The organism is Arthrobacter sp. B0316-1-20 (assembly GCF_059091865.1).
This window is the reverse complement of the sequence record NZ_JBNHHC010000032.1, coordinates 1-57,671: the sequence shown is the minus strand read 5'-3', so window position 1 is coordinate 57,671 and position 57,671 is coordinate 1. Positions and strand designations below refer to the sequence as shown.

Below are 57,671 nucleotides of genomic sequence, written 5' to 3'. Positions count from 1 at the left end.
CGGGCCGAACAGCGCAATCTCCCAAGAAGAGATGTCGCTAATGAGTCCTGTCGAACTCGCGGCACACCTTGAGAGTTGGCATGACAAAGGGAACGGCTGGGGGCCAGAACCATCGCATGAAGGCCAAGGACGGGAGCTATCGGCGCTGATCGCGACGAACCCAAAGGCGTTGGACGGCATCGAGGACTTAGTTGATAGGTTACGGCCAACGTACCTGCGAGCGATTCTGCAGGGATGGGAAGCAGCAGTAAAGGCGGATATCGCACTCGAATGGCATACAGCGGTTGACGTGATTCGCAAGGTGCTTACCCATTGTGACGCATCCTCGTTCCCTGTTGAAGGGCGCGACTGGGATGACGACGTCGACTTCCGCGGAGCAAAGAGAGCCGCCGTGAATCTGCTTGAGGAACTCGTCAAGAAGCGAGAGACACCAGCAATTCCTACTGAAGTGACCCAGCTCTTAGCTGGTCTAATGCTTCGTGAAGCTGACGATGAATCAGCCTGGACCGAATACCATGCGCACGATCAGGAGAGCGGGATGGATCCCCTTACTCTCTCACTCAACTGGCAATGGCCAACGCGGGTGCGTGGCCTGATCAATCTGATCTCGCACGGCCAGGATAGTCCTTGGTACGAAGCGTCCCGTTCGGCTCTAGAGCGCGAGATCGAGAGGCTGGATAGGCGCGGTGCCTCTAGCGCAGTAATCGGCGAGGGGCTCGGCCGACTACTGACTGTCGACCCGAGCTGGCTCAAATCGCGAGTTGCGGACCTGTTCGGTTCATACAACTCTATATCGCGAAACCAGCAAATCGCATTGACGACCGCGATGGCAGTTCATTACTACCATTTGGCAATCTACGATCTTCTAGCCCCTTCCATGGTCGCTGCTATCCAGACGAAAGAACCTCTCGTTGCAGGATGGCGAAGTCAAGCTGATCCGCTACAGTGCATCGGTGAGTGGGTAATCAGCGCACTCATATGGGGCCATAAGACGCTTGAAGATCCGGTTGCCGAAGCATTCTTTGCAATGGCGAAACCCAGCGTCCGGGGGGCAGCCATCGGTCGAATAGCCTGGTCATTCATGAACGCTGCCTCCGTTGCCAACGAGATCCGAGATCGGTTTGCCAGCCTCTGGGACGCACGAGTGGAACACGTCCGCTCACATCCTGAGGACAAACAGGAGCTTAACGAGTTCTACTGGTTTGTAAAGAGCGGCAAGTTCGATTCCTCATGGTGGCTTCCGCGACTGAAGGAAGCGGTAGAACTGAATCCGGAACTCGCAGGCAAGTCCCTGATGATTGGCAAGCAGATCGCCAGCTCAGCCGATGTTGACTCACGTCTAGCGTTCGAAGTGACCAAGCTGATCCTGACGCATCGGGGAGCAGAGGAGATTTCGTTTTGGGATATCACGAGAAATGCGGTGCCAATGGTCATCGCGAGGGCGATTAGTTCCGGCGATGAACAGCTAAAGGCGGATGCAACTCAATTCATGAACAAGCTCGGGGAGGGGGGTAACCCAAGCCTCGAGAAGGAAGTTCAAGAAGTGCTTGACGGTAAGATCACTCAGGAAGACGTCGCTGAATAGTTAAGAATTGTACTTCAACTAATATTATATCTTTGGCCTCCGGCCTCTGAGTATTTTTGACTCAAAGTTGGTGGCTTTCCGCCTAAAATATACGTCTTTATGGTGATTAAGAATTGGCGGGCCCCTTACTGCTTCGGCATCGATGTTGTTTGCAGCTTTCTGAAATCAGGAAATCCTCCGCGTATAGTCCTCTTTGACAACCTCGAGGTGGAGCCAGGAGTCGGTGCGGCTGACGGTGGGGAGGCCGCGAATTTCTTCGAGTTGGGCGAGGAGGTCGCGGGGGGACTGGGCGGCGAGGGTGGCGATGGCGTCGAAGCGGCCGACGGTCTGGGCGACGAACTCCACGTGCGACGAGCCACGCAGGAGTTCGAGAACCGCGTCGTTGTCGCCGGAGAGGTTCAGGCCGACGCCCATGGACAGCTGCCGGCCGCCGGCGCCGCGCGACTCAACGGCGCTGATCCGGATGATCCGGGCGTCCAGCAGCCGCTGCACCCGGGAGCGCACGGCGGTGGGGGTGAGGCCGACGGCGGCGGCGAGGTCCCGGTAACTGGTCCGGCCGTCCTGTTGCAGGATCTCGATGAGCTGGGTGTCCACCTGGTCGATGGTGACCTCGCCGGTGTACTGCGAGAGGAAGAAGCCCTTGACCAGTCGGGTGTAGACCAGTGTATCGATGTAGGCCACATCCGGATGCTCGCGGAGCCCCGTGAGCACGGCGTGCAGTTCGTCGTGTGTGGCCACCCGGATCTCGGCGATCAGGTCATGGGTGCCACCGATGGCCGAAACCAACACTGCTTCCGGCCAATCAGCCAGCAGTTTGGCGATATTGCGGACCGGGCCGGACGCCACCACCGAGACGTGCGCGATCACGTGCTGGCCGAGGAACGCCGGGTCCACCGCGGCCACCACCCGGACAGTGTGGCTGTCCAGCAACTCGCGCAGCCGGGCGGAAACCGTAGCCCGCGGCAGGCCGAGCTCGCGCGCCAGGTCCTGGTAACTTGCCCGGCCCTCCTGCTGGAGGGCACGGACCAGTTTTGTGTCGATCATTTCGATGGGGTCCGCCAAAGTTTCCTTAACCTCCCAAGTGAGCACCGCCGTCGTCAATTATCCAGTGATGCAGGGCACGTGCAAGCGCTTTCGGAAAATTCTGCGCGAAAACTAGAACAGAAGTGAACTTGGTGGTTTGTAACGCAAAACTTCTGCTCTTGTCCGACTGTGATTTGGGCCCTACAGTCGCATAGATCACAACGGCACTCATGCCCACACCTTAAGGTGGAAGACCATGTCACACACGTCAGCAGCCCGGCCGCAGTTCAGCCACGCCCGGGCCCGCCGCGCCGGATTCGCGGCCTTCGTCGGCACCGCCATTGAGTGGTACGACTTCTACATCTACGCCACGGCCGCGGCCCTGGTCTTCGGCCCGCTGTTCTTCCCGGAAGCGGACCGGATGACCGGCATCGCCGCCGCCTTCGCCACCTACGCGGTCGGGTTCTTCATGCGCCCGCTGGGTGGCATCATCTTCGGCCACATCGGCGACAAGTTCGGCCGCCGTCCGTCGCTGGTGATCACGTTGCTGATCATGGGCCTGTCCACCGTGTTTGTGGGGCTGCTGCCCACGCACGAGAACATCGGCGCCTGGGCCGCCGTCCTGCTGGTGGTGCTGCGCGCCCTGCAGGGCCTGGCCGTGGGCGGCGAGTGGGGCGGCGCCGTCCTGATGGCGGTGGAGCACGCGCCGGAGAAGCACAAGACCTTCTACGGCGGCTTCGCGCAGCTGGGCAACCCGGCCGGCGCGCTGGGCGCCACCCTGATCTTCGCCTACCTGTCCGGGATCAGCGACACGTTCCTGGTGGACGGCGGCTGGCGCATCCCGTTCCTGCTCTCCGTGGTGCTGATCGGCGTGGGCTTCTGGGTCCGCTACCGGGTGGAGGAATCCCCGGTCTTCGAGGAGAAGGTCGAGGGCAAGGTCCAGGCCCTGCCGCTGAAGCACGCGCTGGTCACCAACTGGAAGCCGATCCTGATCGGCATCGGCCTGCTGCCCATCTCCACCGGCGGCTACTACCTGGCCACCACCTTCGCCACCGCGTACGGCACCGACCCGTCGGTGGGCCTGAACGAAACCATGATCCTCAACGCACTGTCCGTGGCCGCCCTGGTCGAGCTCATCTGCACCCTGGGCGTCGCCTGGCTGGGCGACCGGTGGGGCCGCAAGCGGGTCATGTTCGTGGGCCTGGTGGGCTCGATCGTGCTCATCGTCCCGCAGTTCCTGCTGATGTCCACCGGTCCGGAATGGCTGATCTTCCTGGCGTTCGCCGCGATGCGCCTGGTCATGACCGCCACCTACGCGCCGACCGCGACCATCCTCTCCCAGCTGTTCCGGGCACAGGCCCGCTACACCAGCATCTCGCTGGCCTACGGCATGGCCAACGCCATCTGGGCCGCCCTCTCGCCGCTGACCGCGACCTACCTGTACAGCAGCACCGGCAGCATCTGGCCCGTCCTGATCATGTTCGGCGCCATGGGCGTGCTGAGCATCATCTGCCTGGCGATCGCTCCCCAGCACCGCGACGAGGACGACTACGACGACGCCGGCTTGGCTGACGACGCCGAACGCACCAACAACAGCAACACCAACCTGGAGGCCTTCCGGTGAGGAAACTCAAGACATTCGACGCCCCCGCGACCAGCTTCATCCCACAGCTGATCACGGCCGCCACCATCCACACCATGGATGAGGAGCGCCCGACGGCGGAGGCCATGCTCGTGCACGACGGCTACCTGCTCGCCGTGGGCACCGAGGCACAGTGCCGCGCCGCCGCCGTCAACCTCGGCCTGCCGGGCCCGAAGGAACACCACGCCGGCGGGGCCACCATCGTGCCGGGCTTCATCGACGCGCACGCGCACCCACTGATGTACGGGCAGCTGAAGACCTGGGTGGACTGCGGGCCGGAACGCGCCGGCAGCATCCCCGAGATCGTGGCGCTGCTGAAGGAACGGGCGGCCGAGACCCCCAACGGCCTGCCCGTGCGCGGCTTCGGCTACGAGCACACCAACCTGGCGGAGGGCCGCCACCCCACCCGGCAGGAGCTCGACGAGGTCGCCACCGACCGCGAGGTCTACCTGATGAACGCCTCCGGCCACGGCGGCGTGGTGAACTCCTACACGTTCGAACTGCACGGCGTCACCAAGGACACCCCCAACCCGGCCGGCGGCGAATTCTTCCGCGACGCCTCCGGTGAGCTGACCGGCGAACTCTCCGACGCGGCCTGCAACATCCTCACCGGGCTCGAGGGCGTGAAGATCGGCCACCACGGCCCGAACTTCCACCTGGCCGACGCCCCCGAGGAGCACCTGCGCCAGCTGCAGATCGCCCAGGAGAACTTCCTGGCCGGCGGCGTCACCACCATCGGCGACGCGCAGGTGTCCCGGCGCGAGTTCGACATGTACCTGCGCATGGCCGAGGAAAACCAGCTCAAGGTCCGGGTCAGCATGTACCTGCTCTCGCACCTGCTGGACGAGGCCGCCGAGATGGGCCTGCACGGCCAGTTCGGCAACGCGCGGCTCAGCTTCGCCGGCTTCAAGTTCTATGCCGACGGCACCCTGGGCGGCTGGACCGCGTACTTCCCGGACGGCTACGTGGGGGACCCGTGCCGCACCGGCCAGCTCTACCACGACCCGGCCGACTACGCCGCGCTGATCTCCAAGGCCCACCGGCTGGGCCTGCAGACCGCCACCCACGCGCAGTCCCCGACGGCGCTGGAGATGGTCATCTCCGCCATCGAGGCCGCGCAGGCCGAGCGTCCCGACACCGATGCCCGGCACCGGATCGAACACTGCGGGCTGCCCACGCTGAAGCAGATCGACCGGATGGCCGCCGCCGGCATCCACCCGGTCAACCAGCCGCAGCACTACTACAACTGGGGCGAGGGCGTGAAGGAAGCCGTCGGCACCCCGGGCGAGCGCTTCAATCCGCTGGGCGAATTCGCGGCAGCCGGCGTGCGCGTGACCATCAGCTCCGACGCCCCCGTGGCCGAGCCCAAGCCGCTGGAAGCCATCCAGGCCGCCACCAACCGCATCACCCGCTCCGGCGTCAAGCTCGGGTCGGACTCGCTGCTCATCACGGCCCGCCAGGCGCTGGCGGCACACACGATCAACGCCGCCTACACCCTGGGCCGCGAGGACGACCTCGGCTCGCTGACCGCGGGCAAGCGGGCCGACTTCGTGGTCCTCGCGGGCGACCCGTTGGCCGTCGACGCCGCCGAGATCTCCGACATCCCGGTGCTGGAAACCTGGGTGGACGGCATCCAGCGATTCACGGCCGACCGTCCCGCACGCCTCAACCCGGAGGTCCAGCATGTCTGAGCACACCCCGGCGGCCACCCCCACGGTCACGCTGCCCGATGGAGTCGTCGCCGATAACACCGGCCTGGCCATCATGACGGTCCTGCGGAACTACGGCATCGACACCATCTTCGGCATCCCCGGCACGCACAACCTGGAGTTCTACCGCCACCTGGCGCCGCTGGGCATCCGCCCGGTGACCACGCGGCACGAACAGGGCGCCGGCTACGCCGCCGACGGCTGGGCGCAGCAGACCGGCCTGCCCGGCGTCGTCATTACGACGTCGGGGCCCGGCCTGCTCAATGCGCTCTCCGCCGCGGGCACCGCCTATTGCGAGTCCCGTCCGCTGATCATCCTGTCCCCGGGCGTGCCCGAGGGCGAAGAGTTCGCCGACATCGGCTCGCTGCACGAGACGAAGGACGCCACGGCCGCCGTCGGCGCGATCGTCGAGTGGTCGCGCCGCGTCACCTCCGCCACCGAGGCGGTCCGGGGCATCCACGACGCCTTCGAACTCTTCCGCTACGGGCGCCCGCGGCCGGTGCACATCGAGGTACCGCTCAACGTGCTCGAGGGACCCTCGGACGCGCCGGAGGACCTGCTACAGGCCGCGCCGCGGCGTGAGCCGGCTGGCGCGTCCGACCAGGCCATCCGGCAGGCCGCCCAGCTGCTGGCCGAGTCGCGCCGGCCGGTGCTGCTGGCCGGCGGCGGTTCGCTGCGGGCCGGCCGGCAGCTGCTGCAGCTGGCCGAAGCGCTGGACGCCCCCGTGGTGACCACGCTCAACGGCAAGGGTGCCATCCCCGAATCGCATCCGCTCTCGCTGGGCTCGGACATCCGGCTGCCCGCCGCGCAGCAGCTCTGCGAGGAGGCCGACGTCCTGCTGGTCATTGGTTCCAAGGTCGGCGAGGCCGAACTGTGGTTCAACCAGCTGCAGCCGAGCGGCACGGTGATCCGCGTGGACATCCTGTCCGGCCAGATGGCCAAGAACATCGCGGCCGACGTTCCGCTGGTCGGTGACAGCGCCGCCGTCGTGCCCCAGCTGCTCACCGCACTTGAGCACGACGCCGGTGCCCCTTCGGTGGTCGACCAAGTGAGCGCGCCCTCGGTGGTCGACCAAGCGAGCGGGCCTTCGGTGGTCGACCAAGCGAGCGGGCCTTCGGTGGTCGACCAAGCGAGCGCCAGCGAGCGCGTGGAGACCCGAGCGCGCCGAGAAAGCGGCGCCGACCGCGTGGCCCGGCTGCGCCCGGTGCTGCGCGACGCCGCCCGGGCGCTGTCCCCGGAGTTCGCCGCGCTGGCCGAACAGGTGGCGGCCGCCGTGCCGCCGTCGACCATCATCGGCGGCGACTCCTCCCAGGCCACCTACCTGGGGACGGCCAGCTTTGTGCCGCAGGAGCAGCCGCACTCGCTGCTCTACACCCCGGCCTACGCCACGCTCGGCTACGGGCTGCCCGCTTCGATCGGCGCCCGCATCGGAGCGCCGGACCGTCCGGTGGTCTGCGTGGTGGGCGATGGCGCGCTGATGTTCGCGGTGCAGGAACTGGTCACCGCCGTCGAACAGCGGCTGGACCTGGTGGTGGTGTGCGCCGACAACGGCGGCTACGGCGAGATCCGCCAGAACGAACTGGACCGCGGCATCGAGCCCGTGGGCGTGGAGCTGGTCCAGCCCGACTGGGCCGCCCTGGCCACCGCATTCGGAGGCACCGGCCGGCGGATCCACGACGCCGCCGAACTGGCACCGGCCATCCGCCAGGCGCTGGCCGACGGCGGAGTCCAACTGATCCACGTGCCCGCGCAGCTCTTCGCCCAGGAGAACCAGGCATGACGGCGAACCCGCGGGTCCTGATTACCGACGCCGAGGACCTCGACTACTCCATCGCCCTGGACCTGCTGGCCGAGGCCGGCATCGAGGCACGCTACCTTAACACCCGGGACCGTGGCGCCATCCTCGACGCGGCGCAGGGTTGCGAGGGAATCATCCTCGGCTACGCCACCCTGGATGCCGAGATGATCGCCGCGATGCCGGACCTGAAGGCCGTGGCTACCATGTCCGCGGGCTTCGACATGGTGGACCTGGAGGCCGCGGCCGCCCGGAACATCACGGTGTGCAACGTGCCCTCGGTGGCCACCCGCGACGTTGCCACCCATGCCTTCGCCGGCATGCTCTCGCTCATCCGTGAGCTCCCGCGCTCGCAGGCAGCCACCCGGCGCGGGGACTGGACGGGGGAGGGGACCCCGGTGCCGCCGCGGATCAGCGAGCTGACCCTGGGACTGGTCGGGTTCGGGCGCATCGCCCAGTACCTGGCGGGCCTCGCGGCCCCGGTCTTCGGGTCCGTCATCGCCTACGACCCGTTCGTTCCGGATTCGGCCTGGGCTGCGGAAGTGCGCCGGGGCGAGCTTTTGGAGGTCTTGGCGGCGTCGAATGTGGTCAGCTTGCACACCCCGCTCACCGAGGAAACCCGGAACCTGCTCGACGCCGAGAACCTCGCCGTTCTGCCCGCGGGCAGCTACGTGGTGAACGTGTCCCGGGGCGCCCTCGTCGACGAACAGGCACTCTGCGCCGCCCTGGACTCCGGCCACATCGCCGGGGCCATGCTGGATGTGCTGGCGGAGGAACCGGCCCCGGCGGACCACCCGCTGGTCGTCCACCCGTCGGCCATCGTCACGCCCCACGCGGCGTACCGCAGCAACGTCTCGCTGCGCGAATACGTCGCCCTGCCGGCCCGGAACATCATCGCTCGCCTACAGGGCAGGGAACCCGAGACGCAGATCGCGGCGGCGCCTCCGTCCCTCCACCCCGGCGGCCCGGTAGCGCCCAGTTACACTGAACACGCAACAGCGCCCGGTCTGCATCAGCAGGCCGGGCCTGCCGGACATAGCTGAGTCGGGTCCATGTTGGCACCTACTGACCGTGAGTCGACGTATCTGACTGCCTCGGTGATACAGGTGCTGTCTGGTTAGCCGCAGATCCGGTCCGACCCACGAGCCTGTCTTCATCAACGCGAAAGGGTACACGTGATCGACGTGCACTGCGCCAGGCTCCGCGCCCAGCAGTACGTGGCAGTAGAAGCATCGGCCGTGCTGAAAACCCGCCAGCGCAGCCTTAGCGCCGGTGACCGGAGCGCGGCGCACGGCGGTTAGAAGCTGCTCCCTGTCTGAGCTCAGCACCACGCCGGATCCGGCAAGACCATATCCGATGCCGGCATCAAAACACGTGCCGCCAGCTCTTCCGTGAGCAGTGCGTGCCGGTGGTTGACTTCCCCTATGCCGCGAAGGTTGTGGAATTTTTGCATCACCATGCCGGGTATTGACTTCGCGGCGGCAGTGACAAGCCTGTCCGTAGCGCGACCTGAGTGAAGGGCCGCATCGCGTTCTTCGGTGAGGACCGTCAGAAAGTCCCTGCCACCGCCCACACTCCCTGCGGGTCCTTGTGGGAACAGTGCAGCATGTTGGCCAAGCGCAGTGCATACGGCACGGCAAGTTCCTCTACCGTGACCTCTTCCTGGCCGCCCTTGGCCGCCTCCAGCAGTGCTGACCTTAGGGCGAACTTGTAGGTATCTGGGCCGATAAATACGAACGTTGTGCAGAACAATTTTCGTCGGAACAGGAATTTGCGGACTGCCGTATGGCGCCCCCGCCTTCCCGGCCAACTCAACCCTTGACGTTATCGGTACACGTCGACAGTCTGGTGGGTCCACCCGAATGGGTGAGCGTCAGGGACCCGTCCCGTTTCTATTGGGGTAATTCACTAGCAGCAAGGAACATCATCATGAAACGCTGGCTCGCACCTATCGCCCTCGCAGTCGGACTCGCCGCAGGCGCCAGTCCGGCTGTTGCCGCGCCGAACCCGAATAAGCCGGCCCCAGTTGACCCGACTCCGTTCACGCTGCCGTGCCCGGGCTTCGACGTCACGGCCGCAGTCACGGGCAAGTTCAAGATCATCGACCTGCCCGGCGACCGGCAGAAGATCATTGCTCCCAATCAGAGGGTCACTCTGACGGGTCCCGCCGCGAAGACAGTCAGCTACGTCATCACGGGGACGACTCACATTCAGAATCTGCCCGGCGGCGTCCAAGAGATCAGGTCGACGGGAAGGAACGTAATCATCGTGCCCAGAGTCCTCGGCCCGAATGGACACCCCGAAGGGCTGTTCCTCACGACAGGCAATGTCAACTACGTCCTCCAAAATGGGCAGGAACTGCGGTTGTTCTCCGGCACCGGCAAGGTGACCGACGTTTGCGCGTTGCTTGCACCGTAATTTTCTCTTACTAACACAAGGTGCTTCCGGGAGTCGCCGGAAGCACTTTGCCACGGCACCCGGAACATCACCTGGGTCTGGAACCCGAACGTTCCCTACGCCGGATCAACGCTGCTGGACGGGCTTTACCCCGGCGCGTATTACGTCGATGCGGTTGCCCTCGACGGCTACAACTGGGGAACCTCCGCCGCGTGGAGCACCTGGACCCCACCGTGGGCGCTCTTCGCAGACGGGCTTGGGCAGCTTCGGTCGCTGGCCCCGGGGAAGCCCATACCCATCGCCGAAACATCCTCCGCCGGAGAGGGCGGCTCGAAGCAGTTGGAACAAGGACCTGGTTTACTACCTGGCCCAGCAGCCCGACATCACCGTCTTGGTCTGGTTCCAATCCAACAAGGAAACGGACTGGCGCATCGACAGCAACTCCCTGTTGAGTCCAGAGTGGCATCTTGGCTGTGGGCGGTGATGCCACTCTGGACAGTTTATGGCTGTGATGAGTCAGGCGGTTTTGGGGGCGAGGACGATGTCGAAGCGGGTGCGGGCCCAGTCTCGGTCAAGGTCGCGGCCGTCGGGGGTGGGAGTGCCGGCTGGTTGCCGGTCGAACTTTTTGATCAGGGAGTTTTTGACGCCGAAGACGGAGTCGCCGATCTCGATTTGCGGGTCGCCGTCGACGAAGATGTGGGTGACCAGGGTGCGCAGGTTCTCGGCGGTGACCATGAAGTGCAGGTGCGACGCGCGCACGGGGGAGCGGCCGGTGGCTTCGAGCATTTGGCCCACGGGTCCGTCGTGCGGGATGGGGTAGGGGGTGGGGGTCAGGCCCCAGAAGCTGTAGTTCCCGTCCTGGTCGGAGTAGAGGTGGGCGCGTCCGGCGACGCGGCCGTCGGTGTATTGCACGTCGTAGAACCCGTCGTCGTCTGCTTCCCAGACCTCTATCCGCGCACCCGGAACCGGATTGCCGTTGGTGTCGGTGACGGTTCCTTCAACCCAGCAGGGCTGGCCGGCGGCGCCGCCGGCGATGTCTCCGCCGATCGGGATTTCGGGGGCGTCGTTGACGAAGAAGGGCCCGAAGACGGTGGCTTCGGTGGCGTTGCCGACGGTTTCGTTGTTCACCGCGATGGTCTGCATCGAGGCGCCCAGGACATCGGAGAGCAGGATGAATTCCTGGCGCTTGTCGTCGGTGATGTGCCCGGCGGCGGTGAGGAACTCGATGCCCTTGTTCCATTCGTCCTCGGTGAGGCGGACCTCGCGGATGAAGTTGTGCAGGTGCTTGGTCAAGGACTGCATCAAGAACTTCAGCCGCGGGTCCTCGGTCTTCTCGAAAGAAGCGATCACTGTATCGACCAGTTGCTGCTCAGCGGCCTGCTGCTTGGCACTGATGCCGTTGGTCCCGGCGGGAGCGGTGGTTTCGGTCATGACTGGTTCTCCTCAAGGCCTGGCGTGGTTCCTGCGGTGGCGGCGCGGAGTAGCTCGGTGAGGTTCTCCGCTGTCGGTTTGCGCGGGTTGGAGGCGGGGATGACGGGCAGGATGAGCTCGACGGCTTCGGAGATGTTCGCTTCGCTGAAGCCGTAGTCCTTCAACGCCTTCGGTGCGTCCAGTGTTTCGCGCAGCTTGTTTAGGCCCGTGACGGCGTCGACGCTGCCGAACGCTGTCGCGATTCGGGCCGCGGCGTCGGGGGCTGCCGGGGCGTTGAACGCCAGCACGTAGGGCAGGACGGTGGCGTGGGTCTGGGCGTGCGGCATGTTCCAGGTACCGCCCAAGACGTGGCAGATCTTGTGGTGCATCCCGGACCCGGCGGAGGCGAACGAGACCGCGGCCAGATAGGCGCCGTAGAGGGCTTGTTCGCGGCCGGCCAGGCCGGAGGGGTCGGCCTTCACCGCGGGCAGGCCGGAATTCAGTGCGCGGATGCCTTCGGCAGCCAGGGCCTGGTTGATCGGATCCGCCCGCGGCCCCCACATCGAGTCCACACAATGCGCCAGCGCGTTCAAACCCGACGCCACGGACAACTCCGCCGGCAGGGACAGGGTCAGTTCCGCGTCGTAGACCACGGTGACCGGCAGCACCCTGTCATCGATGCCGGTGGTCTTGCGGGCGGCTTCGGTCAGGCCCCAGACGTTGGTGGCCTCGGAGCCGGCGTAGGTGGTCGGGACCGCGACGATCGGCAGCCCGGTGGTCATCGCGATGGCCTTGGCCAGGCCCGTGGTGGAACCGCCGCCGACACAGACCAACAGGTCGATGCCGTGTTCGGCCGCCGCGGTGCGGGCCTTTTCGGCCTTCTCGATCGGCACGTGCGGGGCCACGTCGTCGTAATTCAGTGCCACGTCAATGGCTGCGGTGACCTTCTGCGCGATCGGTGCCTCGAACTCCGAGGCAATCACCATCACCTTCCGCGCGCCGAGCCGGGCGACTTCAGCGGCGAGGTTTTCCGTGGCCTTACCGGAGCCGAACAGCACCCGCTGACCCAACGTCACATGCTCAAAATTCAGGCTCACGGTTAGGCTCCTCGGCTAAGAATGGCGGAAACGGTGTTTAGCAGCGCTGCTTCGGGGTTTGCCGGCAGTCGCTCTGAACGCCAGCCGACGTGCTTGTCCGGACGGACCAGCACAGCTCCATCCTCCTCCACGCCGCGCAGCTTGGCCCAGTCGAAATACAGGTCCGTGACGTCCTGGCCAGGGCCGATCACCACAGTCTTTACGGTCACGCCCAGCCGCTCGCTGACCTTGTGGGCTGCCGTCGTCCAGTCCTCGCCGGTGATGCCGGTGAAGACGGTGAACTGTCCGTAGGGTGCCAGATCGTGGGTGGAGTACTTGCGGGTGTTGTCCCCGATCCAGGCGTGCGGCAGGCGGACCCCTGGGTGGGTGGACGGTTCGTAGTAGAGTTCCGGGTCCCGCGCGGGCGTCGGCCTGGTGCTGCCGTCGCCGACCACGGCGGAGGACACATAGTGTTGGCCCATTTCAACGCCGTGGGCGTTGAACTCGTAGTTCTTGATCTCCATGGCCTCCTGGACGGCCCGGCGCTTGGCGGCGCCCTCGGCGGTGTTGTCCTTGCGGGACTCGATCAGCGCCAGCATCTCCTCCGGCGTTTCGGCCTTGTCGATGCCGAGCGCTTCGAACAGCTTCACGAATTCGCGGCCGGACTGGTTGGCGCGGGTGACGATCTGCTTCGCTACCGGCGCACGTTCCGCGGAATAGGTCTCCAGCAGCTCTTCGCCGGCCTGCCCGTTGAGCACGGCCGCGAGCTTCCAGGCCAGGTTGTAGGAGTCCTGGATGGAGGTGTTGGAGCCGAGCCCGTTGCTCGGCGGGTGCTTATGCACGGCGTCCCCGGCGCAGAACACCCGGCCCTTCTGCAGGTGGGTGGCGTACTGTTCGTTGTTGCCCCAGAGTGAAATGCCGGTGATCTCCACGTCGAGGTCGGGCACCCCGATGAGGTTGCGGACCACCTGGCGGGCGTCGTCTTCGCTGACCTCGGGGGTGCCGTCGTTGATGTCGAAACCCCAGACGATCAGCCATTCGTTCCATGGCCTGACCATGCGGACCAGGCCGGCGCCGATGCCGCCGATGTTTGAGCCGGGCTGGACCACCCAGTACAGAACCGAGGGGCGGTGGCCGACGAGTTCCGCGATGTCCGCCTTGAAGGTGATGTTCATCGATCCGGCAATGTCCATCTGCCCCTCGTAGGGCAGGTTGATGTCCGTGGCAACCTTGGAGCGGGCGCCGTCTGCACCGATCAGGTACTTGGCGCGGATGGTGTACTCGGTGCCGGTCAGCCGGTTCAGCACCCGCACGCTGACACCGTCTTCGTCCTGGGTGTGCCAGAGGTACTCGGTGGAGAACTGGGTTTGGGTGCCGCGCATGGTGGCGTTCTTGAGCAGGATCGGTTCCAGATAAGTCTGCGGTATGTCGCAGTTCAACGACGGCGAGGCCAGCTCGTAGTCCGCGTGCCGGGCCGGATGGTTGCCCCAGGTGAGGATGCGGCCGATCTCTTCGCCCGCGATCGAGGTGCAGAACACCGTGTCGCCGATCATCTCGTGCGGGGTGGCGTCAGCGAGGACCTGCTCCTCGATGCCCAAGTCCCGGAAAATCTCCATGGTCCGCTGGTTGGTGATGTGCGCCCGCGGCGTGTTCGCCGTCCACCGGTACTTGGTGATCATGATATTCGGAACACCCAGCGAAGACAGGAACAACGCGGCCGAGGAACCGGCCGGGCCCGAGCCGACAATCAGCACGTCCGTCTCCACGACATTGGAATCCGGGGTCTGGGTCTCCGCGACCCCGTCATTGAAAATCACCATTTAATTCTCCAGTTCTCTTCCGGCGCCTTGCCGGTCATCTGTTCAGTCCGACCGCGGCTGAAACTTTGCCGAGCAATCTTTCGGCGGCGGTCATGGCTTCGTCGGTGATGACGTGCTCGTTCCCTGGGGTGATGAGCAGGTCCACCTCGGCCCCTGCCGACCTAAGGGCGGCAGCGGTTTCCTTGACCCGGTACGGGGGCACCCACGGATCATGCTCAACGCTGCGCAACACCGCGGGGATGCCTTCCAACGGATTACCTGCATGTGCCGACAGGACTTCGGGTCCGATGTATCCGCCGGTGTGCAGGATCAGGCCCGCATAGCGGGCTGGGCTGGTCAGGATGTGATGGGACAGCAGGCATGCGCCTTGGGAGAAGCCCCAAAGCACGATCCGGTCCTTGGCGAAGCCGTCCGCCTCCACGGTGTCCAAGTGCGCGGCGATGGCTTCCAGCGCGTGGTCCAAATCCGGCTGGTTGTCCTCGAGGGGATCTAGGAAAGGTTTGGGGTACCAAGTGTCCGCCGACGCTGAAGGGGCGTAGAACCGCAGACCGGCGGTTTGCAGCCGCCGGGATTGTTCGCGCATCCAGTCCGGGCTCTGTCCGCGCCCATGGACGGTAAGGACCGCTGGACCTCCCTGGTGGGTGTCATCGCCCCAGACGGTGAGAGGGCGGTTCAGGTGCCGGTTCCCGGACATGCGGGGCTCCTTCATTGTCATGTGGCCGTTATTTATAGCCTCGGGTGTTGCGCCCTTTCCTTGCGGGAGGGCGCAACACCCGAGGCGTTGTAATCGTTGTTAGACGTCGATGTGTTCGAGTTGTTCGAAGATTTCGCCGCGGCGGTCTTCGAACTGTTCCGGGAGTTGGAAGCGGGTGCCCAGTTCCTGCGGGGATTCGTCGCAGTCCCAGCCGCCGTCTTCGTGGGTGACGGCCAATTCGAACAATGCGCCGCCCGGGGTGCGGACGTAGACGGACTTGAAGTACTTGCGGTCCTTGAGTTCGGAGATGTCGGTGTAGCCGGCGCCTTCGATGTCGAACTTGACTTCGTCCTGGTTCTTCAGCGTGTCCAGGTTCCAGGCGAAGTGGTGGTAGGTGCCCGACCCGTAGTGCCAGGTGCCCTGGTCCTCGGAGATGTTGGCGGTCAGTTCCACGTGGTTGCCGTATTCGGCGTTGCCGACCTGGAACTGGGCGATGTCGCCTTCCTCGCTGATTTTGTCTTGGGAGAAGAAGGTGTCGTTGGCGAAGTCGACCATCCGTTCCGGGGTGGTGACATGGATGCCGACGCCGTGGATGCCGTGGATCGCATGCTCCTGGGGGACACCGTTGCCGGCGAAGCCTTCACGCTCGTCACCAGTCGTGGGGACGAACACGTACTCAATGCCCGAGGGATGGCGGAACGCCAGCCGGCGCTGGTCGAAGCGCTCGACGTTTTCGACTTCGACCTTGTGCTCGGTCAGGCGCTGCTGCCAGAAGTCCAGCGAGCCGTCGGGAACGGAGAGCAGGACTTCACGGGCCTGGTTGGTGCCCCGCTTGCCGTAGAGACCGGCCTGCGCCCACGGGAAAGTCGTCACCACCGAGGACGGATCGCCATTGGCGTTGGAGTAGTACAGGTGGTAAATCGGCTTGGAGCCGTCAAAAAGCACGGTGCGCTTGATGAACTTCATGCCCAGCGTCTTGACGTGGAAATCCACATCCTCCTGCGCACCGCCCACCGACAACGTCACATGATGCGAACCTTCAACATAACCCATTTTGCTTCTCCTTCTTGATTTCTCGTCGGCCAGATTCAGCTGCCTCGAATGTTCCCAGTCGATTCGGGCGAGACTGGAGGGTGTCCCATTTCACGAAGTATTGTCTGACGATCCTACGAAGGTGCAGGTGTGGTGTCAATGCCGTCTCGCCGGGGGCGCATTGACCTCGATCAACCCTGAATGACGGAACTTACTCAGTGTCGGATAGTTCGCGCTGCCGCTCACGCAGTTGGCGCGGTCGGTCGGCGTGCAAGCGCAATACTGCAAGGACGGCCTCGGTGTCCTCGTTCTCGTAGCCCTCGACAAGCCGGCGATGGTCGTCCATCAGTTCTGTGCCTGCGTAAGTCGACGCGTCGATGGTCCTGGCGTTTAGCCCGGGCAGGCCCAAGCGGCGGTAGGTGTCCAACAGGATTCGAGACCCGGACAGTTCCACCATGTATTCGTGGAAACGTTCGTTGGCCTCGATCCAGGCGGCAGGGTCGGTGAAGCGGTCTTCTGCCACCAGTTCCAGGGTGTCCTCCATGTATTCGCGCAGCTGGGCTAGCTGTTGCTTACTGACTTGCCCCACGGTGGTTTCGGCGACGCCGAGTTCAATGGCCAGTTTGGCGGCGTAAGACTCAAGGATGATCGATTCAGGCACGGGTGCGATGATGAACCGCCCTGCGTCACGATAAACCAGTGACTCACTGACCAGCGCGGTAAGCGCACGGTGGACCAGATCACTGTCAACGTCCAGCTCCCTGGCCCAGAGGTCAACATCGATCGCCTGGTCAAGATCGTTGACGGTGTTGATGATGCGTTCACGGACATCGCGCAGCACGGAGGCTTCGGGGGCCATCTGCATCCGCCCGAAACCCCCACGGAAATAGGCCAGAGGGTGGCCGGGGTAGGCCACGGCATCTTCAACATGAGCGAGGAACACGTAGTGGGTCCCGGCCTCGACCTGCTCGCTCACCCGGCACACCAAGTGCGCGATGGCGCCGACCAGTAGAGGTGAGCCATTGCGGTCCTTCTCCGTGGCCACGCCCTCAAACTTCTCGGGGAGCTTGGACGCAAACCGGCCGGCCAACTGCACGTGGTCCTCGGCGAGGACGTTGACGGCGAAGGTGCCGCTCTCAATGATTGCTTGTGCGCTCGTGGACGACTTGTTGAGGCAAATCAGCAGCATCGGCGGACTGTCGGTGAGTGAGCTGACGGCGCTGGCCGTGGTGCCGTAGTCCTTGCCCGCACTATGAGTGGTGATCACCGTGACGCCGCTGGCGAAGCGTCCGATCACATCGCGGAAGGCCGGCGAGCTTAAATTTGTCGGGTCAGCCGGGGGGTTCCCGGTGGCGAGCGGGGACATCCGAATTATCTCCTCGGTTTAAGAAATGGGGGGCGGACAGCAGGTATATGGTGACTGTATCACCATCATACGATCCGTGGCAGGGGGCAAGCCTTGCCTGTAGCCAGCGGCCCGTTCTGGCCGCGAAAAATGATGCAAGCCCCCGTGCTTGCAGCAATTAATGGGGGGACGCTCCTGCAGCGCCGGGCCTTCCCGACAGCTGTTCTGGCGCCACCTTTCCTGTCGCATTTTGTCAGACAGAATGGAGTGGGGCATCTGTGCTCGAGCATGCCGGCGACGGAGGAAATTTTAAAACCGGCGTGCCACACCGACCATTCTGACGCCGGGAGGCTGCAAGCTCGGACAGTCTGGTGGTACTATCGTCAGACAATCAAGACAATTGGCGCACTAGGGAGATCTTGCCATGACGATAAGTCTTTACACGCCGGCCCAGGCGGAAGCGGGGGCGGAAGGAGCCGACCCCACACCGGATGAGCTAGTGGCCCGCGCCGCGGATCTGCGCCCCCGGCTTCGCAAGCTGCAGGCTGAGCACGAGCAACTAGGCGGCTACTCCGAGGAAATTCATCAGGAGTTCCTAGCCGCTGGGTTCTACCGCATCCTCCAGCCCCGCCGCTACGGCGGGCTTGAATACGGCATCGACGACTTCGTCCGTGTCGGCATCGAGATCTCCCGCGGCGACCCCGGGGTGGGCTGGTCCTACGTCCTGGGCGCCGGCCACGCCTTCCACGTCGGCTCGTTCTACGGCGAGCAGGGCCAGGCGGAGCTCTTCGGCGAAGGCACATTCATCGCCCCGGGACGGACCATCCCCTCCGGCAAGGCCCAGACGGTCGACGGGGGTTTCCGCCTCAGCGGAACCTGGGACTACTGCTCGGGATCTATGTGGAGCACCCACGTGCTGGTCGTGGCACCGTCCTTCGCGGCGAACGGCGATGCTCTGGGCCTGCGGATGTTCGCGCTGCCGCGCAAAGATTACACCATCCTCGACGACTGGGGCGGAGACAAGACAATCGGAATGCGGGCGTCGAGCTCAAACTCCGTCAAGATCGACGACGCGTTCGTCCCCGACCACCTGAGCATCAACTACGATTTCCGCGAGCACGTGCTGGGCACCGAGGGGACCCTCGGCTACCGGCTGCATAAAAACCCCATGTACCTGGGCCGGACCATGACCTACTTCAACGCCGAGCTGGTCGCCACTCAGGTCGGCGCGGCGTGGGCGGCCTACGACGAGTTCGAGAAACTGATGGAAGGCCGTCCGGCCAGCTTCCCGCCGCGCGTGCCACGACTGGAAGCGCCCGAGTACCACCGCTGGTTCGGGCAGCTGCTGGCTCTGGCGGACTCGTCCGAGTCGCTGCTGCTGGCGGGCGTGCGTCAATATGCCGAGCTCGGCGAGCGCTGGGTGCGCACCGGCGAGGAGTTTACTCCGGAGCAGGACGCCCGGCTGCGTGCCGTGGTGCAGCAGTCCGCGCGACTGGCCAACGACGCGGTGGAGCTGGCATTCACCACGGCCGGTTCGAGCTCCGCCAAACGCGGCTCACCAATGGAGAAGTACTACCGGGACGTGGCGATGTACAAGACTCATATCGCGGCTCAGTGGGACGTCACCTACGGGTCCATCTCGCGCTTTCATTTCGGCCAGCCGCTCACCTTCTAAAGCGGCCGGCAACGGTCCGCAGCCGCCGTCGTTCCTCCAATCAAAGGAACGACGGCGGCTGCTTTCGTGACGCCCGATGGTGCGGACTGCGGCAGTGGGGACCGGCGGAGCCTCTTAAGCCTCTTTGGTGTTCTCGGCCTCCTGCAGGCTCTGCAGCGCGTTTTTGCCCGCTGTGAGCATATGGTCGATGTACAGCTTCGCGGCGGCTTCGGCCTCGCCCGTTGTAATGAATCGCGCGATTCCGCGCAGCTGTTCCACGGCGGTAGCGTGTCCCTCCGGAGACATCCCCACCACGCGCAGCACGCGCACCCTCGCCTGCAGACCCTCTGTCAACTGTTGGAGCACAGGGCTGCCGGCGCCTTCGATGAGAACACCGTAGAACTCGTCCTTCGCAGCAAGAATCGCTCCCGGCTGACCTTCCGACTCAGTCGCTTCGGCGAAACTTTCCGCAGCCGCGGAAAGACGCATCATCTGGGACTTCGTCGCCCGCTCCGTGAACCGCCTGACAACCACGGCTTCCAGCGCCGCCCGGGCCTCGTAGAGATCCCGGGCCTCCTCCAGCGAGGGTGCAGTCACGATCGCGCCCTTTTGTGGGACCACCGTCACCAGCCCTTCCGAGGTCAGCTCCCGCAGCGCCTCGCGGACAGTGGTGCGTGAAACGCCCAGTTGCTCGATCAGTTCGCGTTCCACCAAACGCTGCCCGGGCTTGAGCCGGAAATCCAGAATGGCGGCCCGCAAGGCGTGGATAACCTGTTCGCGAAGGGGCGCCGCAACCCTGCCTACCGGGCTGGATGCCCAGGCATCGGCAAGGGAATTCGTGGTACTGGTCATGGGTGTCTCTTCTGGTCAGCTGTGGCCGGTTGCTCGTCATACAATTTCCACCATGCTACCGCAGCTGTGCCCGGCTGTCCGGCTAAACGAAGCCGACCACGGGGTGAGGCGTGTAGGGTGCCTCCAGCGCAGCCACCTCCTCATCGGTCAGCATGAGGGACAGCGCGGCCACCGCGTCTTCAAGCTGTGACGGCCGGCTGGCCCCGATGATCGGGGCGGAAATCCCCGGCTGGCGCAGCATCCAGGCCAGAGCAACATGCGCCATGGGCACGCCGCGGTCGGTGGCGACCTTCGCGACCGCCTCGACGATTTCACGGTCGCCCTCCTGGTACAGGGACTTGCCGACTTCGTCGGTTTCCTGTCGTGCGGTTGTCTCGTCCCAGCCGCGGGTAAGACGGCCGCGAGCCAGGGGGCTCCAAGGGGTTACTCCAACGTCGAGGTCACGGCACAGTGGCAGCATTTCCCGTTCTTCTTCTCGGTTGAGCAGGTTGTAGTGGTTCTGCATGCTCACGAACGGGGTGAGACCGTTGGCCTTCGCGGTGTACTGGGCCTTGGAGAACTGCCAGGCCCACATGGACGAGGCGCCGAGGTAGCGGGCCTTGCCGACCTTGACTACATCATGCAGCGCTTCCATCGTTTCTTCGATCGGCGTCAGCGGGTCCCAGCGATGGATGATGTAGAGGTCAACGTAGTCAGTCCCCAGCCGGGCCAGGCTGGAGTCGATCTCGTGCAGGACCGCCTTGCGGGACAGGCCCGCCCCGTTAGGGCCGGGGCGCATGCGCTGGTGGACCTTGGTGGCAATGACCACCTCGTCCCGCCGGGCGAAATCGGCGATGGCGCGCCCGACGATTTCTTCGCTGCTGCCGTCCGAGTACATGTTCGCCGTATCGAAGAAGTTGATGCCGGCTTCGATTGCCTGGAGGAGCAGGGGGCGGCTGGCAGCCTCGCCCAGGGTCCAGCTGTGGGGTCCCCGGTCCGGTTCGCCGTAGGTCATGCAGCCGAGAGCGAGGCGGGAGACATCGAGGCCGGTGGCGCCGAGTTTTACGTAGTCCATGGTTTCCTTCGGTAGCCGGCTAGTCGGTTTCTGCCTGGAGGGAGAGCCAGGACTCGCACCGGGGCGCCAGGACGTCGGCGACCAGCTGCTGATGCTTAGGGTCGGCGAGATAGCGCTGGAACGCCTCCGCGTCGGCGAAGCGTACCTCGAGCAGGACCTCGGAGACGCTGCGTCCCTCGGGGCGCAGCCCGAGGTCGGCGTGGATGGTGGCCGGTCCGGCTGCATGCGGCGGCTCCGCCCCGAAGTATTCCAGAGCGCGCAGGAACTGCTGGCGCTGCTCGTCGGCCACGGGGCGCTGCAGCCGGAATATGACGGTGTGCGTGATCATGTGGGGTCCTTTGTGTCGATGGATGGGATGGAATTCCCTGGTGGGCCGGGCGTGGGGGGTGGTATCGGAGCCGGTGCGCCGGTGAAGGGATTGCTGGCGATCAGCACCGCGGCACACGCCAGCACCACGCCCATCAGGGCGGCGAGCGTGACGCTGTGTCCGGCCCGCGGCGCCGCCAGGTCCAAGATCAGACTGGACAGGCTTTGTCCGGCGACCAGCCCGAGAAAGAGTTTAAGGACCCCCAGGACGCGGGCGGCTACCGCGCCGAAGACCGCTACTCCGGCACCGATGGCTCCGCCGACCCAGCCCCAGGCGGGCAGGCCGGCCAACTGTGCCACGCCGGCCGGTTCCACCAGGATCAGCACGAGGAACAGGGCGGAAGCACCCACGAGGAAATTGAGGACTCCCATAGCTGTGGGCTCGCCGGTGAGTTGGATGAGCTGGGCATTGCCCGCCTGCTGGGCAGTGACGATGATGCCGACAACCACTAATAACACCAATAGGGGCAGCTGAATGTTCCCCTGCTGGCCTAGGGCGCCGACCACCACACCAGCAAACGCGCAGCACGTGCCGGTAAGCCGTCGGAGCGTGGGCAATTGCCGTCCTGCCGGACCGAGTGCCAGCGCATCCGTCACCAGGCTGCCGATGAGCTGACCCAACACCAGCGCGACGGTCATGAGGGCGATGCCCAGGATCGGGGCGGCAAGAGTGGTGACGTAGACGGCGACCGCTCCGCAGAGGCCGCCAAAGAACCACCAGACTCGCAGCGGATTGCGCCCCGAACGAAGTTCCCGCCAGGCGCGGGGGAGGGCTCCGGTCAGCACGGCAAGCGCCCCTAGGATCACGAGAGAAACACCGTTGTTGATGGTCGCCGCGCCCGCCACCGTACCGACCGCATCACTCAGGTGGCCGTTGACAAAGGCCTGGACGGAAACCCCGACCCCGGCGGCGAGGGACAGCACCAGCCCGAGCCATGCACGGCGGGGGGTCGGCGCTCCCGCCGGACTTCCGCCGCTGTTCCTCGCTCGGGCCACTAGGAGCCCTCCTTCCAAGCCAGTCTGTATCGGGCGCACAAGCTATTCCGCCGGCTCGGTGACGCTGATGACCGTACGTCATTTCGTCATACAATACAGCAGATACTCGATGCCGCCACACCTCGGTACACCTCCGGCAAGGCAGGTTCAGAATGAAGATGCGCAGCAACGCCGGTATCGGAGAAACTGGCGTTGACCGTCCGCCACATAGAGGTGACGCACCGGGCGGTGGTCAGGATGGAGGCTTCACCAATCTGCATCACCGATTGGCAAGCGGTGGGTGGACTCCTACGAGGCGCCGAGCCCGCGACTGGGCCCACAATTCTGGTCATGCTGCCGTCTGCGTGGTCGTGGAGGCGGAAGCGGAGGCCGGGCAGCACCCCATGGGCGACCGCGCGATCATCCCCGCGCCAAGCACGCGGAGCAGCGCGAAGAGAGGGATCTCACAGATATATCCTGTCAGATGAACTACAATTTGTCTGACAAGCCGACAATTGAAGTCTTCCGTTTATAACCTGAGGTGATTCCCATGCGCGCAGCACTGCTTCGTGATTTTAATGTCCCATTCACGGTAGAAGACGTCGACCTGCTGGAGCTGGATCCGAACCGCGTGCTGGTCCGAACCAAGGCCAGCCCCTTCTGCTCCACCGACGTCACCAGCTTTCACGGCAATCTGGGCAAGGTGCCCCCCACGATCCTTGGGCATGCCTCCACAGGGGAGGTCCTCGAGGTTGGCAGCAAGGTAGAGGGAATCAAGCCCGGACAACGAGTGATCGTGCCCGGGACTCCCGAATGTGGCGACTGCTATTACTGTGCCGTGGGACGCCCCGACCAATGTTCCGAATTGTTCGATCTGGGCGGCATTTTTCCTGACATCGCGAAGACCGCCGAGGGGCAGTTAGTCTCCGCGGCAGGCTGCGTAGGGGGGTACGCGGAAATCATGAACGTTTCCAAGAACCAGGTGTTCCCGGTGGAGACCGACCTGCCGTACGACGTTTTGTCATTGCTGGGCTGCGGTATCACCACTGGAGTTGGTGCCGTCTTCAACGTGGCGAAGGTCCAGCCCGGCGAATCCGTCGCGGTCGTCGGCTGCGGGCACCTTGGACTATGGGCGGTGCAGGCTGCGAAGCTCGCCGGCGCTTCACGAATCATTGCGGTGGAACCGCACGCGGGCCGTCGCGTCCTCGCCGGTCAACTCGGTGCGACAGACGTGCTCGATCCCACCGTTGGCGAATCCCACGCGGTGGATGCGGTCAGGACGCTCACTGGGGGGCGGGGGGTAGACACTGTCATCGAAGCCGCCGGCGCGCCGGACGCCCAGCGATTGGCGCTCCAACTCTCGCGCCGGGCGGGAACTGTTGTCTATAGCGGCCTTGCCGAGGCCGCCAGTGAGGTCACCTTGCCCCAAGTGCCCCTGACCGTACAGAGTCGGCAGGTGCTGAGCACGCAGAACGGCAACGTCCGGATGCGGCGCGACCTGCCCCGCTATATCGGGCTGCTCGAGCGGGGGCTGTTGAACGCAGAGCCGATCATCACGTCCCGCTACTCCCTTGAGGACATCAACCTCGCATTGAAGAAGTCCGAAAGCCTCGACGACCTTTCCGGCGTTTTTGTCTTCTGAACCTAGCGATTCGTGCTAGCGCATGCGTGAGGCGCTCCTGTCCGGGGAACCGGATGACGAAACACTCTGTGAGTATTTTCACAACCGTCACCCAACCTGTAGTATTGTCTTACGAACTTACAGACAGCCATTGTCATCTTGAGAGGATCAACCATGACCACATTTCGCAAGTCGTCCCGTTCCCGCCTTGCCCTCTCGGTCGCGGCCCTCGCCGTCTCCGCCCTGGCACTGTCCGCATGTGGCGGCGGCGGGAGCAGCTCGGCAGCGCTCCCGGAGGACGTAGACCCCAATGCTCCGGAAGTCACCGAGGTCACCGGTCTGACCTTCCGCGCCCCGATTGCTGCCGGCTTCATTCAGACCGAGAAAGGCGGTGCTGCCGAACAGTATGGGCTGTCCCTGAACACCCAGTGGATCGAGAGTAGCGCCACCGCGGTGTCCCAGGTCATTTCCGGGGATGTGCAGCTCGCTCAGTCCAGCTACTTCGGTGTCATCGACGCGGCGCGCCAGGGCATCGACGTCGTGATCGTCAGCGAAAGCTACGGCAGCACTCCGGGCGCCGCCTCTTTGGAAGCCCTGCCGGGCTCAGGGATCACAGAACTTAAGGACTTGATCGGCAAAAAAGTGGCCGTGGTCTCACTGAACAGCAGCCACGCCGTGAAGATCAAGGACTCCCTGATCGAGGAGGGTCTGGACCCGGCGGAGGTGGAGTTCGTGGAACTGCCCTACGGCGAGGTTCCGGCCGCGTTGCAGCAAGGCACAGTAGATGCCTCCAGCGCGCAGGGCGCCGTTCTGGCTCAGGTCAAGGACACTTTGGACACCGTGACGGTTTTTGACTACGCCGAGGGCAAGTACAACGGCATGGCGGAGTCCGGCTGGATCATGAAGAAGTCGTTCGTGGAAGAGAACCCGAACACCGTGGCCGCACTGCAGTGCGCTTTGCTCCAGGGCACTGAAGAAGTCAAGGACGATGCCACGTACCGGGCTATCCTCAAGGACGATCTGGAGTTCAACGACGACGCGGTGGCCGCGGACGTCGCCCCAGCTTGGGTCGCGGAGCTCCGCGAGGAACCATTGCAGATGAACGCAGACATGCTGTACGCCATCGGGGCGATCGACGAGAAGTTTGACGTTTCGAGCATCACCGTCCCGACTCCCACCAACTGCGGCTAGCCCAGCTAAGCCCGGTGAATTCTGGAGTAAGTAAGTAGCCATGACATTGTCCACTCAACGGATAAAGCCTGACGCCCCGGGGGACGCTGCCCCGGCCGCTGGGAAGCCCACCAAGGACAGGAACGCAACGGCAAAGAAGGCCGGGGCGCAGAGGCGGAACCGGGTGCTACTCGGAGCTGCGGGAATCATCGGTCTGGGCCTGATCATCGAAGTGATTTCCCGGATCGGTCTGGTCCACCCCGATTTCCTGCCGCCGTTCTCCACGGTGCTAGTTGAATCGGTGTTGATCTGGGGCCGGGTAGATTTCCGCATCGACGTTCTCGCCACGGTCGGTTCCTACCTTCTTGGCCTAGGCCTCTCGGCCCTGATCGCCATCCCGCTGGGCGTAATCTTCGGCTTGTCTGAGAAGGCATACCGCGCTTCCCGCGCGGTCGTCGAGCTAATCCGGCCTATCCCACCCGTGGCTCTGATCCCCTTGGTGGTTCTCGTGTTCGGTAACGGACTGGAAATGAAACTCGTCATCGTCATTTTCGCCGCGGTCTGGCCCATTCTGTTCAACACCATGTACGGCGTGCACGACGTTGACAAGCAGGCCAAGGAGATGGCGCGCAGCTTCGGGGTGCGCCCAGGCGGCGTGATCCGCAGGGTCGTGCTGCCTGGCGCCGCACCATTCATAGCAACGGGCATCCGAGTCTCATCCTCGATCGCTCTGATTGTGGTGATCACCGTCGAGCTGATCGCCGGTGGAGCGGAGGGAGTGGGAGCCTTCATCGCCCGATCCAGGGCCACCGGAACCGAGGTCGAACTCGTCTACGCAGGAACCCTGGTGGCTGGCCTCCTGGGACTGGCGATGAACATGATTATGAATTCGGCGGAGCGACGCTGGTTCTCCTGGCAGACAACGACGAAGGGAGCCTGAGCGATGCCGACCTCCAATACGACGTCACGGGCTGACGCGAAGAGCTCAGCCCCCTCAAAGGCAGGGATGCTAGGCAGCCGGTTCGCCTACAGCTTCGGGCTGCTCATCGTCCTGCTCGCCTTGTGGCAGCTCGCCACAACCCTGAACGACTCGCCATTCTTTCCCACACCGCTCAAGATCGTGGTGCACGCGTGGGGCATGTTCTTCGGCGGAACAGACGGCGCAATACTCACCGACGCCATGGCCAACGACACCTTGCAGACCTTCGGCCGGGTTCTGCTGGCCTTCGTCGTGGGCTCGATTGCCGGCATCCTGATCGGTACGGCGATTGGACTCAACCGGATACTGCGTGACGCGACTGATCCCGCGGTGGAGTTCTTGCGCTCGATTCCGGCCACTGCCACCCTGCCGCTGTTCATCGTGCTCCTCGGCGGCGAGGACAGCATGCGCGTTGCGTTCATCGCCTACGGCATTTCCTGGTTCGTGTTGATTAATACGGCAAACGGCGTAGGTGCCATCCACCCCACGCAGTTGGCCATGGGCGAAGCATTCCGGATTTCGAAGTGGCGCCGGCTCACAGGGATCGTCCTGCCGGCGGCATTGCCCAAGATCTTTGCCGGACTGCGCCTCGCCCTCACAGGCGCGCTGATGTTCGCCATCGTCTCCGAATTTATGCTCGCCACCAACGGAATCGGGTTCCAGCTCATCCAGTCCCAGGCCCGATTCCAGATCCTGGACATGTGGTCCTGGATGCTGCTCTTGGCAGTCATCGGACTGGCACTGAACACCATCCTGGAAGCCATCGAGAACCGACTGCTGGCCTGGCACCGTCTGGCCCGAAGCTAGAGACCGGAAGAAAATCATGAACACCAACGCAATTACCGATACCCCAAAACAACTCGAGGGAACCAACTCAGCCGAGGCACTGCTTTCGGTAGACAGAGTCACCCATACCTACGGCTCGGGGCCAAGTGCCCATACTGCTCTAAAAGACCTCTCGTTTGAGATCTACCCGAAGGAATTTGTGTCGATCGTCGGCCCATCTGGGGCCGGCAAAACTACCCTGCTGCGGGCCCTATCTGGGCTGCTGACCCCGACGAGCGGTACGGTAAGCATCGCCGGCAAGCCTGTTAATGGGGTCCCCGACGGCATGGCCATGGTCTTCCAGGACTACAGTCGCTCGCTGCTGCCGTGGCTCACCATCGAAAAGAACGTCGCCTTCCCGCTGACCAAAGACAACGGCACCCCAGCCGAACGGAAGGCCCTTATAGAGGAAAGTCTGGAGGCTGTGGGGCTGGGCGGTTTCAACAACCGCTATCCGTGGCAGCTCTCCGGGGGCATGCAGCAGCGCGTCGCCATCGCCCGCGCGCTGGCCTACCGGCCCCGGCTCTTGCTGATGGACGAGCCGTTCGCCTCCCTCGACGCCCAGACCCGCTCCGACCTTGAGGACCTGGTTCTGACGCTTCGCCACCGGTACGGCATCACGGTGCTGTTCGTCACCCACGACATTGACGAAAGTGTGTACCTGGCCGACCGTGTGCTGGTCCTGTCCAAGGCCCCGGCCCGGTTGGTGGAAAACATCCAGGTTCGTTTCCCGGAACCGCGGGACCAGATCTCCACTAAGGAGACCGAGAGCTTCGTCCAGATCCGCGGCCACGTGGCCCGCCTGATCCGCAGCGGCGGCGACCTCACCGAAACGGGATAGAGGGCCGAGATGCAGATCAAGGCAGCCGTCTTAGAACAGTTCGGTGTTCCTTTTGAGATTCAGGATGTCGACCTTAAAGACCCTGGCATCGGTGAAATGGTCGTCCGCACCACAGCTGCCCCGTTCTGTTCCACGGACTGGCTTGGATGGAAGGCCATGCGGGGCAAGAAACCGCCCGTCATACTCGGGCATACCGCTGTCGGCGTAGTCGAACACATCGGCCCCGGTGTGGATCGGCTGCGGACCGGGGACCAAGTGCTCGTGGCCGGAACACCACAATGTGGTGAATGTTTCTACTGCGGTATCGAGCGCCCGGACCAGTGCGCAGCGCTTATGGAGCAACCGGAACCCTTGGTCGCCGTCCGGCAGGATGGCGCTGAGGTCCGTGCTGCAGGCCGCGTTGGCGCCTACGCGGAATACATGCTGCCGAACCAGAACCAGGTCTGGAAGTTGGAAAGCAGCCTTCCCGCCACTCAACTCAGTCTCTTGGGCTGCGGCGTGACCACAGGCCACGGCGCAGTCCACAACGTCGCCCAAGTGCAGTCCGACCAATCCGTCGCTGTGGTCGGCCTTGGTCACCTAGGCCAATGGATGATCCAGGCCGCCCGGGTGGCCGGGGCCGGCACCATCATTGGGGTGGACATGGTGCCTGGCCGCCGCGATCTGGCGCTGAAGCTCGGCGCCACACACGTGGTGGACCCGACGGCGGGTGACCCAGTGGAGCAGGTCAGGGCGCTGACCGAGGGCCGCGGCGTCGATGTTTCTCTGGAAGCAGCAGGTCCGGAACTGGCCGTCCAGCACGCCGTGATGATGTCCCGCAGGGCTGGGACAGTAGTGCTCACCGGGGTGCAGGAGTTGCAGGGCGAGGTCTCGCTCCCCCAACTGGCGCTGGCCATTCAGGGACGGCGGATCATTGCCTGCCAGAACGGCCAGAGCATCCTGGGCCGTGATATTCCCCGCTGCTTGGAGTTGTTGGAGAGCGGCGAGTATCAGGCGGCGCCGATCGTGACGGCTGAATATGGCTTGTCCGCGATCAACGCGGCAATGTTCGCCTCGGGACAGTTGCAGGACCTCAGCGGGGTTTTCACCACCTTCCGTTGAGCCGGGCGCATGTCCGTGCAGGTGCAAGAGGGTGTTAGTGAGAATCGCCGTATGTCTGCAACGCTTCGAACGTTCTGGCTGAGCTTCGCGGACGATCTGTGTCGTGCGCGCATCGAGACGTCCAAGCGGTCCTGGAAGTCGCTGATTCCTGCAGTGTCGCTGAGACCCAGTGCTGCTGGTCGTTCAAGTACCGGGAAGCGCACGGCTGTCACCGAGGCCGAAGGTTCCGGCTCCGAGCGGATCCGGCTGAAAGAGTTGGAACGGAAAGACCGGGATCTAAAGGCTGATATCTTTTCTCTGAAAAATGCCAGCGGTTACTTCGCGAGGGATCAGCGACGGCGAGCAACTACGAAGTGCGTCAATTCCCAAAAATCCGGTTTAGCTGAGGCGAACTCAGTGTGGAAATGTCTGTGGCTGGCTCCCCCTTGGGTTTCTCAGACTGACTCAAGCGCCCGCAGTCTGCCACCGCCGCCCGAAAGCAGGCTCTGACAGGGTGATCCGACTGCTTTAGGGCTTAGGACAGCACCTACGGACGTCGACGGACCCACGCGGGCTGCACAGGGGAGGGGGGTGGGTGTTTTCCGGGGCAGGTCCTTCAGGCCACGCGCGATGTAGGTCTGGCCCCGTGCCAGTGGCTTCCGTTCAGGGTGACCCGAGGCTGGTGCCGAGGCGGCTGCGAAGACCCCTGACCTGGGAAAACGGGACTCCAGTGCCTCTCCGCCCGTTCCCACCCATTTGTGGTGGTGGTTGCCGCCCACGCGCGCTACTAGGCCTACTCTATCCTTGCGGCCCAGACCGCGAGTCGATCGATACCAGGACTTCCCAACCATCCAACAACCAGTGCTGCCATCAACAGCGCCATCGCCTGGGTGCCCGCCGCATTGATGCACAGGCTGGCACGTTTTGGGCGATCGGGGGCGACCTCCTGTGAAAATGCCGGATCCGGGGCTACCAAGAGAGGAGTTTCGGATCCGGCATTTTCCGACTGCAGGAGAGGACGATGGCTGGAAGAAGATCCGAGCGTCCGCCAACCGAAGGGGCGGGCAGTCAGCCGGAAGCCTTCGCGTGCCGGGCCAGCAACTGCGCGTCGGTAATGCTGACGTCCCAGAGGCCAGCTCCCCCGGCATTGCGGTTGGTGTTTTGGATGTTGGCCCCCCCGTCGATCGAGAGGATCTCGCCGGTGATGTAGGTGGCGTCGTCGCTGAGCAGGAACGCGACGGATCCCGCGATTTCCTCAGGCTTGCCGGCTCGGCGCATCGGTGACGTTCCGGCGCGCCGGATCATGTCCGCCTGGCCCGTTTTGCCGAAGATGGACGTCGGGACAATGCCAGGTGCGATGCCGTTGACCCGGACGCCGATGGGACCGCCGTAGACGGCAGCGCCGTGGACCAGCCCGATCACGCCGTGCTTTGAGGTGGTGTAGGCGAGCAGGTCGTTGCTGCCGCGAAGCCCGGCGATGGAAGCGGTTACCACGATTGAACCAGTTGTTCCGTTTTCGAGGTAATGCCGGAAAGCGGCCCGTACGCCAAGGAACGGTCCGCGGAGGTTTACCGCCATAACCTTGTCCCATTCATCCACCGACACTTCGGTCAGGTCTGTTAGGGAGCCGGCGATTCCGGCATTGAGGTGGTGGAAGTCGACGGCCCCGAACGCCTTCAGGGCCTCCTGCATGTATAGTTCGACTCCGGCTTCGGTGGCTACGTCGGCGCCGACGCCGATTGCTTCGCCGGGCAGTTCCGCCGCGGTCTTTTGGGCCAGCCCCGGGTCCAAGTCGACGGCGACGATTTTCACACCTTCTGAGCTCAGTCGGTGTACCGCCGCCTTGCCGATTCCGCCGGCGGCTCCGGTCACGACGGCGACCCTTCCTTTGAGTCCTGCATTAGCCATGGTGGTTCCTTTTCGATCGTGTGTGGGGGCTAGATGGTCAGCAGTTCGCTCAGCATGAAGCGAGCCATGGAGGCGTACACCGCGTCAAATTGAGCTGCAATGTGAGTTCGGTACATGGAGACGTCCCGATGGTACTTTTCCAGCCGGGACCCCGCTTGGCCGCCCTGGAGTCAGCGGAGGTGAAGGCCAGTTCAACGGCGCGATGCGCCAGTTGGGCAGCCTGCTGCAGCTCCCGCAGTCGCGGCGGCAGGGCGATGGTCTGCGCCACCAGATCAACCCGGGTCGTCCGTCCGGCCGGTGCTCCTGTCCGGACGGATTTGGAGTAGAGGCTTTCCGTCACTTCATCACCTGTGCCTGACACTCACGATTTCCGTCCTGCTGTCCGGGAGCTTCGTCTTGGGCGTCCTGCAGGTCCCTCAGGTTTCGCAAGGCGGTTTGGGACGCGGCGCGGATGTGGTCTGCGTACAGCCGGGCGGCCTCCGCACCATTGCCGGCCTCCGCCGCGGCCATGACGCTACGCAGTTCCTCCACCGCCTGCCGGCCGCGGCCCTCGCTGGACATTGAGGTGGCGCGTAGCATCCGCACCCGGGCCTGAATGCCTTCCGTGAGCTGCTGCAGTGCCGGACTGCCCGCGCCGGCCAGGAGGACGTCATAGAAGACGTCCTTGATGGCCAGCACCGCATGGACCTCCGCACCCTGCGCGGTAGCCTCGGCAAAGCCTTCCACCGCCGCGCCGAGACTAAGCATCTGGGACTTGCTAGCCCGTTCAACGAATCGTTCCACCAGGAGGGATTCCAGGGCGGCGCGCACTTCGTACAGGTCCCGGGCATCGTCGAACGATAACGCGGTGACGATGGCGCCCTTCTGGGGTACCACCGTCACCAGCCCCTCCGCGGTGAGTTCGCGCAGTGCTTCGCGCACTGTCGTGCGCGAGACGTCCAGCTGCTCGACCAGTTCACGCTCGACCAGGCGCTGGCCTGGCTTGAGCCGGAAGTCGAGGATGGCATCGCGGAGCGCCGTGATGACCTGTTCGCGCAGCGGGGCTGCCACCCGGCCTACAGGGCTGGAGCCCCAGGCATCGGCCAGCGAATTCGGTGTGGTTGGCATGGGACCGCCGACGTTCCTCTAGCGAACCGTCAGGGGTACCGCGGTGCCTGAAGCGGCGCCGCCGTCCTGACCGTCCGGGGCTTTGCGGGCCAGTTCCTCGACCAGGATCGGGAAGGCCGTGGTTGCCGACTGCATGCCCATCACGCTGGCGATCTCCATTACCTCGAGGAGCTCCTCCTTGGTAGCGCCGTAGCCGATGGCGTTCTGCATGTGCAGCTTCCAGCCCTTGACATAAAGGTGCGTCGCGGCGGCGTCGAAAGCGATGTAGATGAACTCCTTGACCTTGGGCTCCAGCGTGCCGGTCTCCCAGGGAACCGAGGAAAAGTCGGTGTAGGCCTCGAAAATCTCCGGGTCCAGTTCCAGCATTTCGTCCCAGAAGGAGTGCCAGTATCCGCGGTTCCGGGTGAAGCGCTCCTTGAGCTCCTCCTGGTAATCGGTCAGCGGTGCGGGGCCCTCGCGCAGCCCGGCCTCTTCCAGCACCTCCACCAGCAGGGGAACGCCGATATTCATGGCGTGAATGCCAAGCGTGCTGGTGAGCTCAATCACTTCTATGATTTCGCCCGGGGTGGCCCCGTGCGCCAGGGCGGCACGGATGTGCTGCCGCACGCCGGGAGCGTGGAGATGGGTTGCAGCCGCGTCCACTGCCAGGTAGATGAGTTCCTTGGTCTTGTTGTCCAGGTGGTTCTTTTTCCACGGGACGGCAGCAAACTTCGCGTATGCGGCGAGGAAGCCGGGACGAAGTTCCAGGACCGATTGCCAGGACTCGTCCCAGTATCCATGGACGGCGATGACCTCGTCCTTAATACGCTGTTGTTCTTCGCTCAGGCTCACGAGTGCTCCTTGTCGTCTCCCGCATGGGTGGCCGCCCAGCGGGCTATCTCGGTATGGTCTGCGGTTGGCGGCAGGGCCTCGGCAGCCTGCTCCCAGAGCGCGACGGCCTGCTCGCCGAGTTGGCTGGGCACGCCCAGTTGCCCGGCTAGGGCGGTGGCGATCTTCATGTCCTTGAGCATCAGGCGCAGCCCGAAGCCCGAGTCGAAGGTGCCGGGCAGGATGAAGTTGGGGTACTTGTTGTCGGTGGAGCCGCTGCGGCCGCTGGAGGTGTTGATCATTTCCACCATGATGGCGGGGTCCAGCCCGAAGCGTTCTCCGGCCAGGATCCCTTCCGCGGTCGCCAGCAGGTGTGTTGCCGAGAGCAGATTGTTAATGGCCTTGATGGCGTGGCCGGAGCCCACGGCGCCGGCGCGGCGGACCCGCCCCAGGTGCGACAGCAGCGGCATGACCTGCTCCACAGCCGCCGGGGCGCCGCCGACCATGATGGTCAGCTTGCCATCGCGGGCCCCGCTCACGCCGCCGGAGACGGGGGCGTCTATAAGGGTGACGGACGTCGCCGCCAGTTCTTCGGCGAGGGTCCGCGTGGAGATCGGGTCGGAGGAACTCATGTCGATCACCGTGGTCCCGGGCACCATCGAGGCCCGGACCGCGGGTTCGGCCAGGACAGCCTCCACCACCGCGGAGTTGGGCAGCATCAAAATCACGACGGCGGCACCCCGTGCGGCGTCGGCCGCGCTCTCGAAGGCGGCGCCACCGGCGTCGGCCAGTTTCCCGCGCGCCTCCGGGCTGAGGTCAAAACCGCTGACCGGGTAGCCGGCAGCGATTAGCCGCGCTGACATCGGGCCGCCCATGTTTCCCAGCCCGATGAACGCGACGGTGGGCAGCTGCCGCTCCTGGTGCCGGGCCGGAGCCGGGGCGGGACTACTCATCGCCCTTGAACTCCTTGATGACCCGTTCGGCGATGCGGAAGGACTCCAGAGCCGCCGGGACGCCTACGTAGATGGCGGTCTGCAGGAGGACTTCCTGGATCTCTTCTTCGGTGACGCCGTTGGTGAGCGCCCCGCGCACATGGACACCGAGCTCGTGGCCGCGGTTCAGGGCGGTCAGCATCGCGAGGTTGAGCATGCTGCGGGTCGCGCGCGGAAGTCCGGGCCGGGTCCAGACTTCGCCCCAGCAGTACTCGGTGACCAGTTCCTGGACGGGCCGGGCGAATTCACTGACCTGGCTGAGCGACTTGTCGACGTGGGCGTGGCCTAGCACCTCGCGGCGGGCCTGCAGCCCGTCTTCGTAGCTCTCGAGGTGGGTCTTTGCGGTGGTCATGTCTAGCCTTCCTGTGCCACAGGGGCGGTCGTGTACTGCTCGTTGGTTACTTCTTCAGCCCACTGCGTCTTGCCCAGTGAGATGGCGGTGTGCGTCATGAAGGCGCCGGGCGCCGCTCCATGCCAGTGCCGTTCCCCGGGCGGGCACCAGACGGTGTCGCCGGCGTGCAGCACCCGCACCCCGTCCGCTTCGGTGGCAACCAGACCCTCGCCGGCCAGGACCTGGAGGATCTGGCCGTGTTCGTGCTGGTGCCAGTAGGTCCGGGCGCCCGGGGAGAAGTTGACTGTGTTGACGGTGACGCCGTCGGTGGACGGCAGGGTGAGGTAGTTGTTGACCGTGCCGGTAAATTGGGAACCGGTCTTGCCGGCAGTGCCGGCCTGCTCGGTGCCGTGGATGATTTTCATGCCTGTTCCTTGTCAGATGTTGCGGCCGGGTCGTGGAGGCGGACCCCGCCGGAGACGTCGCCGATGGCGTCGACGACCGTGTTGCTGATTTCGTCGGAGTAGCCCAGTTGCTTGGCCAGGCCAAAAGCCGCGAGCGGCGCGGCGGAATTCGGGCTGGCGACGCCGAGCCCGGCGGCGAGGTCAACGTAGGCCAGAACGTCCTTCATCATCAGCGAGTTGGTGAGCCCGCCCTTGAGGTAGTCGCCGTGGATGATCTTGGGGAATCGGTTAAGGGTGGCGAAATTGACGCCGGAGCTGTTGTTCAGAACGTCGAGCAGGACTTCCAGGTCCAGGCCAGCCTTTCGGCCGGCGACCATGACCTCGGCCGTGGCCGAGAGCGAGATCGCATTGAGGAAGTTGTTCAACAGCTTGGCGGTGTGGCCTGCACCCACGCCGCCGCAGTGGAAGACGGACGTCGAGAAGACATCCAGGATGGGGCGCACACGGTCCAGTACGTCCCGATCACCGCCGACCATCAGCGTCAGGGCACCCTTTTCCGCGGCTGCGGCGCCGCCGGAAATGCCGGCATCGATCAGGGTCATGCCGCGGGCCTGTAGCTGCTCGTGCAACCGGATAGTCGAGGCGGGGGCTGAAGTGCTCAGGTCTACCAGGACCTGGCCCGGCCGTGCGTGCGCCAGGATGCCGTCCTCACCAAGGACGACGGCCTCGACGATCCGGCTTTCCGGCAACGACAGCAGGATGACGTCGCAACGGTCAACGACCTCGGCCGCCGATTGGGCCGGTGCCGCCCCGGCCTGCTCGATGTTCTCGGTCCGGGTGTCGAATCCGAGCACCTCGGTTCCGCCGTCAATGAGGCAACGGGCCATGCGCCCGCCCATGTTGCCCAGGCCGATGAATCCCACCCGCGCCGTGACTGCGGGATCCGCAGCGCTGTCCGTGTCGACCGTCGTGCTGGTCATTTACTTCTCTCCTTGGTTGATTGGCAGCCGGCCGATCGAGGCCGCGATCCCCGCGAGTACGCCGTCGTACTGTTCGTGCCGATCCAGCACCTCCGGGTCGTGGCCGGGAACCAGAATGGCACCGCGTTCGGCCACTATGCGTTTCATCTCGTCGAAGCCGGCATACATGGCCTCCAGATCGGCGACGACCAGGAACGGCATGTCCTTTTCCAGCTCCTCGTAATAATGCGTGGCATCCGAGGCCAGCAGTACCGGACCGTCGCTGGTCTTGACGATTAGGATTGCCTGGCCGGGGGAGTGGCCGCCCAACTGGATCATTTCGATCCCAGGAGCGATGGTTTCCTCGCCGGCGTGGAACTGCATCCTTCCCTCGTCGTATACCGCGCGCAGGTGCTCAATCTCGGTGTCTTCCACGGAGTGGTGGTACTGCAGCCTGCGGGCATAGGGCCCGGTCCAGAAATCGAACTCTGTCTTGGGCACAATCACGGTGGACTTGGGGAACAAGTCCACGTTGCCCGCATGGTCGTAGTGCGCGTGGGTCAGGACCAGCGTGGCCTCGTCAGGATCGACGCCGAGTTTTTGCAGCGCATCGGCCGGGGAGATGAGGTGGCCGCGGTTCCGGTTGTCCCCGCCGAGTTTGCTGTAGCCGGTGTCGACGACGAAGGTGCGCCGCGCGTTCCGGATGACCCAGAAGTAGTAATCCATGCCGATGGGTCCGTCCGGCTCACCATACAAGTGGTAGTTCAGATACACCATGCTGCGCACCGTCTGCCGCGATGCGTAGCGGACGATTATGACTTCATATTCATCATCCAGATCAGTGTTCACGAGGATTCCTTCGTCCGGGGTATAGGGCGGCCGCCAGCCGCGCCGACCTCCGCCGGCATATGCGTTGCAAGTTGTCTACCTGTACGACAATACCTTGCAGGGGTAATGTTTGCCATCTGCCAGTCGAAAAGCCGCAGTCTGCCCCGAACGCCCTACTTGGTTAACAGAAATAAGCCCGAATGATTGTCTGACAAGCGCTAGTCACCGTAGCGCATTGCTGCGGGACCCGCCCCAACGCACCCTAACCCAGGTGACGCTGGCCTTGTCCCGGGCCCAGGGAACTGATCATGGCTACCGGATACAATCCTCCCCATCCACGGACATCGATCCGCTGATCACCAGGCGGGGTTCTTCTGGATTACCGGGGGACCATGTCCAGGCGCCGTTCGGTACCGCGCCCCGCGGCCCGCTCTACGTGGCGTGGGAAAGCCCGGAGGAAGTGAAGCGCCCCTACCCGCTGGTCCTGATCCACGGCCAGCGAAGCAGGGAAAAACGAGGGCCGGTCACTGTGGCGATCTCTCGATACCCGTGGTCCAGGATGTGCTGCGTGAGTTGGGAGGCGGCTGCGGAATCGTCGATGCCAACGAAGTCGCCCGGCAGGTGGTCGGATCGGCGCGACAGCTAGATATAGGGGATTGCGGCGCTGCCGGAGCGCGAGCAAACAGTGGAATAGGGGGGGACGACTCTGCGGACAGGTGGATATGGAATCGATGGCCCGGGTGCCTACGTTCAGCCGGCGGTGCTCACGGATGTGACGCCGGAACCGAGTTCGGTCTTGGCTCCGGTGTCTTTGGCCGACCCCGAACGGGCCCGGAGAGTTGGTAACCAGATCGAGGCCGGCATGGTGTATATCAACGGCGGATGGGATCGCAGGCAGACTTGCCGTTCGGTGGCATCTACGTTCGAGCGTCGGACGCGAACTCCGCCCGCTGGGAATGGATGAGTTCATGAACGAGAAGGTTGTCCGTCTCTAGGTGTAATTCGACGACGCAGATGAGCGAAGCGGTCCCGAGGGTCTCACGGATTCGGGGGCCGCTTCGCCGCTAACGCCAAGCTCCGTCGTTTCATCTGCGACGAGCCGGAGACCTGGCAGCTCTCCGCCAATCCGAACTCACCGATCCCGGCGTCGCACTCCGCGGCCCGCACGCCGGGGCGAACGTGGCGCTGATGCAGATGTACACGAGCTCACGGGTGAGGCAGCACGCGATGCTGCCCAGTTTCGGCGGCTGGAGCCTTTCGGACGCGATCCTCGGATCCGGGCAGGCGACCGCGGACAACCTGCCGGCGCGGATCGCGCAGATCCAGTACTCCTGGCGCTGCCCCACGCTGGAGATGGCCGAGCACGTGCTGGCAGTGCTGCACCGCAACGCCGAGCACGCCGCCGCGATGGCGCACTGCCGAGTGGAGACCACCTGGGTGGCCCGCAACCGCCCCGGCATCACCAACCAGGCGCTGGCGCAGGCGCTGTACACCAACCTTGAGGAAGTCGGCGCCCCTGTGTATGGCGACGACGCCGTGGCCGCCGCGCGTTCCATCCAGTCCGGACTCGGGATCGAGCCGATGGAGAAGCCGTTCCTGGACGAGTGCGAATCGCTGATCTCCCCGCAGGACGCCGAGGAGGCGCTGCGCGAGCACCTGGCCCCGTGGCAGAAGAACTGGACCAGCGACGACTACGTGGAGATGACCCACTACGCCCCGACCGTCCGGTTCTACATCTCCCGGCCCGCGCTGAAGCCCGCCCCCGGCAAGGGCGCCTACCCCGGCTGGGTCATGAACGCCCTCGGCGGCATCCCCGCCGCCATCGACCCGACCATCGAGGTGGCCGGCAAGACCATCGCCGGCACCTTCGTGGACATGCTCACCTCGCCGGACTTGTTGGCCTCGGCCGCGGAGGAGTTCAAGCAGCGCAAGGCCGAGGACCCCACCGAAGCCCTGCTCCCCGCCGACTTCATGCCACCCACCGGCCTCGCCTGGCCCGACTACTCCCCGGTCGAAGGCACCGGCTTCGGCGCCGGCACTGGCCAAAGGACCTGGCACCCGCAGGCTCTGTAGTCGAAGTAGTTCGCACACAGGTCTTCACCAGCTGCGCCCGGGGACGGGTTCCTGGGGCAAGCCTGCTGGGAACAGTCCCTCCGACGTCGAACGAGATGCAGATCGTTCTTCTGCCTCCATCAATGCGAGTCGGGCCGTCTGGCCCGACTCGCATTCAGGAAAACGTTCCTTGCTCCCGGTTAACTCCACGGCATGACGTGCGTTCCGGGCCTAGTCATGGCGTGCCGTCGAGTTGACGGTACTACCGGATACGTTGGTAGGAGATAAGGGCGGGGAGATCCGCCGATCCTAAAGGAAGTTGGGGAGACTTAGTGACAGTTTTAGTTGAGCGTGGCTTTGGCCCGGTGCCAAAGGTTGAGGCTGCAGGTCGAGCCATAATCGAGGCCGGATTACGTGGAGAATCCTCCCCGCTTTGGTCTGCGCCGACGTGGACGGCTGAGAACGCGGATGAACTTCTCCACCGTATCTTCGCTAACTACGACGAAGGCCCGGGCTCGTTCATGGATAAGTTCCAGCGCCAGCTGGAAGGAGCGCCGGACGGTGTCTGCGTCTTGGCCGCGGAGTTCATGGCCCTGCAGAACCTTCCCCTGTCGAACGTCAGGGGTGATACAAAGCTCTCCAGGATGGAGGAGATCCTCGGATGGAACGAAGTCGAAGCCAGCATTCCGGACGTGGTCTTGGAGGGGCTTCATGCTGGGGGCTCATTCAACGGTGGAACCGGCTACAGCGTTCGCCAGTGGCATCATTTCTGCTGGCTGGCCCGCTTCGTGCAGCACGTGCGCCAGCAGCCCATGGAGGCCATTGAGGAATCGCTCGCCGATCCGGATAAGTTCGCGCGGCTGACGGAGGGTGTCGACGACGAACCCCGGGGCATCCGCTATTCCGTCGAGTACATGGCTTGGCCCAGCTACTTCGAGCCGGTGACCAGCCGGAATCACAGGTGGCGGATCCGGCAGGCGTACCTGCACGAAATCGGAGGATCTTCCGGCGATGACGACCCTTCGATCTCCAGGGATCTAGCTGCCATCCGCAAAATTCAAGATGCTGCAGCCGGTACCCGTGTGAACTGGTACCTGGATCCGTACCTTAGCGAATGGTCCCGCTCCGGAGTCCGCAAGGGTGGCCAGAAGGCGTGGCTGGTGCGGCAGAACCAAAGCGGCACGCCTATGCTTCAGGCGTGGCTGGACGGCGGCTTCGTTTCGGCGCGGGCCCAGCACCTCGGATCTCCGGAACCGGGCAGCTCGCTGTCGCAAGTGCAGCAGGCGGTCAATGACGGCTACCAGCATGTGGACTACGCTGAGCGCAAGCAGCGCTCGCTCGAATTCCACCGTTTCCTGAATCTCATGCGGCCGGACGATCTAATGGTCACGAAGGCGGAGGACCGGCTGTATGTCGGCGTCGTTGTCGGCGAGGCCGAGTACGTGGACGAGCCGACGTCGAGGCTCCGCCGCGAAGTCGAGTGGCGCAGCCATCCCGTGGCAACCCACGACCTGCCCGCGCCGCTGCCTCGATTGCTGGAGGAACAGGGAACGGTTGTCGACTTCACGGATGGCCTGGCGGCGATTAACGAGTGGCTGCGGGAGACTCCAGACCTGCTTCCGGAAGACCCCGATGACACAGCGTCCGCGCCACGGCCGCAACTCGCCGTCGTACCTGAATTGCGTAAGGCCACCGAGGAACTGGCCGCCGCGCTCCACGTGCAGCGGGAGGACCTGCAGGAGATCGTCGAGCTACTGCAGACGCGCAACCAGATTGTTTTCTACGGCCCGCCCGGCACCGGAAAGACGTACCTGGCCGGAAAGATCGCCCGGTACTTGGCAGGCGACGAGCATGGCGACCACGTCAAGACCGTGCAGTTCCACCCGTCCTACGCCTACGAGGACTTCTTCGAGGGCTATCGGCCGGCGCAGGGCGACGGCGGGCAGGTCGGCTTTAGTTTGGAGCCCGGACCGTTGCGCAAGATTGCGGCGGAGGCCTCCGCAGAGGGCAACCGGGACAAGCCGTTCTTCCTGATCATCGACGAGATGAACCGCGGTAACCTGGCCAAGGTGTTCGGCGAACTGTATTTCCTGCTCGAATACCGCGACCAGAGCATCAACCTGCAGTACAGCCCCACTGAGACCTTCGTGCTGCCCCCGAATCTGTTCATCATCGGCACCATGAACACTGCCGATCGCTCCATCGCCATGGTGGACGCAGCAATCCGCCGCCGCTGCGCGTTCGTGGAACTTCATCCGCAGGAGGGCATGATCGAGGGCATGCTGGCGCGCTATCTTGAAGCGCACGGAAAGGACCCTCTGCGCGCACGGCTACTGGATGCCCTGAACTCGGAACTGGAGGCCGGGGACCGAGACTTGATGGTTGGTCCGTCTTACTTCATGAGGGAGCATGCCGAAAGCGACATGGGTCTGGAGCGGATCTGGCGTTACGAACTGCTGCCGCTGCTGGAGGAGCATTACTTCGGCCGGCTGAGCCGCGAGCAGGTCCATGAGCAGTTCGGGCTGGCCGCGATTCGGAGGAAGGCCGCGCGGAGTGTTGGCCCGGTGGATCTTGTTATGGAGGAGTTCGCGGAGCTCGAAGCGGAGCCGCTCGAGGCTGCCTTCGGCGCCGGGACGGACTAAGGTGACGCGCCACCTTGTGCTGGACGAGCTCCAGCAGGAGCCCGTGCTGGCCGAACTCGACGGCGGGGCCGCGGCGCTGCTGAACGGCAGCGGCCTGGTCTCGGTGCAGCCGGACGTCCGCGGCGGTTGGCGCGTGCTGCCGGCCGGGCGTGTCGGCGCTGTACAGGCGGGCGAGCTGCTGGTGGAGGTCCGGCCCAAAGCGAAGGTGGGGCTGGACCGAATGCTTTTCCTGCTTGGCTATGCGCAGAATCCAGGATTCCGGACCAGCGAGGTGGCAGCAGCCGAGGACAAAGACCTGTTCTCGGCACTGGCTGAAACCCTGGTCAGGCTGGGGGAGCGGGCCCTGGGTCGCGGGGCCTTGTCCGGATATGTCCATGTGGATGACGCACTGCGGACCGTACGCGGGAGGATACGTGTCAGCGACCAGATGACCCGCCGGCCCGGCATGCTTCTGCCGCTGGAGGTTTCATACGACGAGTTCACGATCGACATCCCCGAGAACCGGATCCTACGCGCTGCGCTGCGCCGGATGCTCCAGTTGCCGCGTCTGTCCGCCGCGGTGCGTGGGCGGCTGGCGCATCTGGACTCGAAGCTCGACGGCGTGGCCCTCCTCCGAGCCGGGGCGCCACCGCCTGCTTGGAGCGAGTCGCGGGCGAACGCGCACTACCAGCCTGCGCTCCGCCTGGCGGAGCTTATTCTGCGGAACATGTCCGCCGAGGCCGGTCCGGGGAGGCAACGGGTTGCCTCTTTTGTGGTCAACATGGCTGCGGTATTCGAAGACTTCGTTACCACCGCGCTGAAGGAGGCCTTGACTGCTGTGCCGGGGCGGACAGAACCGCAGTACCAGTGCTTCCTCGACGAGCCGGACGGTACGCGACGGCCACGCGTGACGATGTTCGCCGACGTCGTGCATGTGGTTGACGGGAAGCCAGTGGCCGTCTTCGACGCGAAGTACAAGGCGTCATCATGGTCCGGCTACCCTAACGCGGACCAATACCAGATGCTGGCCTACTGCACCGCGCTGGACGTGCCGCGGGCGTGGCTGGTCTACGCCGACACCGGACCGGTGCGCGTGCGGAAAGTTAGGAATACCGAGGTAGAGATCGTAGAGTTCCCGCTGGACCTGTCGCGGACGCCAGAGGAGCTGCTTGCTGCCGTCCGTCAGTTAGCCGGTCATGCTGTGCGGGGTGACTTCGCGTGAGGCGAGAAGGAGATGCCGGTCCTATCTACAGCGCGTTGATGGTAGTGAATGCTGGGATTGAGGAGTCATTATCTGGAAGACCGTGTTCTATTCTGCCCTCACAATCATCGCCTTGTACCTGGATCGCAGAGCCGAAAGGCGCGTCGACCCGTCTACTTCTTCCACTGCCCAAAAATCCCAGCCATTCACAGATCCGCCGGTGACTGCTCCGGCGGCGGCGGAGAGAGAATCATACGAACGAATTGAACTCTATTCGTCCGTCTGGCAGAACTCTTGCTGCTGCCGGCCAGGAACCGTTCATAGAAATCAGTTTGGCCTCGTGGGGCAACAGGCCTGCGGCGATGAGGTCAGTGAGTGCCACACCATGAAAAGTTAGCCCTTGCCGTGAAGGTCGTGTGGCCGGTGATTCCAAGACTTCGGCCGTGGCAGGGTCGTAGCCAATGAGGCGCAAAACACGAACTATCGGGTCTCGGAATGACTCCAGAATGCGCAGGTCATACCCCGGAACGGTGTCGTCGCCGGGCTTGACCTTGTTGTGCAAGGTAGCGCGCTCAGCCGCATTAAACAGATCGTACAAATCGCCTTCAAGCCAACCAGCTTAAGCCGAGCTGAGGCTGACTGTTGATACGCGCTGAATTAGAAGTGCCCGGCCCCAGATCCTTGACCTGGAATGTTCCACGAGTCGGCTGCGGATGCCTGAAGGGGCCTTGCCGACATATACACCGTAAAATCCTTCGTTATTGACAGGGTCGAGCAAAACATAGGCGCCAGGCGCGTCTCAATCTTCGCTGAGCCGGCCAACCGCCACCTTTTCCACCAGGCACATTTTTAGGGCCGTCAGATGGTCGTGAATTTCGATCGGCCGCCGTCGATTATCAGGAAGAAGGACAGTGAAGGGAAGCCGGTCATCGCGAGTATTTCTCACACATAGCAACATAATGTGCTGGAGCGGAATACGAACATTTATCGACAGGCAGAAGTCATCTCCCCGCACTCGGCGCTGGGCATCTCCACGCGGGCCGAGCTGCTGGGCACTAAGCCTGCGATGGAAAGGCGAAGGCGGACAACCTGCCGGCGCGGATCGCGCAGGTCCAGTACTCCTGGCGCTGCCCTACCATGGAGATGGCCGAACACGCACTGGCCCAGGCGCTATACGACAACCTTGAGGATATCGGCGCTCCTTGCCGTGGCCGCAGCGCGTCAGATCCACTCAGGTCTGGGGCGCGAGCCGATGGAGAAGCCGTTCCTGGCCGCGATGTTTAGCCCCCGTTCGGTCCGCCGAACCATCCGGAAGCTAGGGCGCGGAAGTCTTGCGGATACAGCGCCGAGGCTCCCGCAGGGACCATCCCCAGGAACGGAGCGGGAAGATCGCTCAGGTACCGCTGGTTGTCCAGCTCGATGTCGCTGGGCTCCTGTGGCCAGGCGCCGATCACCAGCCCGGCGACCGGAAGTGACCGGCGCTGGAGCGCCTCGAGCGTGAGCAGCGTGTGGTTCAACGTCCCGAGCCCGCTGCGGCACACGACGACGATACCCGCCGGGTGCTGGCTGTTGCCGCCGGCGCCCGCCGTCTTTGTCCCGTCGATGACGTCAGCAGCCAGATCCGCGAGGCAGTATCCCGGCTCAAGCTCGACGAGCAGCCCGCCGGCACCCTCCACCAGCACGTGGTCGAAACCATCGGCGAGCTTCCGGATGGTCTCGGCATGCTCCGCCCACCCTGGCAGGGAAGCGCCCTCGCGGGCGGCTGCGGCGACCGGCGCCATCGGTAAACGGAGCCGGGCGCCTTCGAAGACGTCGTCGATCCCGGCCAGCCGGCGGACCTCCTCGATGTCCCCGGCCTCCTCGGCCAAAATACCGGTTTGGACGGGCTTGTAGACCGCGACCGTCTGACGGCGGCTGCGTACGGAAGCCGCACGGGAGCCTGCCGACAGCGCCGCGGCAAGCGCCGCCGTCGTCATGGTCTTGCCCACGCCGGTGTCCGTGCCGGTCATGAACAGGATCCGGGGCAGGGTGGGCAGGCCGAGGTCAGGGTGCCTCACCGGTTGCTCTCTTCCGGCGCCGCCGCTTCCACGGTGACGGACAGGGGCGCTTGGAAGGACAGCAGCCGCAGCCAGTCAGGTTCCGGCCCGCTCAGCCGTATGTCAGGCAGGACGCGGGCTGTTTCCTCCAGGGCCAGGACGGTTTCGAGTTCGGCCAGCCTCGCCCCCAGGCAACGGTGCAGGCCGTAGCCGAAGGACAGTGAGTACGCTGTTGGGCCGGCATCGCGCGGGTGGTGGCCGGCCAGTTCCAGCAGGATTTCGGATCCGGCGGGCAGCGCCGTGCCGTCCAAGACGGTGTCGCGGGGGACGGCCCGGCGCCAGGTGTGCACGGACGGTTCCTCGGCCAGGACCGTGCGCACCAGCGGTGTTCCGGAGCCGCCGGCGGCCAGCGACTGCCAGCAAGCGGGATCCTGCAGCGCCCGGTACAGGGCGGTGCCGATCAGCAGTGCGGTGGTTTCCTGCCCGGCGATGAGTAGGAAGTAGCCCAGCGAGCAGACCTCGGCGGTCCGGAGACCGGCCGCGTGCAGTGCGCCGAAGAGGTTGTCCCGCCCGTGGCTGGCGGTGACCTTGGCCCGCAGCCAGGTGTAGAACTCGGCGGCGGTTTCGGCGAGGTCCAGCTGACGCTGCGGATCCGGCCAGCCCCAGAAAAGCTCCAGTGAATCCCGGCTCCAGCGCTTGAGCACTTCCGGGTCCGGCAGTGCGAAGCCGGTCAGTTCCTGCATGATCACCGGCGGGACGTGGGCGCCAACAGCCCGGGTAAGGTCCACCGGGCCGTGCGCGAGCTCCGCGGCGGCGGCCTCGGCATGTTTGCGGGTTAGTTCGCGCACCCGCGGGCCGATGGCGGCGACCTTGGCGGGGGTGAAGAAGCCCGCGACGACCGAACGCACCGTGCGGTGCAGCTCCCCGGTGGCCGAAGCCAGCACCGGCGGCAGGGCGAAGCGGCTGCGGCTCAGGATCCGCAGTGCCGCCGGGCTGAGCGGCACCACAGAGGTCAGTGCGTTGGTGGGCAGGAAGTCGTCCACCCGGCGCAGCACCTCCCGGACCTGCTCCGGTTCTCTGATGACCTGATAGCTCGTGCCCTGGTTCATGCGGGCACCTCCGTTCGGGAAAGCATTGTGTTTATAAGGCCGGTGGCGTACCGCAGCTGCTCTGGGGTCAGATCCGCGCGGGCGGTCAGCCGCAGCCGCGAGATCCCGTCCGGCACGCTCGGCGGACGGAAGCAGCCCACCAATACCCCGGCATCCTCCAGCCTGGCGGCAAGTTCCGCGGCGAGCTGCGGCGAGCCGACGGGTACCGACTGCACCGCACCCGCAGCCTGCTCGATGTCCAGACCGGCGGCAAGCAGCGCCGCGTTGCGTCCGACGGCGGCCACGCGCTCCGGTTCGTGGACGATGGTGCGGCAAGCCTGCGCGGCAGCACCGGCCGCGGCAGGAGCCAGTCCGGTGTCGAAAATGAAGCTCCGCGCGGTGTTGACCAGATGCTCGCGCAGCGCGGGGGAGCCGAGCACGGCCCCGCCCTGGCTGCCCAGAGCCTTGGACAGTGTGGCGGTCACCGCCACATGCTCCGCGCCGGCCAGTCCCGCGGCGTAGACGGCACCGCGGCCGTGGCCGGCAACGCCGATCCCGTGCGCCTCGTCCACCACCAGCAGCGCGTCGTGTTCGGCGCACAGCCGCGCAACGGCGGACACATCCGCGGCGTCACCGAACACCGAATAGATCGATTCGATGACGACGACGGCGCGCGGCTGGCTGCGCGCGGCCAACCGCTGTTCCAGAACAGCCAGGTCGCCGTGTGGGATCACCTCGGACGGGGAACGGGAGAGCCGGGCGGCGTCGATGAGCGAGGCGTGAATATGTTCGTCGGTCAGCATCAGGGTGCCGGGGCCGCCGAGTGCGGTGAGGAGACCCAAGTTTGCGGCGTAGCCGCTGGAGAAGGCCAGCGCCGCGGGGCGGCCGGTGAGGGCGCACAGTTCGGCTTCGAGTTCCTCGTGCACGGCGTGCGTGCCGGTCACCACGCGGGAAGCGCGGGCACCGGTGCCGTGACGTTCGACGGCGGCGACGGCGGCGGCCTGCAGTCGAGGGTCTGTGGCCAGGCCCAGATAATCATTCGAGGCCAGGTCCAGTACGGCGCCTGCCCGCGGTACCGTGTGCCGGATGATGCCGCGCCGGGTACGCACTTCGGCCTGGGCGGCGAGCCAGTCCTGCATGGAACCCATCAGCCGTGCACCTCTGCAACGGCAGCACTGATGCCGGCGCCGATCGCCGCCACGTCAGCCGGCGTGCAGATATATGGCGGCATGGTGTAGACGAGGTTGCGGAAGGGGCGCACCCAGACCCCTTGAACCAGGGCCGCGCGGGTCACCGCAGGGATGTCCACCGCATCGTGGAGCTCGACAACGCCGACGGCACCGAGCACCCGCACGTCCCGGACGGATCCGAGTCCGGACGCCGGGGCCAGGGACGCGCGCAGGCCGGCTTCTACGCCTCGCACCTGCTCCTGCCATCCGGCGGTTTCCAGCAGCTGTAGCGAGGCCGAGGCCACCGCGCAGGCCAGCGGGTTGGCCATGAAGGTCGGCCCGTGCAGGAGGGCCCGGAATTCGGACGCTGTGATGACGTCCGCGACCGTCGTCGAGCACAGCACCGCGGCCAGGGTCAGGTAGCCGCCGGTCAGGGCCTTGCCCACGCACATGACGTCCGGGACCACTCCTGCCCATTCGCCGGCGAAGAGCTTGCCGGTGCGGCCGAAGCCGGTAGCGATTTCATCGAAGATGAGCAGTAGCCCGTGCGCGTCGGCCACCCGGCGCAGGGCCTGCAGGCATTCGGGCGAGTAGGCGTGCATTCCGCCGGCGCCCTGCAGTATCGGTTCCACAATGATCCCGGCCAGCTCGTGCCCATGCCGGGCGACGGCGGCCTCCAGCTCCGCAGTCCAGACGGCAACCGCTGCGCCGTCGGAGACCAGGCTGCCGCCGTCGTCCAGCCGCGCGGCCGGCGGCCGGGGGAGGAAATGCTGGACGGGCAGGGAGGGGAAGGCCGAGTGCATGCCGTCCAGCGGATCGCACACGCTCATCGCACCGAAGGTGTCCCCGTGGTAGCCGCCGCGCAGGGCCAGAAACGCGTGCCGGCCCGGCCGCCCTGCAGCGGCCTGGTACTGGATAGCCAGCTTCAGCGCGACCTCCACCGAGACCGAACCGGAATCCGCGAAGAACACGTGCCGCAGCGGGTCGGGGGCCAGCTCCACCAGCTGCTCGGCCAGCCGGACGGCGGGCTCGTGCGTGAGCCCGCCGAACATCACGTGGCTGAAACGCTCCACCTGTCGGCCTACCGCGTGATCAAGGACGGGATGCCGGTAGCCGTGGATGGCGGACCACCAGGAGCTCATGGCATCGACCGCCTCGAAGCGCACCCCGTCCGCGGCTTCCAGCTGCAGCCGCACGCCGTCCGCGGCGGCAACCAAATATGGCGCCGGCCCGTCCAGCGGGGCATACGGATGCCAGAGCAGGCCGCGGTCGCGCGCAAGCAGCGCACTTCCGGACAGCACTGTCTCAGGCATTGGGGGCAAGCTCCGTCCCCGCGCCGCGGCGCCGGATGGAAATCGGTGACGGTGCGTCGTCGTCGTCCGCGGCCGCAGAAGTTACCGGGCCGGCGGGCGCCAGGACAGTGAAGCCGGCGTCGGCAATCATCTCCAGATCCGCCTTCGCGGCCTGGCCCTCACTGGTCAGGTAGTCGCCGAGGAAGAGCGAGTTGGCCACGTGGAGGGCCAGCGGCTGCAGGGAGCGCAGGTGCATCTCGCGGCCGCCGGCCATCCGCAGCTCGGTGGAAGGGCAGGCGAAGCGCACTAGCGCCAGGATCCGCAGGCAGTGCGCGGGCGTGAGCAGCCAGGTGTCCTCCAGCGGGGTGCCCTCGAAGGGCATCAGGAAGTTGACCGGGATCGAGTCAGTCTCCAGCTCGCGCAGGGCGAAGACCGCGTCGATCAGCTCTTCGTCGCTCTCGCCCATGCCTACGATCAGGCCGGAGCAGGGGGAGAGGCCGGCGTCCTTGGCATGGTTGACGGTGCGCACGCGGTCGGAGTATTCGTGGGTGGTGCAGATGTCGGCGTAGTTGGATTCACTGGTATTGAGGTTGTGGTTGTAGGCGTCCACACCGGCGATCTTGAGCTTTTCCGCCTGCCCGTCCTTGAGGATGCCCAAGCAGGCGCAGACCTCCACCTGCGGGTGCTCGTCCTTGAACCCGGCGACCATGTTGGCCACTCGATCCACGTCCCGGTCCGTGGGGCCCTTGCCGCTGGCCACCAGGCAGACCCGGGAGGCGCCGGCGCGGATCCCGCTGGCGGCCTGTTCGGCGGCTTCTTCCGGTTTGAGCCAGGTGTACTTGAGGATTTCGGCGGCCGATCCTAGGCGCTGCGAGCAGTAGGTGCAGTCCTCCGGGCAGAGGCCCGACTTGAGGTTCACCAGATAGTTCACCTTGACGGTGTTGCCGAAGTGGGCCCGCCGCAGCGTCGCTGCTGCCGCCGTTAGTTCCAGCAGTTGCGAATCGTCGGAAGCGAGGATGGCACGCGCATCCTCGCGGGTCAGGGTGCCGCCGGTCAGCTGCCGGTCGGCCAGGTCATGATAGTTATTGAACACCGTTCAATAGTCGGTGGGGCCAGAGTGCTTGTCAAGGATGGTGCATGATGGACGCGGTATGTGACATCGGCCGGAGACGGAGAGGACGGAGCCCGACGTGGCCCTGACACGGCAGAAAATTGTCGATACGGCCTTGGAAATCTTGCGCTCGTACGGCCTGGCCGACCTCTCGATGCGCAGGCTTGCGCGGGATCTCGGCGTTCAGCCCGGTGCGCTGTATTGGCATGTCAAGAACAAGCAGGAACTGCTGGTGGTGCTGGCTGAGCGAATCCTGGAGCCCGTGAATGTGGGCGACGCAGGCGGCGACCCGGACGGCGCCGTCCGGCGCACCGCGGAGAATCTGCGCGCTGCGCTGCTCGCCGTGCGCGACGGCTCGGACGTCGTCTCCCTCGCACAGGCGCTGGCGCCCGAGTCCCTCACCCCGCTGGACGGAATGACCGCGCTCTTGGCGGACAGTGGACTGAGCGAACTGCACGCGCGTTGGGGCGCGAAGAGCCTGACGCACTACATCCTCGGCGCGGTGGCAGAGGAGCAGACCCGGGCCGAGCTTGCCCGATCCGGCCTGCTGGAACAGCGCCCTGATTTCGAGGCTGACGGCGAAGAGTTTCTGTTCGGCGTCAATACGCTGCTAGCGGGGCTGCAAGTGCATCGGACACGCTGATCCGATCCAGCATCTGGGTCCGATGGGCTCAGCGGCTCTCTGTGATCATTCCTGCCCATCACACTGCGGAACTTTCCGGTTCGGGGTAGAACTTCCGGCCGTTGACCCGTTCGGAGGCACCGACCCGGTCCAGGTAGGGGGTGATGCCGCCCAGGTGCAGCGGCCAGCCGGCGCCCATGATCATGCACAGGTCGATGTCCTCGGGCGCGGCGACCACGCCTTCGTCGAGCATGAGTCCGATTTCCTCGGCCAGGGCGTCCTGGGTGCGGCGGAGCAGTTGCTCGGAGGTGCTGGGGGCGTCACCGAGTTCCAGCAGCGCGAGGGTGGCCTCGGGGATGACCTGCCGGCCGGTCTCGTCGGTCACCCACAAGGACTTGATGCCGTTGTCGATGAGCCGTTGCTGGTTGGCGGAGACGCGGAACCGGTCGCCGAACGCGGCGTGCAGCGACTCGGTGACGTGTTGGGCCACCGGGATGCCGACCATGGCCAGCAGGGTGAACGGGGTCATCGGCAGGCCCATGGGCTTTAGCGCGTTGTCGGCCACATCCGCGGGGGTGCCTTCGTCGAACGCGTTCGCCACTTCGCCCATCAGTCGCAGCAGGACGCGGTTCACCACAAAGGCTGCGGCATCCTGGACCAGCACGGTGGTCTTCTTGAGCGCCTTGCCCAGGACGAAGGCGGTGGAGAGGACTTCGTCGCTGGTCTTTGGCGCGCGCACGATTTCCAGCAGCGGCATCACGGCGACGGGGTTGAAGAAGTGGAAGCCGATCACCCGTTCGGGATGCAGCAGGTCCGCTGCCATCTCGGTGACGGAGAGCGAGGAGGTGTTGGTGGCCAGGATGCAGTCCTCGGAGACCACTGCTTCTACTTCGGCGAAGACCTGTTTCTTGACGGACAGTTCCTCGAACACCGCCTCGATCACGAAGTCGGCGTCTGCGAAGGCTTGCTTGGAGACCGAACCGGTGACCAAGGCCTTGGTGCGGTTGGCCGCATCGGGAGAGATGCGCTTTTTGGCCAGCAGCTTGTCCACTTCGGCATGGACGTAGCCCACGCCCTTGTCCACCCGGGTCTGGTCGATGTCCGTCATGACCACCGGCACCTTCAGTTGCCGGGCGAACAGCAGGGCCAGTTGGCTGGCCATCAGGCCGGCGCCGACCACGCCCACCTTGGTGACCGGCCGGGCCAGTTGCGGGTCAGGCGCACCGGCCGGGCGCTTGGACCGCTTTTGCACCAGCTCCAGGAAGGCGTACACGGTGTCGCGGAAATGCCGGGTCTGCATCAGCTCGGCCAGCGCTTCGACCTCCAGGTCGGCGGATTCCTGCTGTGTTTTTCCGCGGCCCGCTTCCATCACGTCCAGCACCTTGGCCGGCGCCGGCGCGGCGTTGGAGGTCTTGGCTTCGACAAATCCACGCCCGGCGGCGATGGCCTGGTCCCAGTCAGTCTCGGTGGCGGCGGAGGTCTCGGCGCGGCGTCCGGCCACCTGCCGGCGGGCGTCGTCGTCGCTCAGGATCCGTGCGGCCCAGGCCAGCGACTGCTCCAGGAAATCGGCCGGCTCGAACAGCGCATCCGCGATGCCCAGCTGGTAGGCAGCCGGGCCGTTGAGCATCTTGTTGTTGCTCAGCGGGTTCTCAATCATGACCTTGACCGCGTTGGCCGGGCCGATCAGGCGCGGCAGCCGGTAGACGCCGCCCCAGCCGGGGATCAGGCCCAGGAAGGCTTCCGGCAGCGAGATGCCGGTGGCGCCGGCGGAGACTGTGCGGTAGTCGGCGGCCAGCGCGATCTCCAGTCCGCCGCCCATCGCCGCACCGTTGATGAAGGCGAAGGTCGGCACGCCCATGGTCGCCAGCGTGGCGTAGACGTCGTGGCCCAGCCATGCCATTTGACGAGCCGGATGCAGGTCGCTGATTGCTTGAAGAGCTTTCAAGTCAGCCCCTGCGACAAAGTAACGATCGTGCCCCGTGATGCCTACGCCGACAAACTCCCCGGCATCAACCCTGTCCTTGACCTGTCCCAGCAGTGTGCCAAGTTCGAGCAAGGCCCCCGGGCTGAAGGTAGTTGGCCGGCTGGCGCTGTCTTTAAGGATGATGAGAGCGAAGTTTCCGACCGCGGGTAATTGCACCTCTTTCAGCTCCGCGTGCGTCGAATAATCGCCGGTAGCGAGAGGTGTATATACCGAGTTCATACGGCGCCCCGCAGGATCAGGGCGTCACCTTGGCCGCCACCCCCGCAGAGAGCGACGACGCCGGTCCCGCCTCCTCTGCGCTTTAAAGCCAGTGCCTGATGCAGCACGAGCCGGGTACCCGAGGCCCCAACCGGATGTCCCAGTGCGATGGCGCCGCCGTCGGCGTTGATTCGGCCGGGTTCGATGCCCAAATCTCGAGCGGACTGAACGACCACAGACGCAAAGGCCTCATTGATCTCGATTAAATCCAGGTCATCGATCGTCAGGCCTTCCCGCTTGAGAGCCGCTTCAATTGCACGCGAAGGCTGCGAATGCAGGGAACCATCAGGTCCGGCGGTCTGTCCGTGCCAGCCGATTTCTGCAATCCACTCCAGCCCGGCTGATTCGGCCGCATGCTTGCTGGCTACGACGACTGCAGCGGCACCGTCGGACAGCGGTGAAGAGGAACCAGCAGTAATTGTTGCCTCCCCTTCCGTGGAGAAAGCCGGCTTCAAAGCCGCGAGGGTTTCTTGGGTCGTTTGTGGGCGGATACCTTCATCGACGTCCAGCACCAGTGCGGGACCCTTGCGCTGGGGCACAGCGATGGGGGCGATTTCCGCTGTCATTATGCCGGCGGCTTGAGCCGACGAGGCGCGCTGATGGGAGCGTGCAGCAACCGCGTCCTGTTCCTCACGACTGATAGAACGGGTAGCGTTTCCCTTGTCGGTGGCCGTGCCCATCAGTTCGCCGTTGAATGGATCCCGAAGGGCGTCGTGGTTAAGCGAATCGAGCAGCGAGACATCGCCGACGGTAGCGCCGTTGCGCAGCCCCATGGCCAGATGCGGAGCGTTTGTCATAGATTCCTGGCCCGCTGCAATCACGAAGTCAACCTCGCCGGCTCGGATCATTCGTGCTGCATCGATCACGGCTGCGAGACCCGAAAGACAGAGCTTATTGACCGTCACGGTGGGCACGTCCCACCCAATTCCGGCGTTCAGGCTAGCCTGCCGTGCCGGTCCTTGTCCCGCACCGGCCTGTATAACCTGCCCGACTATGACAGCCTCTATCGACTGTGGAGTTACACCAGCACGTTGCAGGGCGACGCGGATGGCATGCGCGCCCAACTCGCTCGCGGACAGTTGGGATAGGCCGCCCCGGAACCGACCGAACGGGGTGCGTGATCCGGCCAAAATGACGGGGACGTTGCCTGGGCTCATTGGATCGCCTTTCGTGGGAAAGCAGAGAGTTTAAAAATAGATTTGGATGCAGTGGTCACAGCGCTAGAAGCAGATTCAGTTAAAGGCCGAGATGCCGGTGATAGAGCGTCCAATGATCAGGGCCTGAATGGTCTCTGTGCCCTCGTACGTATGGATCGCCTCGATGTCCACCATGTGCCGGGCCACACGGTTCGCTAGCAGTATGCCGTTGCCACCGAGCAGGTCCCGCGCATTTGCTGCGATCGATCGGGCCGTGCGCGTGCAGGTGTACTTTGCCAGTGATGCTTGTTCAGGGCTGATCTCCTCAGCTTCGTCGAGCCGAGTCATTTGCACTACCATCAGCTGCATTGTTGCCAGCTCGGATTGCATCTTGGCCAATCGTTCCTGCACTATCTGGGAGGCGGCTAGAGGCCGGCCAAACTGCTTCCGTTGTGCAGCGTATTGAACCGCAGTTTCATAGCACGCAGTTGCGTGTCCCACGGCGGACCAAGCTACCCCCAAGCGGGTGGCCAGCAGCACCCGGGAAGTGTCCCGGAATGAGGTTGCGCCAGGGAGAGCGTTATCCGACGCAACGAAAACGTTGTCTAATCGAATGTGGGCCTGCCATATGGCCCGGAGCGAAGTTTTGCCTTCGATAATAGTCGCCGAATAGCCTTGGGAATCTTGGGGAACCAGATATCCATGGACTTGTCCATCCTCGGCGCGCGCCCAAACTACCGTGACACCGCCGATGGAGCCGTTCCCGATCCATTTTTTCTCCCCATTAAGCAGGACGCCTCCCGCAGTAGGTACCGCACGGGTTTCCAGTCCTACGGAATCCGAGCCGTGCGTCGGCTCGGTTAGCGCGAACGCTCCGTATTCCTCACCGCGGGCCAATGCCGACAGGAACCGACGCTTCTGATCGTCGGAGCCGCACATGGCGATGGAACGCAACGCCAGGCCGCCCTGAACAGCCAGGACTGTGCCCAGGGAACCATCTCCGCGGCTAATCTCCATATTCACTAGTCCGGCGGCCATCTTGGACATCGGTGGGAAGCCGTCAACGGAGATGCCGTCTCGCAGCAAGTCCAATTCCCCCATTCTTCTGACCAAATGCAGGGGATAGTCGCCACGATCCCAGTAGTTGTCGATGACGTTCAACACTTCGTCCTGCACGAAGGCCCGCGCCCGCGACCAGTAGGCGCGATCTTCAGGTTCGAGGTTCTCAAAGACAGAGGCCGGGTCCGGGTCCAGCGCCAGTTTCACTTCATATTCAGGCTCTATAGTTCCGTCGGGAAAACCTACCGAGAGGTCTGTGAGGCTGGCCGGGGAGGGAAGTGAAGTCGTCATCAAGTTGGTCCTAAAGTTCGCGCTGCGTCGAAAGCCTGGGGGAGGGGGGGCGCTCAGGGAGGAATTCGCAAGAATGCTGCAGAGTGTCTGCTGTCGCGCGTGTTCGCGTCCTCGCGCGGCTGATTTCTCTGACGTCAGAAAGCAGTTGGTGTGCTGCTTGACGCCTATTGTCCCGGAATGGAATTCGATGAGTCGTTTTTACGGGACGCTCGGGCCAATGCCAGGGGGGTCCTTTGTCGGGCGCTGGACCCCCACTGGCATCATCCTTATTCTTCGGTGCTCACGTAGATTTCCTCAAGCGGAGGTAGATTGGCGAACAGTCCGAGGTCTTTATAAATAGACTTCATTGGTTCCAGGTCCTCCACGGTGATGTCGATCTTCACAGCTGTGAGGGGATGACCGACAACCAACTCCTCGGGCAAACCGATCCAGTCAATCATGATCTCCTTGGCTTCCGCGTCGTTCCCTTCGATCCAGTCCTTGGCGTCGTTGAGGGCGGCTTTTATGCGTTTGAGCGCCTCCGGATTCTTGTCCGCATACTCCGCAGTTGTTGCAACCACGCTGGCCAACATTTCGTCACGGTCAGTGGCGAGCAGTGTGGGGTCGCCAAGCATCTTGTACCCTTGCTTCGCGAGGTTGATCGCGTGCGGCTGGATGGACCACACGGCGGCGACACGATCAGCCTTCAGCTGATCTGCCTGGGTGTCCCAAGGCACGACCACCATCTCGATTTGAGATGAATCGCCTCCCTCTTTGTCCGCGACGTACTTCAGCGCCGTTGTGGGAAAGCTCGTTAGGCCCGGTACGCCGACAACTTCACCCGTGAGATCGGCGAAGTTGTCCGCGTCGCCGTTCGTGAACACTGGGAAGGCTGGTACTTCAGTCGTTGACAAGCCCATGCCGGCGAAGATCTTCAGATCACGCCCCTTTTCAGCCGCCTCGAACAAAGTCTGCTGCGTGGTCTGCAGGACATCGGACTGCGAACCGAGGGCAGCGATGCCAGCGGGGCCTGGAGTGATCTCGGTGCCTTGGAAATCGATGCCGTTTTCTTCCCAGAATCCGAGACGCTCTGCTACGACGATCGGCAAGGTCGAGCTGCCTACGTTGTATTGGAACCGGACAGTTATGGCATCAGAATCTGATGAGCTGCCCAGATTCGTCTGAGATTTTGCTTCTGTGGCGCAGGCGGTTAGACCTAGAGCCAAAAGGCCTGCGCTCATGCCGGCAATCAGCCGTACTGCCGCCTTGCTGCGTGCTTGCGTTGTCATCATTGACACACTCCCAAACGGAATCGTAGGTGGGGTTGACCGCTTGATGCGGTTTATTTTGATACACTCGCCAGCCTCCCCGGGTCGCGGCGGTGCCAAACGAACGATCGATCCTAGTCAAGAACATGAACAGTTGATAACAGCAACTGTATCGACCTCATCCTAAGTAGGGGGCAGGGGGGTGTCAATGAGTTGCCGCGAGGGGATTTTTTCGGCAGGGGTTGCGCCCTGTGCGCAAATAAGTGTGGAATATGTAAACTGTTCAGAACTATAACAAATAGCGTTTGGAGGCTCCAATGAAGAGCGAAGAGTCAGTGCTCATGGAAGTTCGTGGTTCGCTGGCTCGGCTGACGCTGAACCGACCGCAGTCGTTCAACGCGATGAATGCCTCACTCCTTGGAAGACTTCTCGACTGCGTGGAGACCGTCGCAAGCGATGACTCCATTCGTGTCCTTGTGGTCCAGGGTGCAGGCCCTGCATTTTGTGCCGGTGGAGACCTCAAAGCTGGAATTGCCGAAGACATCCTCGGCGCTGGATCGTCGCAATCGCAGTCGCGGGCTCTGCGAACATATGCTCGAGTGATCAGCCTCCTGCGTCGCATGCCGGCAGTGTCGATCAGTGCAATAAAGGGAGCTTGCGCCGGCGCGGGGCTTTCATTGGCGTGTGCAACCGACTTGCGGTTTAGCGATCGCAACGCAACATTCCACACGGCCTTTATCAATGTCGGTTTTTCTGGTGACTTTGGAGGTACTTGGCTTCTCCAGCGCATTATCGGCGCAGGGCGCGCCCGAGATCTGTATCTCCGAGCCCGCTCCTTTGATCCTGAATATGCCTATTCAATCGGACTTGTTACACAAGTATGTGACAACGTAGATGAAGAAGTTGACAGCGTCGCACAACGGTTTCTTATGCAGCCCCAAAGCGCATTGCGCCTAATGAAGCAGAACCTTGTCGACGCAGAATCTCTGGATCTGGATCAAATGCTCGAAATTGAGGCGGAGCGTATGGTGGCCTGTGCGTCCACGCAGGAGACAGCAAAGGCAGTCGAAGCTTTTTTGGCGGGAAAGAAGGTCGGTCTTGGGGCACGCTGAGAAGATTCACACTGGATGCGCGGGAAATGAACTGGACTTGTGCAAACAAAAATTTAAGCCGCAAACTGCTCTTACGCAGGGCGTCGGTGTAACGGATCGAACGCGTCGTAATCTGAGAATGCTACCTCGGAACAGCAAGATGAACCTCAATGGCATAACAATTGCGTTTTCGGAATGGGGGTATCGCGGTTCTTCGTCGATAGTGCTTGTTCATGGGGCAGCTGCAAATTCGCGATGGTGGGACCATCTGGCACCCTCACTTCTCGATGAAAACTTCGGACATGTAGTCGCTATCGATTTGTCAGGCCATGGCGATTCCGGTTGGAGAAAGGTGTACAGCCGGGAGCAATGGGCCGCGGAAGTCATAGGTTTGGTGAAGGGCCTAGGTATATCTTCGACTCCTCTGTTGGTCGGACACTCGCTTGGTGGCGTGATTGCAATCGAAGCGGTATTTCGGGAACCGGAGGCATGGTCGGGTCTGATCGTCGTAGATTCGGCGATAGGTTGGAGCTTCCCCCGACTAAGTGAGCGCAAGTCTGGCGTGGATCATAGATCGCCACGGAGGTACGCAGATCCAAGCGTTGCGGCCTCCCATTTTCGCGTGGTCCCGGCTCAGCCCCGACCGGCTGAACATCTTATGGAGCACATAGCCTTCCAAAGCCTGAAGGGGGACGCCATATCGGGCTGGACCTGGAAGTTTGACCCGTCCATATTGACTCGTAAGCGCGAAACCTCGCTGGCACCCTGGGAAGAGGTTGCCGACGCGCTGAAGGGCCGATTCGGATATATCAGGGGAGAGCAATCCGTGCTTGTCAACGAACAGCAATTTCAAAGGGTTGCTCAGAAGATTGGTCACCAGAATGCCTTGACCATACGCAATGCGCACCACCACTTGATCCTTGATGATCCGGAAGCCTTTTTGTCCGCATTAGCGACTTTGCGTGTTCGGTGGGCCGGAGCTGCTCGCGCCCGATGAGTGAGGCCGTTTGGTGTCACTCGCAGGCCGGGCAGTCATTCGTGGTTGGGTGTGGTTGTTTCGATGCCGTGTGCGGTGGCGACGGTTTGCAGGAGTGATTTGAGTTTTTTCGCTTCGGCGTTGGTGAGGCTGGAG

At 64.2% G+C, this 57,671-nt stretch carries 50 protein-coding genes and 1 pseudogene (1 of these 51 running past the window's edge); 21 read left to right on the top strand and 30 right to left on the bottom strand.

The genetic code is table 11. The features are described 5' to 3' along the window. Positions 1-1,585: the 3' portion of a hypothetical protein gene (locus AC5RW2_RS32045; RefSeq protein WP_494074928.1), read on the top strand. The gene continues 1,277 nt to the left of window position 1, outside the view; 1,585 of the gene's 2,862 nt are visible here — the last part of the coding sequence; its start codon lies off the left edge, out of view; it ends in the stop codon at positions 1,583-1,585. 165 nt (positions 1,586-1,750) lie between these two features. On the opposite strand, the gene AC5RW2_RS32040 is transcribed toward AC5RW2_RS32045, so the two are convergent. After that, positions 1,751-2,647, bottom strand: coding sequence for an Lrp/AsnC family transcriptional regulator (locus tag AC5RW2_RS32040; protein WP_493964185.1), 897 nt, complete (start codon positions 2,645-2,647; stop codon positions 1,751-1,753). Between the two features lie 217 nt (positions 2,648-2,864). On the opposite strand from AC5RW2_RS32040, the gene AC5RW2_RS32035 reads away from it, so the two are divergent. Genes AC5RW2_RS32035 through AC5RW2_RS32020 form a run of 4 tightly spaced genes read left to right on the top strand, consistent with a single transcriptional unit; the run spans position 2,865 to position 8,797 of the window. Further along, positions 2,865-4,232, top strand: a complete 1,368-nt coding sequence (locus tag AC5RW2_RS32035; RefSeq protein WP_493964186.1) for an MFS transporter — start codon at positions 2,865-2,867, stop codon at positions 4,230-4,232. Beyond that, the gene (locus tag AC5RW2_RS32030) at positions 4,229-5,941 is read left to right on the top strand and encodes an amidohydrolase (RefSeq protein WP_493964187.1); all 1,713 of its coding nucleotides are present in this window, start codon (positions 4,229-4,231) and stop codon (positions 5,939-5,941) included. The genes AC5RW2_RS32035 and AC5RW2_RS32030 overlap by 4 nt, the downstream gene beginning before the upstream one ends. Beyond that, positions 5,934-7,739 (top strand): thiamine pyrophosphate-binding protein, encoded by a 1,806-nt coding sequence (locus AC5RW2_RS32025; RefSeq protein WP_493964188.1) that lies wholly within the window; start codon positions 5,934-5,936, stop codon positions 7,737-7,739. Before AC5RW2_RS32030 ends, AC5RW2_RS32025 begins: the two co-directional genes overlap by 8 nt. Then, positions 7,736-8,797, top strand: a complete 1,062-nt coding sequence (locus AC5RW2_RS32020) for a C-terminal binding protein (RefSeq protein WP_493964189.1) — start codon at positions 7,736-7,738, stop codon at positions 8,795-8,797. The genes AC5RW2_RS32025 and AC5RW2_RS32020 overlap by 4 nt, the downstream gene beginning before the upstream one ends. Positions 8,798-9,302: 505 nt before the next feature. Here the strand turns inward: AC5RW2_RS32020 and AC5RW2_RS32015 are convergent. Beyond that, positions 9,303-9,506, bottom strand: a complete 204-nt coding sequence (locus tag AC5RW2_RS32015; protein WP_493964190.1) for a hypothetical protein — start codon at positions 9,504-9,506, stop codon at positions 9,303-9,305. A gap of 177 nt (positions 9,507-9,683) precedes the next feature. Between AC5RW2_RS32015 and AC5RW2_RS32010 the strand changes: the two genes are divergently transcribed. Further along, entirely contained in the window at positions 9,684-10,172 is a 489-nt protein-coding gene (locus tag AC5RW2_RS32010; RefSeq protein WP_494074927.1) for a hypothetical protein, read from the top strand. A 495-nt stretch (positions 10,173-10,667) separates the two neighbouring features. Here AC5RW2_RS32010 and AC5RW2_RS32005 read toward each other — a convergent pair whose 3' ends face one another. The 6 genes from AC5RW2_RS32005 to AC5RW2_RS31980 form a co-directional block, all read right to left on the bottom strand. Further along, entirely contained in the window at positions 10,668-11,582 is a 915-nt protein-coding gene (locus AC5RW2_RS32005) for a dioxygenase family protein (protein WP_493964192.1), read from the bottom strand. Beyond that, positions 11,579-12,658: a maleylacetate reductase gene (locus AC5RW2_RS32000; RefSeq protein WP_493964193.1), complete on the bottom strand. Its 1,080-nt coding sequence runs from the start codon at positions 12,656-12,658 to the stop codon at positions 11,579-11,581. Before AC5RW2_RS32000 ends, AC5RW2_RS32005 begins: the two co-directional genes overlap by 4 nt. Positions 12,659-12,660: 2 nt before the next feature. Continuing rightward, positions 12,661-14,457, bottom strand: coding sequence for an FAD-dependent oxidoreductase (locus tag AC5RW2_RS31995; RefSeq protein ID WP_493964194.1), 1,797 nt, complete (start codon positions 14,455-14,457; stop codon positions 12,661-12,663). A 34-nt stretch (positions 14,458-14,491) separates the two neighbouring features. After that, entirely contained in the window at positions 14,492-15,151 is a 660-nt protein-coding gene (locus AC5RW2_RS31990; RefSeq protein WP_493964195.1) for an alpha/beta hydrolase, read from the bottom strand. 99 nt (positions 15,152-15,250) lie between these two features. Beyond that, entirely contained in the window at positions 15,251-16,204 is a 954-nt protein-coding gene (locus AC5RW2_RS31985; protein WP_493964196.1) for a VOC family protein, read from the bottom strand. Positions 16,205-16,394: 190 nt separating this feature from the next. Continuing rightward, complete coding sequence (locus AC5RW2_RS31980; protein ID WP_493964197.1) at positions 16,395-17,549, bottom strand: flavin reductase; 1,155 nt, start codon at positions 17,547-17,549, stop codon at positions 16,395-16,397. A 403-nt stretch (positions 17,550-17,952) separates the two neighbouring features. Here AC5RW2_RS31980 and AC5RW2_RS31975 point away from each other — a divergent pair, with 403 nt between their 5' ends. Beyond that, positions 17,953-19,203, top strand: a complete 1,251-nt coding sequence (locus tag AC5RW2_RS31975) for an acyl-CoA dehydrogenase family protein (RefSeq protein ID WP_493964198.1) — start codon at positions 17,953-17,955, stop codon at positions 19,201-19,203. A gap of 114 nt (positions 19,204-19,317) precedes the next feature. Here the strand turns inward: AC5RW2_RS31975 and AC5RW2_RS31970 are convergent, their stop codons facing one another. From AC5RW2_RS31970 to AC5RW2_RS31955, 4 genes are all read right to left on the bottom strand, one after another. Further along, on the bottom strand, positions 19,318-20,034 hold the full coding sequence (locus tag AC5RW2_RS31970; RefSeq protein ID WP_493964199.1) for a GntR family transcriptional regulator: 717 nt from the start codon (positions 20,032-20,034) through the stop codon (positions 19,318-19,320). An 82-nt stretch (positions 20,035-20,116) separates the two neighbouring features. Next, positions 20,117-21,088, bottom strand: coding sequence for an aldo/keto reductase (locus AC5RW2_RS31965; protein ID WP_493964200.1), 972 nt, complete (start codon positions 21,086-21,088; stop codon positions 20,117-20,119). Positions 21,089-21,107: 19 nt separating this feature from the next. Beyond that, entirely contained in the window at positions 21,108-21,416 is a 309-nt protein-coding gene (locus tag AC5RW2_RS31960) for a Dabb family protein (RefSeq protein ID WP_493964201.1), read from the bottom strand. Continuing rightward, complete coding sequence (locus tag AC5RW2_RS31955) at positions 21,413-22,450, bottom strand: DMT family transporter (RefSeq protein ID WP_493964202.1); 1,038 nt, start codon at positions 22,448-22,450, stop codon at positions 21,413-21,415. The genes AC5RW2_RS31960 and AC5RW2_RS31955 overlap by 4 nt, the downstream gene beginning before the upstream one ends. A gap of 529 nt (positions 22,451-22,979) precedes the next feature. On the opposite strand from AC5RW2_RS31955, the gene AC5RW2_RS31950 reads away from it, so the two are divergent. From AC5RW2_RS31950 to AC5RW2_RS31915, 8 genes and pseudogenes are all read left to right on the top strand, one after another. Further along, positions 22,980-24,071 (top strand): zinc-binding dehydrogenase, encoded by a 1,092-nt coding sequence (locus AC5RW2_RS31950; protein ID WP_493964203.1) that lies wholly within the window; start codon positions 22,980-22,982, stop codon positions 24,069-24,071. Between the two features lie 153 nt (positions 24,072-24,224). Next, positions 24,225-25,241 carry an ABC transporter substrate-binding protein gene (locus AC5RW2_RS31945; protein WP_493964204.1) on the top strand — a complete coding sequence of 339 codons (1,017 nt, stop codon included), beginning with the start codon at positions 24,225-24,227 and terminating at the stop codon, positions 25,239-25,241. 163 nt (positions 25,242-25,404) lie between these two features. Next, entirely contained in the window at positions 25,405-26,160 is a 756-nt protein-coding gene (locus AC5RW2_RS31940; protein ID WP_494074926.1) for an ABC transporter permease, read from the top strand. 66 nt (positions 26,161-26,226) lie between these two features. After that, positions 26,227-27,006 (top strand): ABC transporter permease, encoded by a 780-nt coding sequence (locus AC5RW2_RS31935; protein ID WP_493964206.1) that lies wholly within the window; start codon positions 26,227-26,229, stop codon positions 27,004-27,006. A 16-nt stretch (positions 27,007-27,022) separates the two neighbouring features. Then, on the top strand, positions 27,023-27,865 hold the full coding sequence (locus AC5RW2_RS31930; protein ID WP_493964207.1) for an ABC transporter ATP-binding protein: 843 nt from the start codon (positions 27,023-27,025) through the stop codon (positions 27,863-27,865). A 9-nt stretch (positions 27,866-27,874) separates the two neighbouring features. After that, positions 27,875-28,261: pseudogene (locus AC5RW2_RS31925) on the top strand (alcohol dehydrogenase catalytic domain-containing protein); the annotation flags it as partial. Between the two features lie 195 nt (positions 28,262-28,456). Continuing rightward, a complete protein-coding gene (locus AC5RW2_RS31920; protein WP_494074931.1) occupies positions 28,457-28,966 on the top strand; it encodes a zinc-binding dehydrogenase in 510 nt (169 codons plus the stop codon). Between the two features lie 51 nt (positions 28,967-29,017). Next, the gene (locus tag AC5RW2_RS31915; RefSeq protein WP_493964209.1) at positions 29,018-29,455 is read left to right on the top strand and encodes a hypothetical protein; all 438 of its coding nucleotides are present in this window, start codon (positions 29,018-29,020) and stop codon (positions 29,453-29,455) included. A 558-nt stretch (positions 29,456-30,013) separates the two neighbouring features. Here AC5RW2_RS31915 and AC5RW2_RS31910 read toward each other — a convergent pair. The 8 genes from AC5RW2_RS31910 to AC5RW2_RS31875 all read right to left on the bottom strand — a co-directional run bounded on the left by AC5RW2_RS31910 (position 30,014) and on the right by AC5RW2_RS31875 (position 36,302). Further along, complete coding sequence (locus tag AC5RW2_RS31910) at positions 30,014-30,853, bottom strand: SDR family NAD(P)-dependent oxidoreductase (protein WP_493964210.1); 840 nt, start codon at positions 30,851-30,853, stop codon at positions 30,014-30,016. A 336-nt stretch (positions 30,854-31,189) separates the two neighbouring features. Then, positions 31,190-31,960: a GntR family transcriptional regulator gene (locus AC5RW2_RS31905; RefSeq protein WP_493964211.1), complete on the bottom strand. Its 771-nt coding sequence runs from the start codon at positions 31,958-31,960 to the stop codon at positions 31,190-31,192. An 18-nt stretch (positions 31,961-31,978) separates the two neighbouring features. Further along, entirely contained in the window at positions 31,979-32,791 is an 813-nt protein-coding gene (locus AC5RW2_RS31900; RefSeq protein ID WP_493964212.1) for a carboxymuconolactone decarboxylase family protein, read from the bottom strand. Beyond that, positions 32,788-33,720, bottom strand: coding sequence for an NAD(P)-dependent oxidoreductase (locus AC5RW2_RS31895; protein WP_493964213.1), 933 nt, complete (start codon positions 33,718-33,720; stop codon positions 32,788-32,790). The genes AC5RW2_RS31900 and AC5RW2_RS31895 overlap by 4 nt, the downstream gene beginning before the upstream one ends. Then, entirely contained in the window at positions 33,713-34,111 is a 399-nt protein-coding gene (locus AC5RW2_RS31890; protein WP_493964214.1) for a carboxymuconolactone decarboxylase family protein, read from the bottom strand. The genes AC5RW2_RS31895 and AC5RW2_RS31890 overlap by 8 nt, the downstream gene beginning before the upstream one ends. A 2-nt stretch (positions 34,112-34,113) precedes the next feature. Next, a complete protein-coding gene (locus AC5RW2_RS31885) occupies positions 34,114-34,515 on the bottom strand; it encodes a cupin domain-containing protein (protein ID WP_493964215.1) in 402 nt (133 codons plus the stop codon). Next, complete coding sequence (locus AC5RW2_RS31880) at positions 34,512-35,474, bottom strand: NAD(P)-dependent oxidoreductase (protein ID WP_493964216.1); 963 nt, start codon at positions 35,472-35,474, stop codon at positions 34,512-34,514. Before AC5RW2_RS31880 ends, AC5RW2_RS31885 begins: the two co-directional genes overlap by 4 nt. Further along, positions 35,475-36,302: an N-acyl homoserine lactonase family protein gene (locus AC5RW2_RS31875; protein WP_493964217.1), complete on the bottom strand. Its 828-nt coding sequence runs from the start codon at positions 36,300-36,302 to the stop codon at positions 35,475-35,477. Between the two features lie 1,167 nt (positions 36,303-37,469). Here AC5RW2_RS31875 and AC5RW2_RS31870 point away from each other — a divergent pair. From AC5RW2_RS31870 to AC5RW2_RS31860, 3 genes are all read left to right on the top strand, one after another. Then, complete coding sequence (locus AC5RW2_RS31870; protein WP_493964218.1) at positions 37,470-38,354, top strand: zinc-binding metallopeptidase family protein; 885 nt, start codon at positions 37,470-37,472, stop codon at positions 38,352-38,354. Between the two features lie 500 nt (positions 38,355-38,854). Then, complete coding sequence (locus AC5RW2_RS31865) at positions 38,855-40,975, top strand: McrB family protein (protein ID WP_493964219.1); 2,121 nt, start codon at positions 38,855-38,857, stop codon at positions 40,973-40,975. A gap of 1 nt (position 40,976) precedes the next feature. Beyond that, positions 40,977-42,176 (top strand): McrC family protein, encoded by a 1,200-nt coding sequence (locus AC5RW2_RS31860; protein ID WP_493964220.1) that lies wholly within the window; start codon positions 40,977-40,979, stop codon positions 42,174-42,176. 229 nt (positions 42,177-42,405) lie between these two features. Here the strand turns inward: AC5RW2_RS31860 and AC5RW2_RS31855 are convergent, their stop codons facing one another. The 6 genes from AC5RW2_RS31855 to bioB form a co-directional block, all read right to left on the bottom strand. Then, the gene (locus AC5RW2_RS31855) at positions 42,406-42,753 is read right to left on the bottom strand and encodes a hypothetical protein (RefSeq protein ID WP_493964221.1); all 348 of its coding nucleotides are present in this window, start codon (positions 42,751-42,753) and stop codon (positions 42,406-42,408) included. A 682-nt stretch (positions 42,754-43,435) separates the two neighbouring features. After that, entirely contained in the window at positions 43,436-44,212 is a 777-nt protein-coding gene (bioD, locus tag AC5RW2_RS31850; RefSeq protein WP_493964222.1) for a dethiobiotin synthase, read from the bottom strand. After that, positions 44,209-45,300, bottom strand: a complete 1,092-nt coding sequence (locus AC5RW2_RS31845; RefSeq protein ID WP_493964223.1) for a cytochrome P450 — start codon at positions 45,298-45,300, stop codon at positions 44,209-44,211. The genes bioD and AC5RW2_RS31845 overlap by 4 nt, the downstream gene beginning before the upstream one ends. Then, positions 45,297-46,427 (bottom strand): 8-amino-7-oxononanoate synthase, encoded by a 1,131-nt coding sequence (locus tag AC5RW2_RS31840; protein WP_493964224.1) that lies wholly within the window; start codon positions 46,425-46,427, stop codon positions 45,297-45,299. Before AC5RW2_RS31840 ends, AC5RW2_RS31845 begins: the two co-directional genes overlap by 4 nt. Next, positions 46,427-47,761: an adenosylmethionine--8-amino-7-oxononanoate transaminase gene (locus AC5RW2_RS31835; protein ID WP_493964225.1), complete on the bottom strand. Its 1,335-nt coding sequence runs from the start codon at positions 47,759-47,761 to the stop codon at positions 46,427-46,429. Before AC5RW2_RS31835 ends, AC5RW2_RS31840 begins: the two co-directional genes overlap by 1 nt. Further along, positions 47,754-48,833, bottom strand: a complete 1,080-nt coding sequence (bioB, locus tag AC5RW2_RS31830) for a biotin synthase BioB (protein ID WP_493964226.1) — start codon at positions 48,831-48,833, stop codon at positions 47,754-47,756. The genes AC5RW2_RS31835 and bioB overlap by 8 nt, the downstream gene beginning before the upstream one ends. A gap of 97 nt (positions 48,834-48,930) precedes the next feature. On the opposite strand from bioB, the gene AC5RW2_RS31825 reads away from it, so the two are divergent. Continuing rightward, positions 48,931-49,494: a TetR/AcrR family transcriptional regulator C-terminal domain-containing protein gene (locus AC5RW2_RS31825; protein ID WP_493964227.1), complete on the top strand. Its 564-nt coding sequence runs from the start codon at positions 48,931-48,933 to the stop codon at positions 49,492-49,494. Between the two features lie 58 nt (positions 49,495-49,552). Here AC5RW2_RS31825 and AC5RW2_RS31820 read toward each other — a convergent pair whose 3' ends face one another. The 4 genes from AC5RW2_RS31820 to AC5RW2_RS31805 all read right to left on the bottom strand — a co-directional run bounded on the left by AC5RW2_RS31820 (position 49,553) and on the right by AC5RW2_RS31805 (position 55,472). Beyond that, positions 49,553-51,676 carry a 3-hydroxyacyl-CoA dehydrogenase NAD-binding domain-containing protein gene (locus AC5RW2_RS31820; protein WP_493964228.1) on the bottom strand — a complete coding sequence of 708 codons (2,124 nt, stop codon included), beginning with the start codon at positions 51,674-51,676 and terminating at the stop codon, positions 49,553-49,555. Then, entirely contained in the window at positions 51,673-52,872 is a 1,200-nt protein-coding gene (locus AC5RW2_RS31815) for an acetyl-CoA C-acetyltransferase (protein ID WP_493964229.1), read from the bottom strand. The genes AC5RW2_RS31820 and AC5RW2_RS31815 overlap by 4 nt, the downstream gene beginning before the upstream one ends. A gap of 75 nt (positions 52,873-52,947) precedes the next feature. After that, positions 52,948-54,201: an acyl-CoA dehydrogenase family protein gene (locus AC5RW2_RS31810; RefSeq protein ID WP_493964230.1), complete on the bottom strand. Its 1,254-nt coding sequence runs from the start codon at positions 54,199-54,201 to the stop codon at positions 52,948-52,950. A gap of 266 nt (positions 54,202-54,467) precedes the next feature. Further along, positions 54,468-55,472 carry an ABC transporter substrate-binding protein gene (locus AC5RW2_RS31805; protein ID WP_493964231.1) on the bottom strand — a complete coding sequence of 335 codons (1,005 nt, stop codon included), beginning with the start codon at positions 55,470-55,472 and terminating at the stop codon, positions 54,468-54,470. A gap of 293 nt (positions 55,473-55,765) precedes the next feature. Here AC5RW2_RS31805 and AC5RW2_RS31800 point away from each other — a divergent pair, with 293 nt between their 5' ends. Next, the gene (locus AC5RW2_RS31800; protein ID WP_493964232.1) at positions 55,766-56,560 is read left to right on the top strand and encodes an enoyl-CoA hydratase/isomerase family protein; all 795 of its coding nucleotides are present in this window, start codon (positions 55,766-55,768) and stop codon (positions 56,558-56,560) included. A 118-nt stretch (positions 56,561-56,678) separates the two neighbouring features. Next, positions 56,679-57,536, top strand: a complete 858-nt coding sequence (locus tag AC5RW2_RS31795; protein WP_494074930.1) for an alpha/beta fold hydrolase — start codon at positions 56,679-56,681, stop codon at positions 57,534-57,536. Positions 57,537-57,671 lie beyond the last annotated feature (135 nt).

Excerpts from the sequence above, each read along its gene's own strand:
- AC5RW2_RS32035 (WP_493964186.1), top strand. The coding sequence starts at position 2,865 with ATGTCACACACGTCAGCAGCCCGGCCGCAGTTCAGCCACGCCCGGGCC.
- AC5RW2_RS32025 (WP_493964188.1), top strand. The coding sequence starts at position 5,934 with ATGTCTGAGCACACCCCGGCGGCCACCCCCACGGTCACGCTGCCCGAT.
- AC5RW2_RS32020 (WP_493964189.1), top strand. The coding sequence starts at position 7,736 with ATGACGGCGAACCCGCGGGTCCTGATTACCGACGCCGAGGACCTCGAC.
- AC5RW2_RS32010 (WP_494074927.1), top strand. The coding sequence starts at position 9,684 with ATGAAACGCTGGCTCGCACCTATCGCCCTCGCAGTCGGACTCGCCGCA.
- AC5RW2_RS32005 (WP_493964192.1), bottom strand. The coding sequence starts at position 11,582 with ATGACCGAAACCACCGCTCCCGCCGGGACCAACGGCATCAGTGCCAAG.
- AC5RW2_RS31995 (WP_493964194.1), bottom strand. The coding sequence starts at position 14,457 with ATGGTGATTTTCAATGACGGGGTCGCGGAGACCCAGACCCCGGATTCC.
- AC5RW2_RS31990 (WP_493964195.1), bottom strand. The coding sequence starts at position 15,151 with ATGTCCGGGAACCGGCACCTGAACCGCCCTCTCACCGTCTGGGGCGAT.
- AC5RW2_RS31985 (WP_493964196.1), bottom strand. The coding sequence starts at position 16,204 with ATGGGTTATGTTGAAGGTTCGCATCATGTGACGTTGTCGGTGGGCGGT.
- AC5RW2_RS31980 (WP_493964197.1), bottom strand. The coding sequence starts at position 17,549 with ATGTCCCCGCTCGCCACCGGGAACCCCCCGGCTGACCCGACAAATTTA.
- AC5RW2_RS31975 (WP_493964198.1), top strand. The coding sequence starts at position 17,953 with ATGACGATAAGTCTTTACACGCCGGCCCAGGCGGAAGCGGGGGCGGAA.
- AC5RW2_RS31970 (WP_493964199.1), bottom strand. The coding sequence starts at position 20,034 with ATGACCAGTACCACGAATTCCCTTGCCGATGCCTGGGCATCCAGCCCG.
- AC5RW2_RS31965 (WP_493964200.1), bottom strand. The coding sequence starts at position 21,088 with ATGGACTACGTAAAACTCGGCGCCACCGGCCTCGATGTCTCCCGCCTC.
- AC5RW2_RS31960 (WP_493964201.1), bottom strand. The coding sequence starts at position 21,416 with ATGATCACGCACACCGTCATATTCCGGCTGCAGCGCCCCGTGGCCGAC.
- AC5RW2_RS31950 (WP_493964203.1), top strand. The coding sequence starts at position 22,980 with ATGCGCGCAGCACTGCTTCGTGATTTTAATGTCCCATTCACGGTAGAA.
- AC5RW2_RS31945 (WP_493964204.1), top strand. The coding sequence starts at position 24,225 with ATGACCACATTTCGCAAGTCGTCCCGTTCCCGCCTTGCCCTCTCGGTC.
- AC5RW2_RS31935 (WP_493964206.1), top strand. The coding sequence starts at position 26,227 with ATGCTAGGCAGCCGGTTCGCCTACAGCTTCGGGCTGCTCATCGTCCTG.
- AC5RW2_RS31930 (WP_493964207.1), top strand. The coding sequence starts at position 27,023 with ATGAACACCAACGCAATTACCGATACCCCAAAACAACTCGAGGGAACC.
- AC5RW2_RS31920 (WP_494074931.1), top strand. The coding sequence starts at position 28,457 with ATGATCCAGGCCGCCCGGGTGGCCGGGGCCGGCACCATCATTGGGGTG.
- AC5RW2_RS31915 (WP_493964209.1), top strand. The coding sequence starts at position 29,018 with ATGTCTGCAACGCTTCGAACGTTCTGGCTGAGCTTCGCGGACGATCTG.
- AC5RW2_RS31910 (WP_493964210.1), bottom strand. The coding sequence starts at position 30,853 with ATGGCTAATGCAGGACTCAAAGGAAGGGTCGCCGTCGTGACCGGAGCC.
- AC5RW2_RS31905 (WP_493964211.1), bottom strand. The coding sequence starts at position 31,960 with ATGCCAACCACACCGAATTCGCTGGCCGATGCCTGGGGCTCCAGCCCT.
- AC5RW2_RS31895 (WP_493964213.1), bottom strand. The coding sequence starts at position 33,720 with ATGAGTAGTCCCGCCCCGGCTCCGGCCCGGCACCAGGAGCGGCAGCTG.
- AC5RW2_RS31890 (WP_493964214.1), bottom strand. The coding sequence starts at position 34,111 with ATGACCACCGCAAAGACCCACCTCGAGAGCTACGAAGACGGGCTGCAG.
- AC5RW2_RS31885 (WP_493964215.1), bottom strand. The coding sequence starts at position 34,515 with ATGAAAATCATCCACGGCACCGAGCAGGCCGGCACTGCCGGCAAGACC.
- AC5RW2_RS31880 (WP_493964216.1), bottom strand. The coding sequence starts at position 35,474 with ATGACCAGCACGACGGTCGACACGGACAGCGCTGCGGATCCCGCAGTC.
- AC5RW2_RS31870 (WP_493964218.1), top strand. The coding sequence starts at position 37,470 with ATGCAGATGTACACGAGCTCACGGGTGAGGCAGCACGCGATGCTGCCC.
- AC5RW2_RS31865 (WP_493964219.1), top strand. The coding sequence starts at position 38,855 with ATGGATAAGTTCCAGCGCCAGCTGGAAGGAGCGCCGGACGGTGTCTGC.
- AC5RW2_RS31845 (WP_493964223.1), bottom strand. The coding sequence starts at position 45,300 with ATGAACCAGGGCACGAGCTATCAGGTCATCAGAGAACCGGAGCAGGTC.
- AC5RW2_RS31840 (WP_493964224.1), bottom strand. The coding sequence starts at position 46,427 with ATGGGTTCCATGCAGGACTGGCTCGCCGCCCAGGCCGAAGTGCGTACC.
- AC5RW2_RS31835 (WP_493964225.1), bottom strand. The coding sequence starts at position 47,761 with ATGCCTGAGACAGTGCTGTCCGGAAGTGCGCTGCTTGCGCGCGACCGC.
- AC5RW2_RS31820 (WP_493964228.1), bottom strand. The coding sequence starts at position 51,676 with ATGAACTCGGTATATACACCTCTCGCTACCGGCGATTATTCGACGCAC.
- AC5RW2_RS31815 (WP_493964229.1), bottom strand. The coding sequence starts at position 52,872 with ATGAGCCCAGGCAACGTCCCCGTCATTTTGGCCGGATCACGCACCCCG.
- AC5RW2_RS31810 (WP_493964230.1), bottom strand. The coding sequence starts at position 54,201 with ATGACGACTTCACTTCCCTCCCCGGCCAGCCTCACAGACCTCTCGGTA.
- AC5RW2_RS31805 (WP_493964231.1), bottom strand. The coding sequence starts at position 55,472 with ATGATGACAACGCAAGCACGCAGCAAGGCGGCAGTACGGCTGATTGCC.
- AC5RW2_RS31800 (WP_493964232.1), top strand. The coding sequence starts at position 55,766 with ATGAAGAGCGAAGAGTCAGTGCTCATGGAAGTTCGTGGTTCGCTGGCT.
- AC5RW2_RS31795 (WP_494074930.1), top strand. The coding sequence starts at position 56,679 with ATGCTACCTCGGAACAGCAAGATGAACCTCAATGGCATAACAATTGCG.